Genomic DNA, 57,671 nt, shown 5'->3' with positions numbered 1-57,671 from the left:
CGCGCAGCAACTGGATTTCTTCTTCGCTCAGGGGCGGGCCATCGAGAGGCATCCGCTCTTTGGGATCGTCGAGCGTGAGTCGGCGAATCATTTCGCTGGCGTCGGCGTCGCCGGGAACAATAGCGGGTTTGCCCGATTTGGTGGGGGCAAGGGCTTCGTGCCGGAACAACAGGCTGAAGCCCGCCGTCTTTTTTACCCCGCCATGACAGGCAATGCACTGCTTGTTCAGAATGGGCTTGATCTGGGTATTATAGTCGACTTTTTGCTCGAAAACCCCCAACATGGAAAAGGAGGACAGCAGGACTACCGTACCCAAACCCCCGATCAGCAAATGTTTCGGCTTCATGGTGCTCTACTGTGGTTTCTGGTTTGTCGTTTCTGGTTTTGGGCTTCCCCAACAGGGTATCGAACCCAAACCGATTTACGAACCACCGAGGTTGTCTGGTGCTTTGCTATCAAAGGCGTAAGGAGGGCCGTTTTTACGCCTGCCTATCCGCAAAATTTACAAGTACATCCGGGAAAAAAGCAAAACAGCCCAGCTGGTGCCGGGCTGTTTTGAATGTGTACGTAGGCCTTTGACTACACGTCGCAGATTTGAACCCCTTTTTTGAGCGATTCGAGCATACCGGCCTTGTCTTTGGGGGTCGGCATGTATTCCTGCCCGATAAACCCTTTGTAGCCGGTGGCCACAATCGCTTTCACAATGGCTGGGTAATAAATCTCCTGCGTCTCGTCGATTTCCCGGCGACCGGGCATGCCGCCCGTGTGGTAGTGGCTGAAATACTGCCCATACCGACGGATGTTGCGGATGTGGTCGCCCTGCATACTCTGCATGTGGAAAATGTCGTACAACAGCTTGAACTTGGGTGAGCCTACCATTTCGCACAATACGGCTCCCCACTGCGGGTTGTCGCACTGGTAATCGGGGTGGCTATCGCGCGAGCTGAGCAGTTCCATAGTGATGGTCACGTCGTGCTTTTCAGCAATGGGCATGATCTTTTTCAGACCAGCCTGGCAGTTGAGCAGACCCTCGTAGTCGCCCAGGCCGTTGCGGTTGCCCGAAAAGGTGATGAGGTTTTTAACACCCATACTTGCCGCCTGCGGAATGAGCTCGGTGTACAGGGCCACCAGCGCATCGTGGTTTTTGGGGTTGTTGAAACAGCTGGGCAGCCCCAATCCTTTGGGCCAGGCATCGGGCTGTCCCATGGCCGAGGTAAGGCCGTATTTCTTCAACACTTCCCACTCTTTGGGGCCGGTCAGCTCGATAGATTCAATGCCAATGGCCTTGCAGCCCTCGGCGAGCTCTTCGAGCGGGATACTGCCGTAGCACCACCGGCTTACCGAGTGGCGAATGTTTCCCTTCAGGGCAGGCATAGCGGGAGTTGTTTCCATCGGGTTAGCGAGGGCGTCGGTCAGCGACAGCGTGAAGGCACTGCCGGTGAGGGTTTTGAGGGCATTTCGGCGTTTCATAATGAGTGAATGAGTGAATGAGTGAATGAGCGAATGCGTTGAAGGTAGCCACTGACGAAAACGCTTGCTTACCTATTCACTCAATCGCTCATTCACTCATTCGCAATTATAATTCGCGAATCCGGATGTTCCGATACCAAACTTTGTCGCCGTGGTCTTGCAGGGCCAGGTGGCCTTTGGCGAATTTACCGAAGCCTTCCCAGCTCTTAAACTTGCTGTTGGCCACCATTTTGTCCCACTCAGGGCCATTGGTTGCGTATTCCACAATTTTCTTGCCGTTCAGGTAGTGCTCGGCGCGGCCGTTTTTAATCACGAGCTTAGCCTTGTTCCACTCACCAGCGGGCTTCACAGCCGTCAGGTCGTTGGGGGGCAACATGTCGTACAGTGAGCCTGCTTTGTGGTTACCCGCCGATCCGGCAAATGAGTCGGGGTGCTTGGCGTCGTCGAGTACCTGCATTTCGGGACCAGTGCTGTAGGTAGCACCGTATTTGGGGTCTTCGCTGACGTGGTAAATAATCCCGCTATTACCCTTCTCCGAAATCTTCCATTCGATCTCCAGCTCAAAGTCGCCGTATTCTTTATCCGTCACCAAATCGCCCGCACCCCGGCCGCCGGTGAAATGAATAGCGCCATCTTCAACGGTCCATTTATCCGAAACAGGCTGACCGGCTTTTTTGTAGGTATGCCAGCCCGCCAGCGACTTGCCGTCGAACAACTTTTCCCATTTTCCTTTTTTCGGACGGGCGTCGGCATCGGCCGTGAAGAGCATTGCAAAAGCAGCCAATGCCAGGGTTGTGTGTTTAAGGTATTTCATGAAGGTAATTTAATATTCGTTTATCCCTGTTGTACATAAAGCCTACAAACAGGCTTCACGCGTTAAAAAGAGTTGTTAAAATCGGCTCTACCCGTGCGCAAGCGGGTCGCTTACTGGTCAGCCGTGATTTCTTTCAAAAACTTGCGGAAGGGCTCGGCAAACTCGGGGCGCTTCAGGGCAAACTCGACGGTTGTTTTCAGGAAGTCGAGCTTGTTGCCAATGTCGTGCCGCTTGCCTTCGATCCGGTGGGCGTACAGGTTCTCGCGCCGGAGGAGCAGCTGCATGGCGTCGGTGAGCTGGAGTTCGCCGTTTTTGCCCATTTCGGTCTGGTCGAGGGCCGCAAAAATACCGGGCGTAAGCACGTACCGGCCCGCAATGGCGAGGTTAGAGGGGGCTTCGTTTACGGCTGGTTTCTCCACCAGCTGATCGAGGGCCATAATCCGGTCGCTGAGGGCACTGCCGCCCACAATACCGTACCGGTTTACCTTCTCGTGGGGCACTTCTTCCACCGCAATCACCGACCCGCCGTACTGCTCGTAGGTGTCGAGGAGCTGCTGGGTTACCGGAATCACGGCATCCATGATGGTGTCGCCGAGCAGCACCGCAAAAGCCTCGTTGCCCACGTGGTGCCGGGCGTAGCGGATCGCGTCGCCGAGGCCGTTGAGCTGCCGTTGCCGTACATAATGAATGTTGGCCATGTCCGACAGCCGACGCATTTCGTTGAGCAGCATCTGATCTTCTTTCTCTTCGAGTCGCTCTTCCAGCTCGTAGTTGCGGTCGAAATGGTCTTCGATGGCCCGCTTGCCCTTACCGGTGATGATCAGAATGTCTTCAATACCCGAGTCAACGGCTTCCTGCACCACATACTGAATAGTGGGCCGGTCGATGATGGGCAGCATTTCTTTGGGCTGTGCCTTGGTGGCAGGCAGGAATCGGGTGCCCAGACCAGCGGCTGGGATAACGGCTTTACGAATCATAATTTGAGGATAAAGGAACAGGGAGAAGGGAAAAGGGGCGCCGGTGCTAAATACCGTTCACCCTTCTCCTTTCTCTTTTTTCCTAATTGATAAAAGGCTTGATAACGCGTGCATTTAACTTCCGCAGCTCCACAAAAAGCTGATTGAGCATGGTGTCGTCCTGATAGACACCGATAATAGACCCACCGGACCCCGTAAACGAAGCCGAGGCACCGCAGGCACGGGCCGCCCGAATCAGGGCCAGATTGCGCTCACTGATGTTGTAGATCTGGGTGCGCAGGTCGAAGTTGCGGTTGATGAGGTCGTGCAACAGGTGCGTTTGGTTGTTCACAATGGCGTCGCGGCCCTGCCGGGCTACGTCGGCAATGTCGGCCAGCGTCTGCACCACTTTTTCTTCGCCTTTGAGCCAGCGGGCGCGCACGTCGTTGTGTACCCGCCCCGACTGTTTGCCCAGGTCGGTGTCGTACGCAATGTACAGTTTAGGCAGCAGACGCGGGTCGAGGGGCTCGTATTCGCCATGACCCTGCCGGTCCATAATGCTCCGGTCGAAGTCCATGTACACACAGCCCTCGTAGCACTGAATTACCCGGTCTTGCAGGCCGGCCGTGATGCCCAGCTCGTCCATTTCGGAGCCCAGTACCAGATTGGGCAGAATGGGCAGCGGAATCTCGACGTTGTAAAACGTCATGAGTGCCCGGAAAGCCGCCACAATAATGGCACTCGACCCCGACAGACCCACTTGCCGCGGAATGGAGGTGTTGTAGCGGATCGAAAAGTTGCGGTTGGCCAGCCGGATACCTTCGCGGTCGCAGTGGTCCACAAAGGTTTTGATGGCCGCCTTGAGCAAGGGTACACCGCCATGATACCCGAGGGTGCTGACGGCGTCGCGCAGGTCGTACAGAGACCGGAACTGGTTGGTGTCCTGGGGTTGCGGTTCAATGTTCAGCTCGGGCGATTCGTAGAGCGTAATCGACGCGCCGAAGTTGCGGACACTGATCGAGATGGTTTTACCAAAAAAGCCGTCCGACGGATTCCCCATGAGGCCCGCCCGGGCGTAGGCGCGGGTTTCGATAATCAAAGCTAAAAAGACGTTGGATTAAGGGTTCGGGACGCTGGAGATGGCCCGGCGGCAGCGGTTTAGCAAACCAGTGCGCCGGGAACCAACGTCTTTCAACGCCCAAAAATACAAAAGCGACCGAAGACTATACTGTCCTCGGCCGCTTCGTTACTAACAGCGCTCTACTTCTGTTATTGACGGTCGGAGCCTTGCTCCTTTGGATTGTGGTCATATCCCTTATTATGAGGGTCGTAGCCCTGATTTGGGTCGTCGCCCGCTTCGAGGTACGTCGCATCATTCCGATCAAATAAAGCTTCGTCGGACGGGTTTTCGGAGATGGCGCTCAGTTTGGCCGCAGCTTCGTCGGACATCAGGCGCCCGGTTTGCTCGCCTTTGATCATGGCGCGGGGATCTACGTCCCAGCCCTGCGTACTGTCGAGGCTTTCGCCGGTTGGCAGCGCTACCTCGCCTTCGCGGGCGTGGCTCTGTTTCGTGGCCTGATTGTCCTGCATGTGGGCGGTATCCATGTCCATACCCGACGTAGCATCTCTGAATTCATTGGTACCAACCCCTTCTGATACCCGACCGTAGTCAGAATCACCGTGTTGGTTTGGATTTTGCGAGTAAAACTCGCCATCGACGTTTTCGGGGTCGAATTGTGATTTGGTAGCCATAACGTTGGAGTGATTTGTCGATATAACTCCGCATTATGGGTCAATGTTCTAAAAATGGTTTGCCCTTTTCCTGAACGGCATCGCGTAGTTCGGCCCGGAGGTCGTCGGTGGTTTGCTGGAGTAGATTTACCCGCTCGTTGAGCTGAAACAGGAGGTATTCCATGTTGCGGAGCCGCTCGTCGGTGGTGATGGCGGCCGAGGGCGAAGGCGGCATCGATCGAAACATGAGGCCTTCGCCCCGGAGTAACCAATCGCCGTTTACGTTCGGAAAAGCCACCAGAATTTTCTCCAGGGTATCGTAACGGGGTTTTAGCCGACCGTGTAGTACGTGGTATATTTTTTCGCCCCGATGTTCGCCTAAGTGGCGGGCAAATTCGAGAACACTCAGGTCAAGGGCGTCAATCAACTGTTGTAGGCGGTGGTGAATAGTCATAGGCCGTGGTGAATTGATAGCTACACAAAACTATGTAAAAAAGAAATTGATTGAACGGCCCTGGCAGATGCATTGTCTGTCGGAATGTTTACCGGTGAAACGGCGTTTTGTTTACGTGTGAGGCCGTCTTTGTGCGGGTTACGTGCCCTTGGGTAGCGGGGCTGTATTTCGGGAGGGGTGAGTCTTGGAAAATTACGCAAAACTGTGTATTTTTACTTGCTTGCTGGCACCCCTGTAAAAGGCAAAAGGGACCGCAATGTGGGCCCCCTGCTTGAACAGTAAACAACAAATACTAATGAACACGCAAAACAAAAACATCGCTGAGACAAATCAAAACGGTACCGGGTTAAAACCTGATCAAAAAATCGGATCGGGTGGGTACCCGCCGGGCGAAACGGACCGTTCGGAGGCTCCTGTACCAGCCTACAAGTACCTCGAAGGCCACCCCCGTCAGTATCGGTTCGACGCCAAAGAAGGCATATTCAACATCAATGGGGTAGAGAAACTCGGGCGTTCGCTTACCTTTCAGCCAATAGCCTGGCGCATTTTTACCGACAATATCCTGAATATGGGCACCAAAAACTGGGCAGAGATTTTCTTCATCGATGAGAAAAACTGTGTCTCGGCGGTGCTGTTTCATGGCTATTCGGTCGACAATATTTTCCGGCTCATCGAACCCCTGTACTACGACGACCTCACGCTGGCCGATGTGGTGATTACAGCCGTGGCCGAGAAAAAAGAAAACACTAAGATTCAGCCGAAAGGGGTGTATTTCATTGCGTCGTTTTCGTACCAGATGGGCGAGCCCACCCGCACGGCCCAACTGAAACAATACGCCCGGTCGGTGAAGCTGTTTCGGCAGGAAACTCTCACCGACATCGCCAACATCAAAACGGCGTACAACTACTACAATCCGTTTTACAACGAACAACTGCCGGCCACCAACGAACCGTTGGCCCTGAACGCCGACCCTGTTTAAGCCTATGCACGTTTATTCACAACCCCGGTTAGCCGATCGTTGGGCACCGGGCACCGACAACTGGCTGCCCATGCCCGATTACCGGGCCATTGCGCGGGTATCGAACTCCGACCTGACCCGGCTCAAGGAAGAACACCTCGGCCTGGGCAACAGCCTGCCGGGTGGGGGGCAGTTGGGGCGTCGGCCGTCGGAGCAGACCCAACGGGTTGGCAAAGCCTTTCATCAGCACTTGCTCGAACCGGAATCGGTCGGGACCATCCTGCAGCAACTCATGCCCGATTTGCTCGCACCGGGCCAACTGGATCGGGGGTCATCGGAGCAGGTGGCTGAGCTGATGGATGTGGTTCGGCAGGATGCGTTTTGCCGCCGGTACTTGCAAAAAGCTGAAAAAGAGCGGGTGGTGCTTTTTACCGAGCCGCAAACCGGCATTGCCTGCAAGGCCCGGCTCGACCTGGTGTACACAAGCCCCAAACGGCAAAAGGCGCTGGTGCTCGACTTCAAAACCACCTCGGCCCGCACACAGGCTCAGTTTTTACAGAGTTGCTACGACTACGATTACGACCGGCAGGCGGCTTTTTACCTCGACAGCCTCCGGTATGCGGGCGACGAGTGGGCCGCTACCCGTCAGTTCCGGTTTGTGTTTATCGGGGTGATGAAGCAGCAGCCCCATCGGCTGTTTGCCGTTGATGCTACCTCGCTACCGGGGTTTGTGGAGTACGGTCGTAAAAAATACCGGTTCTGGCTCCGCAAGTGGCAACAGGAAAATGGTGTATCGCTCTCGGATTAGCCCTGCCTAACGCAGGCTCTTGCCGAAAGCGGTAGCCGCAAACGAGACAATCATGGAAACGTTCACAATAGAACCCCCAATGACCAGCAGCCTGACGTTACTGACCGTAACGCCGTCGGCCCTGCAATACAACTGGGGTGTCGATGGGCTGGTGCTGTGGATCGAAGACCTCAGCAGCGATAATAGCCTGCTGGCGCGCATGCCCGATCTGATTGAACGCATCGGGTTTGCCATTGAGCTGCAGACCGGCTGGGACCACCGGTACGATTTGGGAACTCTGCACCCGCTGTACGGCTACCGGATTCTGCTGCGCGATGCGACCGGACTCTGGCACGCCATTCGCGTGGACGAAGCGGGGCGGTTTGTGCACACGGTGCCGCTCGAAGAGCTGGACTACGAAATCGCCTACGATATGGTGATGTGGGTCGACCTGTAGGGGCCGCACCCGTTGCGATAAAAACAGAACGCGGGCCTCCCGCGTTTTTTTATTCATTACCAACTACTCAACGTCTTGAAACGAACAACCAAAATACTACTGGCGCTGCTGGTGCTGCTCATTGTAGGGCGGTTGCTGCTGCCTTACTTCGTGCTTCGCTACGTGAACAAAGTGCTGGCCGATATGGGTAGCTACACGGGCCGTATCGAAGATGTAAACATTGCCCTGCTGCGGGGGGCTTACCAGATCGAAAACCTGCGGATTCGTAAAATCAACGGCAAGGTCAAAGAGCCGTTTCTGTACATACCCAAAGCCGACCTGTCGATCGAATGGAAATCGTTGTTCAAGGGCGAGCTGGTGGGTGAGGTCGAGGCTTACGAGCCGGAGCTGAACTTTGCCTTTAGCAACAACGAGTCGGAGCGGCAAACGGGCGAAGAAGTCGACTGGACGGTGCTGGTGAAAGACCTGTTGCCCATACAGATCAACCGCTTTGCCGTAATCAACGGCCGCATCGACCTCGCCAGCCTGATTACAAAACCCCGTGCCGACCTGTCTATGCAGCGCTTCAACGGTGAAATCCGTAATATCCGAAACGTAGAAGAGGTGTCGGGTAAGCTGCCCTCGCCCGTGTGGGCTACGGGCGACATTCCGGGCTATGGCGGTACCATGCGTTTCGATGCCAACATGTACCTGCTCAAACCCATGCCCGATTTCAACTACGACCTGCGGTTCACCAACATCGAGATGACCAAGCTCAACGAGATGGCACGCGCCTACGCCAATATCGATTTTGAGCGGGGGCGGTTAAATGTGTTCAGCGAGATGGCCATGAACGACGGTAAGCTGAACGGCTACGTGAAACCGCTGACGAAGGAGATGAAAATCTTCAAACTCAACGAAAACGAAAATCGGTCAGTGGGGCGGTTCTTTACCGAGTTGCTGGCGCAGGGCGGTACGGCCCTGCTCAAAAATCAGAAACTCGATCAGGTAGCCACCCGGATTCCGCTGTCGGGCACCGTAGAGGAGGTGAAAGTGGGTTTGTGGCCCACTATTTTTGGGGTTTTGCGCAATGCGTATATTCAGGCATTTAAGGGTGAGTTCGACAACGATATTACGTTTAAAGATGCCCTGAGCAATTTCAGGGAAGACCTGAAAGAGAAGCGGGCAGAGCGTAAAGCCGAACGCAGGGAGAAACGTGAAAAACGGAAAGAGGAGCGGCAGCAGCGCCGGGAACAACGCCGGGAGGGACGCCCTTAAAGCCCCGCGAAGCCGCGCAATTTGGGTATCTTTGCGGCATGAAATGGCTCCGTGACTTTTACCGCGAGTACAAACCGTACGTGTTTTCCGACGGGTGGTACTACATTTTCATCGTGGTCTTTATTATTCTGATGTTTGTTTTCTTCTCCTGAATGGCCAATACCTCCACGTTACTGGCCATTGTGAACCCCTTGTCGGGAACCGCCACAGCGGCCCAGAAAGCAACGCTTCAGCAGTATCTTACAGACCGGGCCAGCCGGGCCGGCTACACTCCCGAAGTGATTGTGACCACCCACGCGGGCCACGCCACCGAGCTGGCGGCAGCCGCCGTACAGCGGGGTGTTGGGCGCGTAGTGGCCATCGGGGGCGACGGCACCATCAACGAAACGGCGCGTGCACTCCGGCAGTCGGGTACGGCGCTGGGTATTGTACCGATGGGTTCGGGCAACGGGCTGGCGCGGCACCTCGGCGTACCGTTGGATGCCCGCCGGGCTATCGACAAAGCCGTCGACGGGCGGCCGGTGCTTATCGATAGCGGAGAAATAGGCGGACACCCCTTTTTCTGTACGGCCGGTTTGGGGTTCGAGGCCCACGTGGCGCATTTGTTTGCCCAACAGCCCGTGCGGGGTCTGGCTACGTACATCCGAACGGCCTACGGGGCCTTCTGGGGGTATAAGCCCGGCCGGTACACAATCAATGGTGTCGAAAAAACCTTGTTTTCGCTCGCGTTTGCCAACGCCGGGCAGTTTGGCAACAATGCCTGGATTGCCCCCCGGGCTAACATCGCCGATGGGCGGCTCGATCAGTGCGAGGTGCGACCCTTTCCGAAGTCGATGAGCGGAGGGCTGGTTTGGCGACTGTTCAATAAAACGCTCGAAGGTTCGCCGTACTGGCATGGGCAACCGGTTGTCGAAGCGACTGTTGAGACCGATGAGCCATTGCGGATTCATGCCGACGGCGAACCGTTGCTGTTGCCTGAATCACAATGTACGGTACGGGTGTTGCCGTCGAGCCTGCTGGTGTTGCTGTAATGAATGAGGGTAGGCAGAGCCCCGAGCTGCCGCCAATCAACGAACCTAATGTCTATAAACCAATGAGCAAAAAATCCCGCTCCGACCGCCATACGGGACCGTTTGTGTACTCCACCGACCCCGACTTTTCGTTTCCGTCTGATGAGACACCCGTTGAAACCCCACCTCCGGCCGCGCAACAACTTAAAATCTGGCTCGACCGCATGGGGGGCGGCAAAGTGGTGACGGCCGTGCGCGGGTTTGTGGGTACCGATGCCGACCTGAGCGATTTGGCCAAACAACTAAAAGCCGCCTGCGGAACAGGCGGCTCGGCAAAAGAAGGTGAAGTCCTGATTCAGGGCGATCACCGCGATAAAGTGCTGACCTGGCTCACCAACAAGGGCTACAAGGCCAAGAAAGCGGGAGGCTAAAGTGGCAGTAGGCAGTCGGCAGAAAAGCTTGCGCCAGCACTGCCAACTGCCACTGCCGACTGCCTACTCAATACCCCCCATCCATTTCTTCATGGGTTTCGACAGCAGCAACAGCAGCAGGCCAAACCCAAGGCTAAACATGGCTACACTCTGGAACATGGCTGGCATTTGCTGCACGTTTTCCTCATCGAAGCCACCCGCAAACAAACCGGCTATGAGGTTACCCAGCGAGGCCCCAACAAACCAGATCCCCATCAGCTGACTGGTGTAGCGTTTGGGTGCCAGTTTTGAGAAGGCGCTAAGGCCTACGGGGCTGAGGAACAACTCGCCCAGGGTGTGAAACAGATACGTAAACGTCAGAAACAGGGGCGAAACCAGTGTACCGGTTGCCTGCCCGGCCAGCGCCTGATTTGAGGCCACCACCATAAACAGATACCCTGAGCCCAGCAACAGCAGACCGGTAGCGAGCTTGGCCGGTGCCGGATAGCTAATCTTACGTTTGTCGATAAACACCCAAAGCGAAGCCAGAACCGGTGAAAAGATCAGAATAAACGCCGGGTTGAAATTCTGAAACCAGCTCGACGGCATCTGCCAGCCCAGAATATTCAGGTCGGTATAGCGGTCGGAGAAGAGTTGCAGTGAGGAACCCTGCTGTTCGAAGCCGGCCCAGAACATAGCAGCCGCCAGAAAGAACGCGAACAGAACCACCACGCGCTTTTTCTCAACCGTGGTGAGGCCGCCACCCAGCAGGATGTACGCAAAGTACCCGATAGCTACCAGCGAAATAATGGTGCCCATGGCCTGTGCCAGCCCCTGCGCCGTAGTCATGTCGATAACTCCTGTGAGCTGTAAACCAGCCAGCAGTAAGACGAGCGCGGCCAGGAAAATGAGCATGGAGCGATTACCGCCCGTTGTTGCAGCCGCGTCGGCGGGGGCTTGTGCAATTACATTGCCATGATCGCCCAGGTACCGTTTACTGAAGATTTTGAACGTAGTCAGGCCCAGAAACATGGCTACCGCTGCCGCGCCAAACCCGTAGTGCCAGCCCACTTTCTGCCCCAGATACCCCACAATAGAAATGCCCAGCAGCGAACCGATATTGATACCCATGTAGAAAATCGAAAAGGCCGAGTCTTTGCGGGCTCCTCCTTCGGGGTACAGCTCGCCGACAATGCTGCTAATGTTGGGTTTGAGCAGGCCCGTGCCGATGGCAACCGTACAGAGACCGCCGAAAAATAAGGCTTCGCTACCCGGAATAGCCAGAATAATGTGGCCGAGCATGATAATGATACCACCATACCAGATCGATTTTTGCTGGCCAAGCAGGTTATCGGCAATCCAGCCGCCCGGTAAGGAGAGCAGGTAAACCGAGGCTGTATAAATGCCGTAGATAGCGGCCCCTTCCGATTCGTTGAGTCCCATGCCGCCCCCTACCTTGTCGAGCAAAAAGAGGAGCAGAATAGCCCGCATACCGTAGTAGCTGAACCGTTCCCACATTTCGGTAAAGAAGAGAACAAAGAGACCGACCGGGTGGCCAAATAAGGTGGCCGAAGGTACTGTTTTCGTCGCCGTAGCTTCCATTCAGAAAATTTAAAAAGCAGATGAAGTTTCGTGTGTAAGGCAAACCGAAGTTGCTTATGCACAAAAACGGGAAAAAATGTTGGTAAATATACTCCCGAAGTAGGAAATACCCAATCTGCGGCCAGTGGCAGCCACAGCCGCAACCAGCTAAAAATCACCCTAAATGTGTGCAACCTCTGAAGCGGACGTTGTACATTTACCTGTACTTCATCAAACTAAACACCTTATGATTACCTCCGTACCTACCCCTGCCATACCTGAGGTTGTGCGCGCGGCCGAGCGCTTTCACAACCTGACTCCCGACGAACTGATTGCCCACGCGTTACTCAATGGCGAAGGCCAATTGGCCGATAATGGCGCTCTGATGGTCGACACGGGCGAGTTTACGGGCCGCTCGCCCGAAGACCGGTTTATTGTCAAAGACGCCAAAACCGCCGATACTGTCTGGTGGGGGTCGGTCAATATCCCGTTTGACCCGGACAAGTTCGACGCGCTACACCAGAAAATGCTCGACTACCTAACCACCCGAACCGTGTACACGCGCTATGCCTACGCCGGGGCTCACCCCGATTACCGGCTCACGATTCAGGTGGTGAATACGCTGGCTTGGCATAGCCTGTTCTGTTACAATATGTTTCTGCGGCCCTCGGCCGACGAAATGGCTCACTTCGCTCCCGACTTTACCATTATCTGCATCCCGGAATTTCGGGCTAACCCCGAAACCGACGGCACCCGCAGTGGCAACTTTGCCGTGCTCAACATGACCAAAAATGTGCTGCTCATCGGGGGTACGGGCTACGCGGGCGAGATGAAGAAAGGGATCTTCTCGGTACTCAATTTTAAACTGCCCGTTGAGCAGCATACCTTGTCGATGCACGCGTCGGCTAATCAGGGGACTGCCGGAGTGGATGGGCGAGAGGGCGATACGGCTCTGTTTTTCGGGTTGTCGGGTACGGGAAAAACCACGCTCTCCGCCGACCCCGCCCGGCTTCTTATCGGCGACGATGAACACGGTTGGGCCGATGCGGGCGTGTTTAATTTCGAAGGGGGCTGTTACGCCAAAGTTGTGAACCTGACCGCCGAAATAGAACCGCAGATTTTTGGGGCCATCCGCCGGGGCGCTATCCTCGAAAACACCCGCCTGAAACCCGGCACCCAAACCGTCGACTATACCGATATTTCAGTAACCCAGAATACCCGGGTTTCGTACCCGATTTATTTTATCAATACGGCCAAAGAACCGTCGGTAGGGGGCCATCCTAAACATATCTTTTTCCTGACGGCCGACTCGTTCGGAATTCTGCCGCCTATTTCGCGCTTGACGCCGGGGCAGGCCATGTACCATTTTATTTCGGGCTACACCGCCAAGGTGGCTGGTACCGAAATGGGGGTGAAAGAGCCTAAAGCAACGTTTTCGGCCTGCTTTGGCGCGGCCTTCATGCCCTTGCATCCCACGCGCTACGCCGAGATGCTGGGCGCCCGGATGCAGCAGTTTGGGGCCAATGTCTGGATGATCAATACCGGCTGGACTGGCGGAGCCTACGGGACCGGTCACCGCATGAACCTCGACTATACCCGGGCTATGATCACGGCCGCTCTGAATGGCGAACTCGACCCGGTACCTTACGAAAATCACCCAGTGTTTGGTGTTGCTGTACCGCAACATTGCCCCAACGTACCGGCTGAGGTTCTGAACCCGCGCGCTACCTGGGCCGATACGGCGGCTTACGACGAACAGGCTACCCGCCTGGCCGAGATGTTCCGGAAAAATTTTGAGCAATATGCCGAGTTTGCCAATGATGAAATCCGGGCAGGTGGCCCCGTACTGAGTATTTAGAGGGATGCATTCACCCGGTTCGCCGACCCCCGCCAACGAAAACCGTGCATCAAAACAACTTACCCTAAACCATACAACCCTGTCCTTCTTTTCCGAATTTTGGGTATGAAATCTGGCATGGCCACTATTCTTCCGTTTGATCTATCCCGAGCTTTACCGCTCGACTTTTCGGGAACCAACCCCGACCTGCTGCCGGGTTCGGGCCTCGACCTGACCAATACCGCCGTGTTCAGCGAGTACGTGTTTGGCAAATTACGGGCAGCCGGGGCGCAGGTAGGCATTGGCGGGTACAACGAGCACCGGGTCATTTACCGCCGGAGTGCTCACTTCGGCGACGTACAGGCCGAACCCCGCGAAATTCATCTCGGCATCGACCTGTGGGCCGAAGCGGGTACGCCCGTATATGCCCCCAAAGCGGGTGTTGTGCATAGCTTTGCCGACAACGCCAATTTCGGCGACTACGGACCCACCATCATTTTGCAACATGATGTGGCCGGTGCACCCGTATTCAGTCTGTACGGTCACCTCTCAAGGGCGTCGCTGGAGGGGTTGTACGAAGGCAAGGTCTTCCGGGCAGGCGATAAACTGGCCGAGATTGGCCCCTTTCCCGAAAACGGCGATTGGCCCCCTCACCTGCATTTTCAGCTCATGACCGATATGCTCGGTAATCGGGGTGATTTTCCCGGTGTGTGTTCGCTCTCCGACCGGGCGCGGTTTCTGGAACTATGCCCCGATCCGGCGGGCTGGCTCTGAACATAAAACGGGTTGGTGTAAGCCGGACAAACCGTGCTACACCAACCCGTTTTGGAGTACGTACCAACCTGATGCTTAGTCGCGCAGGCTGCTCAGGTATGTTTTGTTGCCGTTTTTATTGATGTAGTACTTACCACCCCGGGGGCCGGTGTACACGGGTTCGCCATTGGGGCCTTTCTGGCTACGGTCAACCGGGGCTTTGTAATCGGCGGGGCTGGCTTTTTCTTCTTTAGCTTTGGCTACCTTCTTGTCAGCCTTGGCCATAGCCTTATCGTCGGCTTTCGCGGCTTTCTTATCGGCTTTGTCGTCGGCCTTGGCCGCTTTTTTGTCTTCTTTGGCTTCCTTCTTGTCGGCTTTAGCGTCGGCCTTGTCAGCCTTGGCGGCTTTCTTGTCTTCTTTAGCCTCTTTCTTCGCTACTTTATCGCCTTCGTCTTTAGCTTTTTTCTTATCGGCCTTAGCTTCTTTTTTGTCTTCCTTGGCTTCCTTTTTCTCTTTCTTCTCAGCTTTAGCCTCTTTTTTAGCCTTCTCTTTCTTCGGCTTTTCGTCCTGAGCCGGGCTGTTAAACGCTACCAGTACGCTCAACACAAATGCGAGTAATGCCACACTGTTTTTCATGGTAATGCAATGGTTTTGAGTTAGAATAAAGGTTTAGCACTTGAGACGGTAATATGGGTAGAAAATCACTAATGCAACAGAAAAAGAGGCAGAATTTACGTAAATTTGAATTTATACCCGTTACGTGCCCATGCTTGCCGACGCCCCGTTTGAGCCGCTCAATACAGCCAATAATACCCCCACAGACCGCAGCCCGACTGATGGCAGCCCCGTTGCTTTTCTGAAGAGGTATTATGGTTACGACCATTTCCGGCCCATGCAGGAGGCTATCATTCAGTCGGTGCTGGCCGGTAAGGATACCGTGGTGCTCATGCCTACCGGGGGCGGGAAGTCGGTGTGTTTTCAGATTCCGGCGATTATGCTGCCGGGAATCACGGTGGTGGTCTCGCCCCTGATTGCGCTCATGAAAGATCAGGTGGAGGCCCTTCAGCTCAACGGGGTGGCCGCTGTTTACCTCAACAGCACCCAATCGGCCCGCGAACAACGCCAAATTGAAGACGATTGCCTCGCCGGAAAAATCAAACTGTTGTACACCTCGCCCGAAAAACTGCTGAGCGAGTCGTTTTTTATCTTTTTACAACAGCTCAACCTGTCGCTGTTTGCTATCGACGAAGCGCACTGTATTTCGTCGTGGGGGCACGATTTCCGCCCGGAATACACGCAACTACATGCCCTGCGGGCGCAGTTTCCGGCTATTCCGATGATTGCCCTGACGGCCACCGCCGATAAACTCACCCGGCAGGACATTGCCACCCGGCTCGGCATGGTAGACCCGCAGGTGTTTGTGGCTTCGTTTAACCGCCCCAACCTAAGCCTTCAGGTATTGCCGGGTACCAACCGGTTGCAACAGATTGTCCGGCTGTTGCAAATGAAACCCGACACCTCCGGCATTATCTACTGCCTCAGCCGAAAGGCCACCGAAAACCTGGCGGCCAAATTGCAGGAGAAAGGCCTGATGGCGGGTTTTTACCACGCCGGCATGAGCAATTCGGAGCGGAGCATGGTGCAGGAGATGTTTCTGAAAGACGACATCCGCATCATGTGCGCCACCATTGCCTTCGGAATGGGGATCGACAAGTCGAATGTGCGGTGGGTGATCCACTACAACATGCCCAAAAACATGGAGGGATTCTACCAGGAAATCGGGCGGGCCGGCCGCGACGGTAGCCCCGCCGACACGGTGCTCTTCTATAGTTTTGCCGACGTAGCTACGTACAAAGACATGCTGAGCGAAGCCAAGCCCGCCAATTTGGGGGTTCAGCTCGCCAAGCTCGAACGGATGCAGCAATATGCCGATGCACATACCTGCCGTCGGCGGATTTTGCTCAGCTACTTTTCCGAAGAACTCACCGAACCCTGCGGTAACTGCGATGTATGCCGTAACCCACGGGTCACCTTCGACGGGACAATTCTGGCCCAAAAAGCGCTGTCGGCCATCGTGCGGGTGCAGGAACGAGTACCTATGAACTTGCTGATTGACATTTTGCGCGGCTCCCGGAGCCAAACGGTGTTGCAATACGGGTACGATAAGGTAAAAACCTACGGCGCGGGTAAAGACCTCAAGTTCGATGAGTGGCGGAGTTACCTGCACCAACTGATCAATATTGGGGTCATCGAGATTGCGTACGATCAGCATTACGCGCTCAAGAAGGGAATTCTGGGCGATGCCGTTCTGTTCGAAGGACGTAAAATTGAGCTCGTCCGGCCCGAAGATGTGCTCAAACCGGTGGTTGAGAAACCCAAGGCTAAAAATCAACAGGCTAAAGATGACCTGTTTGAGCAGCTACGTACCCTCCGCAAGCAGGTGGCCGACGAGCAGAACGTACCACCGTACGTTATCTTCACCGATACCACGCTCGAAGATATGGCCCGTCAACGCCCAACCACGCCCGACGGCCTGCGCAATGTAAGCGGGGTGGGCGAGCGCAAACTGCAACTGTTTGGCCGTCGGTTCCTCGACGTGATCACGGGCTACGTGCGGGGGGCAGGCCCGCGAGGGTAACAACCTGCGCGGATCGACCCATCTGGTGACGCTCGAACTCTACGAAAAAGGCTACTCGATGGAGGAGATTGCGGCCGAGCGGCAGGTGACTACGCAAACCGTTTTGAGCCATTTGTTGTACCTGCGCCGGTCTGGTTACAGCATTGATCTGGAAGGTATGATTACCTCCGCCGAGCGGGCTGAAATCGAAGAAGCCATCAACCTGATTGGCTTCGATAATAACAGCGCAAAACCCGTCTACGAGCACTTGGGCGGGCGTTTTAGTTACGATAAAATAAGGCTCACAGCGGCTTTGATGGAGATATGAAAAATCCTGTTTTTGCCAAGGCCGTTGGATAATTCCGGGGTTACGGATTAGGGTTCCTGCAGATTATCAGCTATATTCGTACTATAGTTATTGACTAACCCGTTACTTAGTGACGGGTTTTGTCGTCTGAATGAACCTCAACAAATACGACTGCTTTGATCAAGGAAATTAGTATCTCACTGCTTTTGGCAACCGGGAAATCAGTTGCTGGAGCGGTACCTGCCAAGCTTGCTGCCACCTTATTCGACACATCGCGTACTACGTTTTCGGGCCGGAATCTGGACAATCCAACCCTGCTCAGCGTGGACTCGGCAAACCGGGTTTTTCCGGTTTATTTCTGTGGCGAAGAAGTGCCCGTAGGTCAGCCGGGTGTCTGGCGTCGGTGGATTCAAACCCTGCGCGGGTTTAGTAGCAAAGACGACTGTCTGTACGATGTACGGCAGCGCGCTACCTCCTTTTTCCCCATTATCGACCCCATCCTCCGCAAGTACCGAATCCCCCGCGATTTTCGGTACCTCCCCCTGGCCGAAAGCGAACTGGTCAACGACTGTGTGTCGCCCCGTGGGGCATCGGGTTACTGGCAGCTTATGCCCGAAACCGCCCGCGAACTGGGTTTGCGCGTTGATGGCAACGTGGATGAACGCTACGACCTCCGCAAGGCAACCGTAGCGGTTTGCCATTACCTGCACCAATTGTACCGGCAGCTGGGGTCGTGGTCGCTGGTAGCGGCTGCCTACAACGGCGGACTGGGGCATGTGCAGTCGCGGATGCAGCAACAGCGGCAGAAAAACTATTTCAAGCTGAGCCTGCACCGCGAAACCAGTCATTACCTGTTTCGGATTCTGGCGTACAAAGAGCTGATCTCGAATCCCAAACAGTACGAACTGCTCCTGTCGAAGTCGGCCGTGGCCCGGCTCACCAAGCCATTGCCCCGGTTTATCAAACCGGTTCCGCTCAACATGGTGCGGAATGGTAATGAGCTGATCCCTACGGAGCCCGAGCCGCTCGAATCAGACATGGACAGTGGTGCGCCGGTGAACCCGACCTGGGGTCCGCGCCCCGACAAGTCGCTTGAGTCGCCTTCGGAGTTTGAACGGATTCTGGCGCAGGCCCTGTACCCCGAAGCCAATACGGATTTGCAGGGGCATCAGGCTCACTTCCCTGTTACCCGGCTTCTGGCCATTATGGCTATTCGGTTCCGGCGGCCCCGTTACCTGCAATATCAGGAAGGCGAGGGGTTGCGACCGGTTCACGAAATGGAGTGGATTTAAGCCATCCGGCTCGTTATTAAAGCACGCAGTTAACGCATCTGGCACTCTTAACGGAATTTAAATCCGTCTAAAATAGGCCATTCCCGCGTTTGCTGCGTGCTTTTTGCGTTTGTGGCAGAGGTGCCCGCGCCAGATGCGGTTACGGGTAGTCTATTTCGTCGTCTAAATTAGTAGAGTAACCTTAATCCATAAAAAGAAAAAGGATCTGCCGTAACGATGAGACGATTGGTAGTGGTGTTGATGCTGGTCTGTTTGACCGGTATGCGGCTCGTGTATGCAATTACCGATGTAGCAGGGCGCTCCACGGCGTTGCTGGATGATAAATCGGCCTGGGCGAACCTGCCGCCCGTCTACTTTTGTGGCGAAGCCGTACCGGTACATGAAGAGGCTGTAGCCCGCCGGTTGGTGTCGGCCCTGGTGCAGAACACCCATTACAACCGGACGCTCTACACCATCCGGCAACGGGCTTCTACGTTCTTCCCGCTGATTGAGCCCATTCTTGAGCGCTATAAAATCCCGGCCGATTTTAAATACCTGCCTTTGGTCGAGAGTGCCCTGCGGAGCCGGGCACTCTCGCCGGCGGGGGCTATGGGCTATTGGCAGCTTATGCCCGCTACGGCCCGCGAGCTGGGCCTTACCGTGCGCGGCACCAACGACGAACGGCAGCACCTTCTGAAATCGACCGACGCAGCCTGCCGATATCTACGGTACCTCTACAATCGGCTGGGGTCGTGGACGCTGGCGGCCGCTGCCTACAACAACGGTATCGGGAATCTGCTGGCGAGTATCCGGCGACAGGGCGAACGGGATTATTATTACCTCCGGCTCAATGCCGAAACGGGTAAGTACCTCTACCGAATTCTGGCGTTTAAAGAGCTTTTTGGTAATTATCAGTGCTACCGGCTGGTGTTGCCTCCGCAGGTATGGCGTACCCTGAGCGAACCCTTGCCCAATGTAAGCCCTGAAATCGTGCCTGAGCAGGAGCTGATTACAGAATCGTTCATAACCGACGTGACGCGGGCAGCCGTGGCCGAGTCGATGGGGGCGAAACAGGCCGCCCCCGCCAACCGGCAGCAGGATCTGCCTTTGCCTAATGCGGCCGATGTGTTTCGGGGTGGGATAAAAGCCCGGCTGGCTGAGGCTGGTACGTTGCAGCGTGGCCAAATATGGGTGTTTCACCTCACCCGCGACGGTATGGCCGACGGCCGACCCGTGGAGCAGGGCGATATTTTGTACGCTGTCGTGGAAGATATTGACCCGAAAACAAATAAAGTTTTTCTGCGGGCCGACAAACTGTTTTCGCTCGAAAACCGGCAGACGTACACGCTGGGTTTATCGGCAGTAGATGCATCGACGGGTCGAATCGGAATCAGCCTGCCCGATATGGAACAGGTGAAAGCGGGCTGGATTTCGACCTGGAAAATCCTGTAGATTGGGCCGTACCGGCGCTTCATTTAGGCTACGGTCCCAACGGACCGAACTATACCGGAAAGCGGGTTGTTTTCGTTGGGTCTATAGTCAACCAAACGGATCGCTTGTGATAAAACACAGTAAAGGAATTTATAACTGGCTGTCAACGAGTATTCTTTTAGAGCTTGTTTTTGTATTTTCGACAGTTCACGCCCAACGAGTACGCTCCACGCCGACCCTGGCCGGGCGTATGCATTTCAGCGGTGAGATGGTGCCAACCGAGCAGGCCGATGTTTCGATGAAGCTGGCCGTAACGCTGGCGAGTAGCGGGGGGTATTTGCGGCACGTAAATGGCCTGAAACAACGATCCGCGCCTTATTTTGCTATTATTGAGCCGATTCTGGCCCGGCATAAAGTCCCCAACGATTTTAAATACCTGCCCCTGATTGAGAGCAACTGGAAAGCCGATGCTGTGTCGACGGCGGGCGCGGTGGGCTACTGGCAGTTTATGGATGAAACGGCCAAAGACATGGGTCTGAAAATCAACGGCCCGGTAGACGAGCGCAAAGATCTGCGGAAATCAACCGAGGCTGCGGCTCGCTATATCAAGTTTCTGTACAACAAGCTTGGTTCGTGGACACTCGTAGCCGCAGCCTACAATGGCGGTATCGGCATGCTTCAGAACAAAATGCGCCGAGCCGGTCACCGCGACTATTATGCCCTGACGCTGAACGAGGAAACCGGGTATTATCTGTACCGGATTCTGGCCATGAAAGAACTGTTTAATCGGGCCAATTACTATGCAGGCATGGCCGATAGCGGCCTGATGGCGTCGATTGGTAACCCTTACGAGCGCGAACGGGCGCAAGCCCGCGAAATGGGCTGGCTCCGCGATACCGAACCCGAACTGAGCGGCACGCCTGTTGGCAATGATCCATTTGCAGTGGTTGGCAACCGGCCCGAGTCGGTGGTGATGGACAGTGTGCTGGTGCGCCTGCTGGCCACAAACACACCCGCCGAGGGGGCGGGCTTCACCGGCGATGTATCGGCCCGGCTGCTCAAAGCTGGTAAGGCCAAACTGGGCGAACGCTGGTCCTTTAAACTCACGCAGGATATTACCATCGGCGAAGACGAATTCCGGGCGGGCGATGTGCTCTATGCGCTGGTCGACGATGTGGATGCGCGCGGTATGGTTTACCTGCGTGCTACCAAGCTCGTATCATCGGTATCGAACGCGGTGGTTCCCGTGACACTCTTAGCCATGAACCCCCGAACGGGCCTGGCTGGCATTTCAATCCCGAAAGCTCCCAAACCTGACTGGGAAGTGAGCTGGAAGGTGCAATAAAAAGGGAGGGAAGGAGAAGGGAAAAAGGAGTAAAGGGAAAAAAGGTCGTAAGGCCGGCAACCCTTCTCTTTTTCCCTTCTCCCTTCCTCCTTTTTTCGTTACTCTTTTCCCTCCCCCTTTAATCCCCGTTTGTAGGTGTCAATGGCTCGTTGCCGGGCCATGGCATGATCGACCATGGGCCGGGTGTAACGCAGGCTGTTAAACTCGGGGACCCACTTGCGGATGTACTCGCCTTTGGGATCGAATTTTTCGGCTTGCGCCGTAGGGTTAAAAACCCGGAAGTAGGGGGCTGCGTCGGTTCCTGAGCCGGCGGCCCATTGCCAGCCCCCGTTGTTGGCCGAGAGGTCGTAGTCGCGGAGTTTGCGGGCAAAATAAGCCTCGCCCCACCGCCAGTCGATGAGCAGATGTTTGCACAAAAAGCTGGCCGTAACCATCCGTACCCGGTTGTGCATCCAGCCGATGGTGTTGAGTTGGCGCATACCCGCATCCACGAGCGGGTAGCCGGTTTCGCCCCGGCACCATTTTTCAAACTCTTCTTCGTTGTTTCGCCAGGGAATATTGTCGTATTCGCGCCGGAACGACTGCTTCTCCACGTGCGGGAAATGGTGCAGTACCTGAAAATAAAAGTCGCGCCAGCACAGCTCGTTCAGGAAAGTGGCGGAGCCGCTCTCACGGGCCTGCCGGGCCAGGTCGCGGATACTGATGGTGCCAAAGCGCAGGTGAATACTCAGTTCGCTGGTGCCGGGTTTGGCGGGCAGGTCGCGGGTGTCTTTGTAGTGCTGGAGTAGCGAGTCCGACACGGTCATGGCCGGAAACGACTCACCGAGCGGGGCGAAGTTCATGTCGGCCAGGGAGGGCACTGGCATCCGATTGGGCACTTTGACGAAATGATTGAAATACGTTTCTGTAGGGTACGATTTCAGGTAAAAATCGTTCAGCTTATCGTGCCACCGGCGGCTGTAGGGCGTAAACACAGTATAGGGCGTTTGGCCCCCGGTCAGTACCTCGTTGTGGTCGAAAATGGCGGTGTCTTTAGCCGTAGTGAACGGAATGCCAGCTTCGGCGAGCAGGCCCGCTATCTGAGCATCGCGCTCTTTGGCGTAGACTTCGTAATCGTGATTGGTGAATACTTCCTCAATGGGGTATTCCTGCAATAGCTCCTGCCAAACGCTCAGTGGTGTGCCGTACCGAACCACCATGCCTGATCCCATGCGGGCCAGTTCGTTCTGAAGCTCCTCGATTTGCTGATGAATAAACTCCACCCGTCGGTCTTGCCGGTCGTCGAGGGCATCCAGAATGGTACGATCAAAAATAAATACGGGAAGCACGGGCCGCCCCGATGTGAGGGCGTGGTATAAAGCCGCGTTGTCGTGTAGCCGTAGGTCGCGCCGAAGCCAGACGACCGAAAGGGGTTGTGTCATGAATGAGAGGTGAGTTACCTCACAAACCTCAATCGGACGGTGTATGTTTCGAACGGATTAGGGTCGGCCAACCGGATTTTTTTGCCCACCAGTTGCCGCGTAATATCGTCGTTGAGCTGCTGATTGGCCGAATGCACCTGCAATTTGGCTACCCGCTGCTCTTCGCTGACGCTAAACGTAACCACTACGATTCCCTCGCGGTTGCGCTCGCCCAGTACAGCCGGGTACGTCACGTATGAGGCCACCTGTTGCGTCAACTCGGCTGGTTGGGCGGCCGGGCGTTTGATGTCGCGGGGCTTTGCCATGATTGAGCCTGTCGTGAGAATCAGCGAGAAGAGCAGCAGTTGGTTCATGGTACGTTCGGTTTGGGGCCGGGGCCAGATTACGCAAATGTTATGTCAATGTTACCAAATTGTTAACAAAAGCGCAAGACCTGCCCGAATGTTTTCGCAACCGATCGGGCAGAAGCCCGGTGTATGGTCCCAAACGGCTAATTTTGGGCCTATATCTGTTGTTTTGCGTATGTCTGCTTTGTCTCCGCTTGCCTCTGATGTGGCTCTGGCCCGCCAACTATTCGATGCGTACCCGGCTTTTCAGGAGCCGTTGCTCACGCACCGGCGTTTCAAACACGCCGATATTCAGCCCCTGCTGGATCGGTTGCCGGTAACCGGGTTACTGTCGGTCGAGACAGTAGGGGAGTCGACGGAGAAACGCTGTATTCGGAAAGTGCAGGCCGGAACCGGGGCTATTCCGGTACTGCTTTGGTCGCAAATGCATGGCGACGAGGCTACGGCTACCATGGCCCTGTTTGATATATTCAATTTCCTGACCGCTTCGGGCGATGCGTTCGACGCCCTGCGGGAGCATCTTCTGACCCGGCTGACTATCCATGCCGTGCCCATGCTCAACCCCGACGGGGCCGAACGCTGGCAACGCCGAACGGCGCTCGATATCGACATGAACCGCGATGCCCTGCGGCTGCAATCGCCTGAGTCGGTGCTGCTTAAGTCGCTGCAACAGACGCTCCGGCCGTTGGTGGGGTTCAACCTGCACGATCAGAATCCGCGCTACAGTGTGGGCCATTCGGGCCGGCAGGCCGTGATGTCGTTTCTGGCAACGGCCTACGACGAAGACCGCACCATAAACGAGGTGCGGCTGCGCTCCATGCAACTGATAGCGGGTCTTAACCGGGTGCTGCAACCGCTGATTCCGGGGCAGGTTGCCCGGTTCGATGACGAGTTTGAGCCCCGCGCTTTTGGCGATAATATTCAAAAGTGGGGTACTACGCTTGTGTTGATCGAGTCGGGTGGATACAAGGGCGATACCGAGAAAATGGCGATCCGGCGGCTGAATTTTGTGGCGATTCTGTCGGCGCTCAACGCCATTGCGACCGGTAGCTATGCGACCGAACAGCCCGCCGACTACGCGGCTATTCCCGAAAATGGCCGTTTGCTGTTCGACGTTCTGATTCGCAACGTGGGCGTTGTGCGCGATGGCGTCCGGACCGTAATGGACGTGGCCCTGAATCAGTACGAAGAAAACACCGACGGAGCCCGTGATTTTCGGTACGAGAGTACGATTGAAGACCTCGGCGACTTGTCGACGTTTTACGGCTTAACCGAAATCGACGCGACTGGTCTGGATCTGGTGCCCGCCGGGGTGTACCCCGACACACTCGGGTCGGTGGCCGATCTGGCCAACCTCAACCTGACCGACCTGCGGCAAGCCGGTACGGTGGTGTTTCGGGTAGGCGGTATCGACCTTACCGACCCGTACCGGGGGTTGCCCCAGGAGCCAGTGCATATTCTGGCTGAGGGCGAGTTGCCTGCGGCTCCGCTGGCGTTGGGGCAGGTGCCCACGTTTCTGCTCAAGCAAGGCGATCAGATCCGCTATGTGTTTGTAAACGGATACGGCTTTGCGGTAGGGACTGGTACGGAAGCCCGTCGTTTTAGCCGGATTGATTAACCCAAAAGGGGGATAAAACACCTCCTGGCCCAGCCTGGATAGGCCCTTCGGCACCAACCAGAGAGGGTCGTCAGATTACCCGAATATTACGGAGGTCATACCTAAAAAGGCCTTTCTGGAGGCCCATACGGCCTTTTTAGGCGTTGAGTACTGCCCTTGCGCTGGCGTGTGGGCGGTTTGTTAACATTGGCCTAATGCCTTTGGGGTAAACATAACCCATCGGTAACGCTGGCTTCATATTGGCGTAATATTGACAGGATAGTTTTGCGCCGTCAATTACGACATACCAATATGAAACGCGCAACGCTACTTGTTTTCTTCTTCTCACTAATCGGCCTTCCGGCCGCGCTGGCGCAAACGGGCGTCATTCGCGGATCGGTGAAGGATGCCAAAACGAAAGAGGCCCTCATTGGCTGTACCGTTCGGATCGACGGAACCACGATGGGGGCTGCCACCGATATTGAAGGCAATTTTACGATTGCCAACGTGCCGGCTGCTACGCACAAGCTGATTGTATCGTATGTATCCTACGTAACCTCCGAAATTCCGAACGTGCGGGTTGAGTCGGGTAACACGACGCAGATCGATACCGAATTGCAGGAAGAAGGTAAAAACCTGCAGGAGGTTGTGGTAAAAGCGGGCCGGACTACCAATACCGAGGTTGCCGTAATTACCGAAATCAAACAGTTGAAACCCATCGCGGTGGGTATTTCGGCCCAGCAGATTCAGAAATCACAGGATCGGGATGCCGCGGCTGCTATTCGGCGGGTGCCGGGGGTGAGTATCCTTGACAACCGCTTTGTGCTGATCCGGGGGCTGGGCTCGCGCTACAATGCCGTGCTCATCAACGACGTGATAGCCCCCTCAACCGAGGTCGAAACCCGGTCGTTTTCATTCGATATTATTCCGAGCAACATCCTCGACCGAATGATTGTCTACAAGTCGGGGGCGGCTTCGCTACCCGGCGATTTTGCCGGTGGTGTGGTCAATATTTACACCAAGCGTCGGCCTACGAACAACTTCATCGACGCAGGTTTCACCCTGGGTTACCGCGCCGGTACAACCGGACAGGCTGTACAGACCCACTCGCGGGGAGCCCTGAGTGCCCTTGGTCTGTGGTCGCCCAACCAAACAATTCCAACCAGTTTCCCGACACGTTCGGCCGATTTCAACGCGCTTGGTTCGGCACAGCGGGCGGCCTACGCCCGGTTGTTGCCCAACTCGTGGGGCCTTCAGAACGTAACGGCGATGCCCGACGTCCGGTTTGCGCTGAATACCGGCCGCCGGTTCGATGTGGGCAATGTGCAACTGAGCAACCTCACCAGCCTGAACTACAGCCTGACCAATCAGCTCACCGATATTGATTTCCGGGTCTATGAAAATGGGGCTGTGGCCAACGCCGTCAACCAGCAGTACAACGATGTAAGTTATGCCCGGCAAGCCCGGCTTGGTTTGCTGCACAACTGGTCGGCGCGTTTCTCGCCCATGTTTACGCTGGAATGGAAAACGCTGTTCAACCAGCTGGGTAACCAGGAAACCGTGGTACGTCAGGGGCAAAACTTCGACTCAAACACCGACATCCGCAGCTACTCGCAGCGGTTCGAAAACCGCACCATTGCCACCACCCAACTGGCCGGTGATCACCAGCTGAACGACCTGACCAAGCTCAACTGGATTGCCGGATACGGCTACTCGGGCCGTTGGGAGCCCGATTGGAAGCGCGCCAGGTTTCAGGCTCCGCTCGGCAGTGGCGAAAACGGCACCTACACCCTCGTGACGCCCCTGGCCCCGAACCCAATCGATGTGGGGCGGTTTTACTCAAAGCTCAACGAGCAGACCCTCACGCTGGTGGGTAATTTCGACCGGACACTCGGCAACCCCACCAACCGGGAGCCGGGCCACTTGCGGGCGGGTATCTACGCCGAACAGCGCTCGCGAAACTACTCAGCCCGGTTCTACGGCTACAACAGTATTCCCGGTATGTCGTCAACAGACGGTACTATGGTGCAGCAGCAACCCATCGAAACCATTTTCGCACCTGCCAACGTAAACGGGCAGCCGGGTGGCTTCTCGTTGCAGGATGGCACCTCGGATCTGGACTCGTACCGGGGGCAAAATACCTACGGAGCGGCTTACGTGAGTGGCGACCTCAACATGGGCGCGCGGACCAACGTGACGCTCGGTATGCGCGCCGAGTACAACGTGCAGGGCCTGCAAATCGACCGGCGGGGTGTTGAACAGAAACTGGTAAATCGGGGCATTTTCAGCCCGCTGCCATCGGTTAACCTGACGCACAAGCTAACCGACAAGCACAGTCTCCGGCTGGCGTACTCAGCTACGGTAAACCGCCCCGAACTCCGCGAACTGGCTCCTTTCCAGTACTTCGACTTCAACTTGCTGGCCGTTGTGACGGGCAATACTGAACTGACTACGGCCACCATTCAGAATATCGACGCCAAGTGGGAGTTCTACCCCTCGGCCAACGAACTGGTATCGGTAACAGGTTTCTACAAACACTTTACCAACCCGATCGAAAGCTTCCTGCTGCCTACTGGCAACGGTTTCAACTACACGTTTATCAACGCGCCATCGGCCCGCAACTACGGGGTTGAGGTAGAGGTTCGGAAAGGCTTTACGAATTCATCCAGCGCGTTTTTGCAAAATATTCAGCTGGTGGCCAATGGCTCGCTCATCAACAGCCGCGTAAGTCTGGGCGACTTTGTGCGGGCCCCGGACGCTACGGCTACCGTGGTCGATGTGCCGCTCAAAGACCTGGCCGACCGGCAGCGCCCGCTGGCCAATCAGTCGCCGTACCTGTTCAACGCGGGGGTGTATTATCAGGCCCCGGCGGGCGGGTTGCAGTGGAACGTGCTTTATAACGTGTACGGCCCCCGGATTTTCGCCGTGGGAACCCGCAACAACCCAACCATTTACGAACTCCCCCGGCACGCCATCGATCTGAACATCAGCAAGACGTTCGACCAAAAGCTGGAGGTGCGGCTCGGTATTCAGGATCTTCTGAATCAGGCCACCCGCTTTGCCCAGGATTTCAACGGCGATGGCCGGATCGGTCGCGATCTGACCTCACAGACCGTCGGCGCCGATCAGGTGTTCCGGCAGTTCCGTCGGGGACAGTATTTCACGCTGACGGGGGTGTACACCTTCGGTCGGCGCACGGTGGTGCCATAAGAGCTTACTAACTGACGCGTGCATAAATAACCAAATTGCCTGATTATGAACCATTCTTTTCGGTGGGGTAGCCTTTGTCTGCTCGTACTTGCTCTGTTCGGTCTGATGACTGCCTGCGACAATAACGATACCCCGGAGCCAATACTCAGCGTTACCGGAATCAGCCCAACGTCGGCTCCGGCTGGTACAACCGTCACCATTTCGGGTACCAACTTTGGCACCACGCCCGCCAGTAATACGGTGACGTTTGGTACGGTACCGGCCACGGTGCTTACGGCCACATCGACCCAACTTGTGGTCACAGTCCCCGCCAATGCAGGGTCGCCCGTGACGGTGGCCGCCAACGGCGCTACGGCTCAGGGCCCGGCGTTCACCATCAGTGCTAAACCCGTGGTTTCGGTAGCAGGCTCTATTTCGGCCAATACCACCTGGACCAGCAACAACGTGTACCTGCTACGTGGCTTTGTGTACGTGAGCCCCGGCGCTACGCTGACTATTCAGCCGGGAACGGTGGTCAAAGGTGGTGGCGTTGATGACGACCCAACCGGTGCGAAGCGGGGCGGTACCCTCATTGTTGAGCAGGGAGCCAAGCTTGAAGCGGCTGGTACGGCTCAGCAACCTATTGTGTTTACGTCGAACAAGCCCGCTGGTTCACGGAAATACGGCGACTGGGGCGGTATTGTTCTGATCGGTAAAGCGCCACACAACCGCCCGGCGAGCCAACAGGCCGAAGGGGGCATTGGCCGGGCCTTGAACGCCCTCAACGAGCCTGCCGACAACTCGGGCACGCTCCGGTATGTACGGATTGAGTTTGGCGGTATTGCTCTGACCAACGAATCGAACAGTGAAATCAATGGCCTGACGTTGTACGGTGTAGGCTCAGGCACGACCATCGACCACGTGCAGGTGTCGTACAGTGGCGACGACTCGTTCGAGTGGTTTGGCGGAACGGTTAACGCCAAATATCTGGTGGCCTACCGGGGTTTCGACGATGACTTTGATACCGATTGGGGGTATACCGGGAAGGTTCAGTTCGGTGTATCGCTGCGCGACCCGCAGGTAGCCGATCAGTCGGGTTCGAACTGCTTTGAATCGGACAACTTCAATTCGGGTGAAAACGCGGGTGGGGTTGCCCTGACGCCTAACAACGGTTTGCCGCTCACACAGCCTGTTTTTGTCAACATCAGCGCTTTTGTGACCAACGGCACGCCAAGCAACGCATCGACTTCTGGAACGGGTGGCAGCGGAGCGTACCAGTCGGCCATGCACCTACGCCGGAACACGGCCATCAGTGTGTTCAACTCGGTGTTTGTTGGGTACCCCGAAGGGCTGCGGCTCGACGGAACGACGACCGGTACACTGGCCAACGCCAATAGCGGTGCTCTGGATGTGCAGGCAGTCACGGTAGCCAACTCGCTCACAGCCGTGCGGGGTGCCGGTGCCATCACCAACGATGTGGCTACCACGTTTTTCAACACAGCCGCTAAGAAAAACACGATTGTGGCTTCGTCGGACATTGCGGCTCTGCTCAATGCACAGTCGTTTAACCTGACGGCGCCCAACTTCCTGCCGCCTGCCAGCTCGGCGCTGCTGGTAACAGGTAACGCGGCTACGGGAGGCAAACTGGCCGATTCATTCTTTACAGCGGCTGCCTACCGGGGTGCTTTCAACGGTACCGAAAACTGGCTGACTGGCTGGACCAACTTTGATCCGCAGAATACCAACTACGATCGCTAAACCCTTCTTTTAATTTCATATTGGTGTCGCACGAAAGGGCCGGGGCTTTGCTCCGGCTTTTTTCTTTTAACGACGGATGAATGGGCACGCGGATGATTTCAATTGGCACGCAAATGATGCGGATTTGGCGGATGTACGCAGATTAGTGGGCACGCGGATTACGGGTATTGGGTGGATGTACGAGGATGAATTGGAACGCTGATTTCCACAGATTGGGCAGATGTTCGCGAATACTCACAAATCTGCGGAAATCCATTCAATCTGTGTCATCCGTGTGCCAATCGAAATCATCCGCGTACCTCTGGCTCAGATTTGCCATTCTTTGCCGCCCGGTAGCAAACAATTGGCCTTTGTAGCCACTTAATTGTTAGTAGAGTATCCCTAGTGTTCAAGCCTTATTTACGACTCAACGGAATGCAATCAAGCGATTATACAAACAAACCGTGGGACCCCACCGGTGCACCGGCCGCGCCCAAAAATGTAGCGTTTATCGGCGATTACCTGCCCCGACAGTGCGGAATCGCCACGTTTACGGCCGATCTGTATCAATCGTATGCCTCATTCATACCCGAATCCAGACCTATTGTGGTGTCGGTCAATGACACACTTGAAGGGTACGACTACCCCTCGGAGGTGCGTTACGAGTTTTATCAGCACGATCAGGACTCGTACCGGAAAGCGGCTGAGTTTCTCAATTCCAAAACCACGGAGGTTGTCTGTCTCCAACACGAGTACGGCATTTTTGGCGGACCCGCCGGGAGTTATATCCTGACCCTGTTGCGCAACCTGAACATGCCGGTTGTGACCACTTTCCACACCATTCTGCAAAGCCCGAGCGAAGAACAGATGCTGGTACTCAAAAGCATTGCCGACCTGTCGGCGCGGGTCGTGTGTATGTCGGAACGGGGGCGCGACTTTTTGATCAACATCTACGACGTACCCGCCGAAAAAATAGACCTGATTCCACACGGCATTCCCGATCATCCGTTTGTTGATCCGCATTTTTACAAAGATCGGTTCGGTATGGAGTCGAAGTGCACCCTGCTGACCTTCGGGCTGTTGTCGCCCAATAAGGGAATCGAAAACATGATTCAGGCGATGCCCCGGATTGTGGAGCGTTTTCCGGATGCGGTGTACATGGTGCTCGGCGCTACGCACCCGCACCTGATTCGGCACGAGGGCGAGGCCTACCGCGACAAGCTGAAACAAATGGCCGAAGACCTGGGCGTGGGCGATCATGTACGGTTTTACAATCAGTTTGTGGAGCAGCACGACCTGCTCGAATACCTCGGGGCCGCCGATATTTACGTGACACCTTACCTCAACGAAGCCCAGATTACCTCGGGTACGCTTTCGTACGCGTTTGGCGGTGGGCGGGCCGTGGTTTCGACGCCCTACTGGCATGCAAGCGAACTACTGGCCGACGGGCGGGGGGTGCTGGTGCCGTTCAACAACTCCGGCGCACTGGCCGATGCGATCATCAACCTGCTCACCGATTCGCCCATGCGGCACTCGATGCGCAAGCGCGCGTACCTGCTGGGGCGCGAGATGACCTGGGAGCGGGTTATTGGTCTCTACGGCGATAGCTTTGCGCGGGCCCGCTACGAACGGATGCGCGCCTTCACCAACCAGTTGCCGTACGAAACAAGCGTGAGTGGCTCGTTTCAGTTGCCGGCGCTCAAGCTCGATCACCTGTTTCGCCTGAGCGATTCGACGGGTATCATTCAGCATGCCCGGTACCACCTGCCTTTTTACGAGGAAGGTTATTGCACCGACGATGTGGCCCGGGCGCTTATTCTGACCCTGATGCTGACCCAAACGGATACGTACGCCAACGATACCCGCCTGCATCAGCTAACCGATACGTACTCGGCGTTTCTGAACCATGCGTACAATGCCGATAAGCAGCAGTTTCGCAATTTCATGAGTTACGACCGGACCTGGCTCGAAGAAGTCGGCTCCGACGATAGCAGCGGCCGGGCTATCTGGGCGGTGGGCACCTGTTTGGGGCGCTCCACCAATCCTAACCTGACTATCTGGGCCATGCGGATTATGGAATCGGCCCTGCCAACGATTCCGGCCATGACCTCACCCAGGGCCTGGGCATTTGCCTTGCTGGGTATCCACGAGTATCAGAAACGATTCCGCAACGACCGGCTGGCCAAAACTATTCAACAGCAGTTGCTCGATAAGCTGAACCGGTGTTTTGCCGCTACCGCTACCGACGAGTGGCCCTGGTTTGAAAATACCCTCAGCTACGACAATGCCAAGCTGGCCCACGCCCTGGTGCTGGCCGACGAACCGGCGCTGTCCGACATTGGGCTCAAAGCCCTTCGCTGGCTCGTGAAAGTGCAAACAGCGCCCAAAACGGGCCATTTTCAGCCTATTGGTTCCAACGGGTTTTACGTGAAAGGCGAAACCCGCGCCTATTTCGACCAACAGCCGCTGGAATCGCAGAGTATGGTGTCGGCGTGTCTGGCGGCTTATCGTAAAACCGGCGACGAAATGTGGTACAACCGGGCTTTGCGGATTTTTCGCTGGTTTACGGGGCATAACGATCTGGGCTTGCCACTCTACGACACCCGCACGGGTGGGTGTTGTGATGGCCTGCATACCGACCGCGTCAACCTGAACCAGGGCGCCGAGTCGACCTTGTCGTACCTGCTGGCACTGGCCGAACTTCAGGCGGCTGGTCGCCAAAGGGCGGGTGCCCGGCAACTTGATAATTCGCTGACTGCATTGCTCAATCCCTAACGATTGAGCTACTCCATAGATAAAAAAACAAGACGTCAATATCGTCTTGTTTTTTGCGTTTAGGGCAAAGTAGTTTCTATACATTATGAGCGTTAAAGCCACTCGTACCGGAATTGTGCTCCGGCCTGATCCCACCCGCGTTTTGTTTCGGTCGTTCGACCTCGGAAGCAGCAATCGGACGCTGAAGATTGTTGCCCGTGTCAGTTCACTGACCGAAGACGAGGTGACCCTCAAACTGGAAGAGGTCATTCGTGAATTTGGTAATCGGCACCATCGGCTGGAGCGGTTTCTGCTCAAACGATTTGAGCAGATAAAAGGTAATCTGCTGACCGATGAGCCCCTCACCACCGAGCGCAAGCTCTTGCTGGGGGCCTACTTTACGATGGAGTATTCGCTCGAATCGGCCGCATTGTTCAACCCGTCCATGATCTGGCACCCCGATCAGACCAATGTGCCGCCCGGCTATAAGCGGTTCATTATCAGCCTGCGGGCTACGGGTGAGGGGCACGTGTCGTCGATTTCGTTTCGGATGGGGTACATCGACGAAAAAAGTAAAATTGTGTTGCGGAAGCCCTCGCGCTACGTGACCTCGCCCGAAATTGAGCCGAACCAGCATTTCAACAAAGCCCAGTTTGAGCGGAAACTGTACGAGTTGCGGCTGGTCAACAGTATTTCGGAGCGGATTATGGGTGCCATGGGCGACGACTTTACGCTCGATGACCTGGAAGATTTTACCAAGCGTCTGACCACTCAGTACCGCTACAATGCCGAGTACGAAACCATTTCGAGTGCGATTCTGGCGTTGGCCCGTTCCAACTACAAGCTTCACTTTGACGACGATCAGCAACTCGATGAGCGCTGTATTTTCCCGTCGTCGCCTAACGAGACCAACGGTATTGAGGATGCTCGTTTTGTCAGTTTTGTTGATGACAACGGTGAGGTGACGTATTACGCTACCTACACGGCCTACAACGGCCGGGTTACGTTCCCGCAATTGTTGGAAACAAAGGACTTCCTGTCGTTTACGGTCAGTACGCTCAACGGGGCCGAGGTGTCGAATAAGGGGATGGCCCTGTTTCCGCGCAAGATCAACGGCAAATATGTGATGATTTCGCGGCAGGACGGGGAGAACATCTACATCATGTTTTCCGACGATCTGTATTTCTGGCAAACCAAAGAGCTGCTGCTGAAACCAACGTATCCGTGGGAGTATGTGCAATTGGGCAATTGCGGGTCGCCGATTGAGACCGAAGCGGGGTGGCTGGTGCTGAGTCATGGCGTTGGACCCATGCGTAAGTACGCGATTGGCGCGTTTCTGCTCGACCTGAACGACCCCTGCCGGGTGCTTGGCCGCACTACGGAGCCTATTCTGAGCCCCGACGAAAATGAGCGTGAAGGCTACGTGCCCAACGTGGTGTATAGTTGCGGAGGGCTCATCAACGGCGATGATCTGATTATCCCGTACGCCATGTCGGACTATGCCAGCAGTTTTGCCACGGTCAATGTGCACGAATTACTCGCCGAACTGACCGGAAAGGCGCCCGACAATCGGGCGCCAGCCGAGGAGGAGTAGGGGAGCATAAGCGTCTGGACGAATTGAAAAAAAAAGTTTTCGCCGGGAGGGAGTACGTAAAAAGGTTACGGTCTGGGGGAGCTTTCTTTGTTCATAAATCGAACAGAAACAGTGAATATTACCCAGCAAAAACTCACACGGCAGGCCGTGCGTATGACGGCCACAACGCTTATCCTGGCTCAGGGATGTACAACGGCGGTACTGGTAAAAAATGCTCTTCGTCGGCGCGGCTACAATGTCTACCTATCCGAAGTCTCGAAGCGACTGTTTGAGGTAGCCCGGCGTGAAGGCTGGTCGATTGAGGATATCGGTAGCGGCCGGGTTTTTTACTTCGCTCAGGTCATGCAATCGGTGCAATAAAAGAGGAAGGGGAAAAAGGAGGAAAGGAGAAGGGAAAAAGGGGCAACGACACGCTTGCGTTCCCTTCTCCCTTCCTCCTTCCCTTATTTATTCGCTCGCAAAAAAGCGATACTCTGCGGTACCTGCTCCATCGACCGCGACGATTCGTCTTCGATAAAATGATGGCGGACACCAGCTTTGCGGGCGGCTTTCATAAATTCGGCAATGCCAATATCGCCCTGCCCCAGCGTTACGTTGGTTTCCACATCGGCCCGGCCGTTCTGAGCGCCGGGGGTACCGGGTTTCCGGTCTTTCAGGTGCGACAGCAAAAACCGTTTGGGGTATTTCTGTAGCAGGGCTACCGGGTCTTCGCCGGGCATTTTGGCCCAAAACACATCGAGTTCGAAATTGACGTATTTGGGGTCGAGGTTTTTGGCGAGATAATCGAAATAGGTGCTGCCGTCGGGCCGTTTCTGGAACTCGTACCCGTGAATATGGTAGCAAAACGAAAGGCCATTTTGGGCCAGCAGTTTACCCGCCGTGTTAAATACTTCCACAGCCCGGTCGGCGTCGAATTGGGTAAACGAGTCGCCGGGATGCGGAATCCAGGCGCACGAGACGTACCGGGCACCAAATTCTTTTGCCTCCCGGATAATGCCGGGGACGTCGGTTTCGAGCCGTTCGAAGGCGGCTCCGGTACTGATCGCTTTCAGTCCGTTCTGATCCAGCAGTTTTTTGAATTCGGTGTTCGATAGCCCGTACGTACCGGCCAGTTCCACCTCCCGAAAGCCCATCTCCCGGACTTTGGCCATCGTACCGGGGACGTCTTTGGCAAATTGATTCCGGAAACTGTATAGCTGCACCCCAACCGGGGCAGGCGGCACTTTCTGAGCGAGCCCTGTAAGGTGCAAAGCCCCGAGCAGCCCAATCGACAAGAGTAGTGTTTTCATAGCCAGCAGACGTGTTTCGTAATGGGTACAAATAACTGCTGTAATAATACAAAAAATGGCTGCTTTGTTGGGGACGGAATTTGGTTAGAGGGTTTGCTCCTTTCACGACGAACCCCGACCGTTACCCCCTCGGTACTACCATCACCACTTCTTCCTTATCGACCACAACCTGCCCTTCGGCCAGACCTTTGGGCTTGCGAACGAATTTCTTGGGCGTGTAGATAACTGGGCACAGACTGTCGGTACGGCGTTTGGAGTACCAGGCCGCGAGCTCGGCGGCCCGCTCAATCACGGTTTTCGGAAATCGTTTGCCAGCCTGATATTTCACTACCACGTGCGAACCCGACACGTCGCGGGCGTGGAGCCACAGGTCTTCTTTGAACGCGTAACGCTGGGTGAGCAGATCGTTGTTTTTGGCGTTGCGGCCAATCAGAATCGTGTACCCTTCGTGTTGGATCTGCTTGAACAACTCAGCGGGTCCGGCTGCCGGGCCGCCGTCGGTCAGGAGGCCGTGCTGCTTCACGTACTTGCGGAGGGCTTTCAGGCTATCCACCTCCGCCAAGGCCGATTGATGTTGTCGGATTGTCCTGATCTCGGCTTCGCGCAGGTCGATCTGTTGCTGAATATGGTCAAGCTCAATCTTTTCGTTTTTCGCCTTTCGATAGTAGCCTTCCGCATTCTTCTGGGGGCTCAGGTCGGTTTTGAGTTTGATCAGAATGGGTCGGTCACGGTAAAAGTCGTATAGCTCTACCCGCTCGGGCGAGCGTTGTCCCGGCGGTTCTGGAATGGCGTGGAGGTTGGCCATCAGAATATGGGCAATTTCTTCGTGGGTTGCCCCCTCTTCGCGGCCAATCTGGCGTTCGAGGTTCGCGTCGATCTGGGCTTCGGCCCGTTTCAGACGCTTGTCGAGCAGGCGCAGCACTTCCCCTTTTTCGCGCTCAAAATAGTTGAGTCCGGCAAAATTGGTGTAGAACCGATTGCTGGCTTCGATAGGGTTATCGAACGTTTGCCGAATCTCGCCCAGCGGCACCAGCGCCAGTGTCGGCCGGTGCTCAAATGTGGTCAGGTAGTAGGTAGGATTGTCGAGCAAAGCCAGCACCGACTGAATCTCGGCCCATTTTGCCTCACCAGACCGCCGGACCGCCCTTGCTCCATCGTCGTCGGAAGGGGAGGAGGTAAGTTCCTGATTTTGGTTGAGATAAGCATTTACTTCCTTCCCGAATGTGGGGAACAGCTTCCGATGGTCGAAGCCGGCCCGCTCAAAGGCTTCGTATGACTGATCGAGGGGCCGGTCGAGGGTGTCGAGCCGAAGGGTTTGGTCAGAGGCCAGTTTCTGATTGAACAACTCAACGACCTCGTTGCCCTGAAACGCGAGCAGATTGGGCCGGTTACCAAAAAACTTGAAAAGCAGGGTGTACCCGTCGTCGAGCGTGATACCCAGGCACCGTTCGTTCAGGAACGTGCGCACGCCCATCACCAACCGCCCAGGGGGCGCGCCCTGTTCGAGGGCTTCCTCGTCGTCGGGTGAGATGCCGATTACCTGCCCAAACAGGTCGATGCTGTTGGTACGGGCCCGTTGTACCACATCGGGGAAAAGCAATCCCGAAAAATCGGGTCGGAGGCTGGTCTTGATGTAAAACGGACGGTAGTAGTTTGCCTTGCCTTTGGCCTGCGCAAACACCAGCACCAGCTCGTCGCGGTCCTGACTGAAACACTCCATCAGGCGCAGCCCCTGAATGTGCCCCTCCAGTACGGGAGCCAGCTGGCGAAGGAAGTAATAATTTGTATGCACGTTGGGTAGAGACGCAATCGGGTGAGTCTCGTTGCCGGATGGTTCTTAGTAATGTCGATGAAACAGGTCCGCTGTTGTGGAAATCCCTGGCATCTGGCAGATAACTGCGGAGACGCCAGGGATTGCTGAACTGAGACGCAAGGGGTTGCGTCTCTACTTTCGGCGTTTCAGGGCCAGGTCGTGGGCCGTGTCGTAGTACGAGCGGAGGTTGGTCCAGTCGAACACTTCGGCGATGCTTTCGACCCGGTTGCGCTGCTGAATCCGGTCGCGCTGACTCATCCGGACAAAGCGCCAAAGGATGTTGGCGAGTTGGTCGGCAGCCTGATTGAAATTCTGACTCCGCCGGTCGACCACGTAGATGCCCCGGTTTTCGTAGTCGCGCATGATCTGCATGATAAAGTCGCCGAAGCCCGACTGATCGCTCGTTACGGTCGGAATTCCACGCACTACGCATTCCAGTGGTGTGTAGCCCCAAGGCTCGTAGTAGCTCGGGAAAACACCGAGGTGGCACCCCCGCACAAACTGGCTGTAATCGAGTTTGAAGAGCGGGTTGGTTGAGGCAATAAAGTCGGGGTGGTACACGATTTTCACCCGGTCGTACTCATTGTTCACCAGGTTCGACTGCCGGATAAACCGCGTCATATCGTCTTCCTGCACCAGATCGTGCGTCACAAACGGAGGCAGTTGCTTCGTTTTCCAGCTTTGTACGGTGCGCCGGAGCCGGAGCCGCCAGTAATCGTCTACAAAACTGTTGAGGTCGGGCAGGGTATTCTGCGACGACGATGCGGCTGCGTGGAAGAGCCGCTCGCCCACCTGCGTTTCGATGTTTTCGCAGGTGTCGCGGATCTCGTCGAGCAGGGCGCGCGAGTGCAGCACTTCGGGGTTGATGGACCGGTAGGGCTGTTTCGTCACCATAAACATCACCACGGTGGTGTCCATGTTGGCTTCGCGCATCCGCCAGTTGAGCCGGGCGAGGGCTTCGAGCGTCAGGTCATAGCCTTTGTTCGAAAACTCAAACCGACCCGAGGTGAAGAAGTACAGCGTTTTTTCAAGATCAAACGAATAGTTATGGAAGAAATGGCCCATCACAAATTCGTGGATGTTCTCCTTGTACTTCACGTGCAGGTTCTGAAACTCGTGCGTGGCCGCAAACCGGGTGATGTTGAGGCCGTTGGGAAGGACCAGATCGGGGTTACGACCCAGAAAAACCTCGCACTCACGGGCGGTTACGTCGCTGACGGTGGTAAACGTGTGGCTGTTGATAGCCGCCAGTCGTTCGATGGTTGCCTGAGCCTCGATACCGTAGTGCCGGGCCTCTTTGAGCCAGTCGAAGAAAGGCAGCTTCCCGTAGAATCCCTCTACGTTTTGGGCCAGATACCGCCCCAGCATAGTGGCATGGGTGGTAAACACGGTGGCCACCTTCACATTGTCGTGCCGGAGGTCGGGCAGGCCGGTGCTTGCCATCCATTCGTGAAAATGGGCGCAGAAATCAACCCGTTTGGCGTGCCCCTCGGCCAGCAGTGTCAGAAACACGCGCACCATTTCGCCAAAGGCAATGGTCTGATTGACCAGATCCTCCACACCGAGGGTAGGGAGTTTATGGCGCTCCCAAAGGCCCGCCTTGATGGCGTCGAGCTGATCCGTGACGCTTTGCAGGTTAAAGAGCACCACGCGGGGGCGGCCCGTAATGAGCCAGTAGCCATATTCGACTTCGTAGCCCAACTGGCGCATTTTGCGTACAGTCTGCCCTATTTCGGTTTCGTCGGGTTCGGTGATGGGTTCAAATTCGGCGGCTGCCTTGGCCGGGAAATAAGGGCCCAGCAACAGGTAATTGTCGTCCCACTTCTCGACCATTGCCGGGACTTTCGATCGGATGACCGTGTAAATGCCGCCAACCTGGTTGCATACCTCCCAGGCAATTTCGATAAGCAGCTTACGCTTTGTCGTTGAAAATACGGATTCCAATGCTTCGAATGGATTAAGAGGGGGTGGCTGAAAACTTTGGCCAAACTACAGACTACAACTGACAAATGATAGCCGGTAGGCCAAAAACGAGGAAGTGCTGGATTTTGCTTATTTTGCGCCCCCAGCGTTATACAACCTCGCATGACCAACTCCCGACATATTCTTCTCATGGACGGCCCCGACCAGAGAGGGCTAATTTACCACGTTACGAACATCTTATTCAGACAAGGTCTCAATATTATTCGGAACGATGAATATGTTAGCCCCGACGGGCAGTTTTTTATGCGAACCGAGTTTGAAAGCAGCAACGTGCAAGACCAGCTCGACGGCCCGGCTCTGTTGGCCCAGTTGAGCGAAGGCCTCGACCCCGCCATTACGCTTCGGCTCAACCCCCGCAAAAAGAAAAATGTGGTGTTGTTGGTTACTAAAGAACACCATTGCCTCGGCGAACTACTTATCCGGTACGCCTTTGATGAGCTTGATGCCGATATTTTGGCCGTTGTAAGCAACTACAACCACCTGCAACCGCTGGTGAGTAAGTTCGGCATTCCGTTTCACTATATCTCGCACGACCACAAAACCCGCGAAGAACACGAAGAGGCTATTCTACGTACGCTGGCTATTTACGAGCCCGAGTATCTGGTACTGGCCAAGTACATGCGTGTGCTCACGCCCGAGTTTGTGCGGCATTATCCCAACCGGATTATCAACATTCACCACTCGTTTTTGCCTGCTTTTGTGGGCGCAAGCCCGTACCGGCAGGCCTATGAGCGGGGCGTAAAAATTATTGGGGCCACGGCTCACTTTGTCAACAATGACCTCGACGAAGGACCCATTATCACGCAGGATGTGAAAGAGGTAGATCATCGGCATACGGCTACCGATATGGCCACTATGGGCCGCGATGTGGAGAAACTCGTTTTATCCAAAGCCCTCAAACTGGTTTTCAACGACCGGGTGTTTATTCACAACAACCGCACAGTGGTGTTTTAAGAGCTCGCAAACAGGCACCTACCACCTGTTTGATTCTGGGGAATCTACACAAGTTGTGCAGTATCTTTGATTGCACACCTTACTCCTTGTGTAGCCTATGAAGTTAATCTTTACCTTTTTTGTGTTTATAAGTAGTCTCGCGGTGACGCTGACGTTCGCGCAGACGCCCGTCGTCAGGCTCAAAACGGTAACTGGCGGGCTCTTCCATCCGATTGATCTGGCTTCAATGGATGCCAACCGACACCTGATCGGGCAGGCCAACGGTAAAGTGCGGCTGGTGGAGAACGGGATTCTCAACCCAACACCTTATCTGGACATCAGTCCGCTTGTGCAGGATACGTCGTATAACGGTATTTTCGGCCTTTGTGTGCACCCTCAGTTTGCCGTTAATGGTTACCTGTACGTGCAGTATTTCCGCAAAACGGATAAAGCCGCTGTAGTGGCTCGCTACACCCGTGATTCGCTCAACCCCAACCGGGCCAACCCGGCATCGGCACAGGTTGTATTTGTGGTGCCTTACCCTACGTTTGGCCATCGGTCGGGCCGCATGGCGTTTGGGCCCGATGGGTATTTGTACATCACAACCGGCGACTCGGCTCCCGGCGACCGGGGTTCGATTGGCGACCCCAACGGATACGCGCAGAACCCGCGCAGTCCGTTTGGTAAGCTATTTCGGATTGATGTCGATAAGGGAAACCCCTACGCTATTCCGCCCGGTAACCCGTTTACTACCCCGAACGATAGTATTCCTGATGAGTTGTACGCTGTGGGTTTGCGAAACCCCTGGCGCTGGAGCTTCGACCGGCTCACCGGTGATCTTTGGATTGCCGATGTGGGGCAGGATGGCTGGGAGGAGGTAAACTTTACACCCGCCGGGGCCACGGCTCCGCAGAATTACGGCTGGCGATGCTACGAAGGCAATGTGCCGTACGTAACTACCGGTTGTAGTGCCACCACTACGTATGCGATGCCCCTGCATACCTATGCTGGGTACAATAACAACAGCAATCAGCTGGCATCGGTAACGGGCGGCTTTGTGTACCGGGGCGAACGCTACCCGGAGCTACAGGGCTGGTATATTTACGGCGACTGGAATGCAGGAACGATCTGGACGCTCCGGCGGAATACCGCTACCGGAACCTATCAAAATGTGCAACAGGCGGCTTCGGTAGCTAATCTGGTATCATTTGGCGAAGGTGCCGACGGCGAGCTGTATGTTCTGTCGTTCAATAGTGGTACGCTGTATCAGATCACGACAGATGCCATTGTGAGCCGCCAAACCGGCGACTGGCACACCGCATCGACCTGGGATTGTGCCTGCATCCCCTCGGCGAGTAGCCGGGTGGTGGTGGCGCCGGGGCACAAGGTTACGGTTGGGCAACCGGCCCCGGTACGTTCGGTGCGGGTGTTGGGTGGCCTACGCTTCGAGGGTGGGGGCGTACTTCGGTATTAGAATTTAATGTATAATGTGTAGTGTAGAATGTAGAATGAGTTGTCTGATAATCAACAGAATAGGCCATTGTCCATTGTCCATTACCCATCATTCATTCCTCATTATAGCTTACCGGTACTTGGTCAGCGTAGCCTGCAACGACTCGCGCATGGCTTCGACCAGGCTGGGGGGGGCCAACACGGTGAGGTCTTCGCCATAGCTGCGCAGGTGCATCATGAGGTCACGGTTGGGCGCGAGCCGGAGCCGGATTCGGCACTCGGTATCGGTGTCGAGCACCACCTCTTGGCTCTGGTGAATGGGTTTGGCTTTCACGTACCGGCCACGCAACGGCGTAAACGACAATACGATCTCCTCAACCGGGCCACTGCTGTCGGTAATGCCGTAGATATGCTCGAACAACTCGCTCACACTCGCCATCACGGCTGGTGGTACGTCGCAGGGGTTATCCGTAATTTCCAGGTCGCTCATTCGGTCGAGGGCAAACGTGCGCTCTTTACCGGTTTTCTCGTCGTACCCGATCACATACCAACTGTCGTACACTTCGCGGAGTAAAATGGGGTGCAGCGTTCGGAGGGGGAGAGCCTCCTTGCGGGCGGGGGCCGGCTCGTCGCTTTCGTGTTTGCTGTATCGGAAGGTAATCTGCCGGTTCTGATTCACCGCCCTGACCAGTATGGGTACGTAATGCCGGTTACCATCCAGAATCCGTTCTTCTACGTACACCACTCGCCGGGTAGGCATATCGGTTTTCACCTCCCGGATAATATCGAGGCTCTGCCGTACCTTCTGAAGGGCGTTGCTCAGCTCGTCGGCAACCGAGGCACCCTGCGTAGCGGCCAATACCTCGCGGGCGTAGTCGAGAGCTTCCATATCGTCGGGGTTGAGCATCAGTTGCAACAACCGAAATGAGGGGTCGGTGTAGTAGTAGCCATTGGCACGTTTGTCGTAAGCAATGGGGGCATCGTGGTCTTCACGCATTCGCTGAATGTCTTTTTCAAGCGACGAGATAGACCGGATACCGCATTTCTCCTGACAAAGCTCAAACAACCTTTGCTTGGAATACCGGCGGGGGTAGCGACTGATGACTTCGTCAATGAGTCGGTAACGCTGAAAGGCAGATCGGGTGATAGGCATAGGGTATCGGGTAGAGACGCAACACATTGCGTCTCAGTTTAGCAAAAAAATTCTGTCGTACACCAAAAATACGGGAAGAACGGAAAAAGGTTACGGTCTGGGGGGCGCAGCTTTGTAGCGAACAATAAACGACCACCGGTTTACGGTGAGTTATACTAATGAACGCACACATTGCCTCCGTTTCATTCACCAGGGGTGCTCATGCAACGGCTCGGGCTGTCAGTCTGACGGCCCGGCAGTTGTCTGAGGTGGAATTGGGCCTGTTTTTGCTTTCGCAACTATCGCCCTCAGCACCGCCAACAGCCTTGCCGGCCTTACTCAACGGTTCCGATCTGTTGGGAGCCGAACGTCCTGTCTGGACAGCTAAACAACACAAATACTGGCAACGCGGGCAACTCTTGCTTGCCCGCTTTCGCGAGCCCTCTGTCTGGAACCGGCTTATCGAACGGTACGCCCTCCTGACCGGAACGTTGGCCGCTTACGACGTTAGCGGGGATCGGAGCTGCTTCCGGGAAAAGTCGGTTGGTTTTTTCCGGAACCGAACCGCCACCTTCCGGCAGATGCTGGCTTAGTCGAGATGTCATCTCGTTTAGAGAGATGACATCTCTAAACTTACGCGCGGCTTAAGAAGCTGTTTGAGTTAGGAATTTGAGCCCGAAAGCTGCGCTTATTGGCCAAAGCAATTAACTCAAACAGCTTCTGAGGGCTGACTTTTATCCGCAGCAACAGAGATGACATCTCTCCAAACGAGATGTCATCTCTGTTGTATCTTTGCGGCATGAATTTGCAAAACGATCTGTTGCTCCGGGCGGCCCGGGGCGAAGCTGTAGAGCGGGTGCCTGTTTGGATGATGCGTCAGGCGGGCCGGATGCTGGCCGAGTATCGGGCGGTTCGGCAACGGGCCGGTGACTTTATCACGCTCGCCAAAACCCCCGAACTGGCCGCTGAGGTAACCATTCAGCCGGTCGACCTGCTGGGTGTCGATGCGGCCATTATCTTCTCCGACATTCTGGTGGTGCCCGAAGCCATGGGGCTGCCTTACGAAATGGTTGAAGCCCGCGGGCCGGTGTTCCCGACTACCGTTCGGACCCTCGCCGACCTCGACCGCCTGCGGGTAGCCGATGCCGAGACCGATCTGGGTTACGTGCTCGACGCCATTCGGCTGACCAAAAAAGAGCTGAACAATCGGGTGCCGCTTATCGGTTTTGCCGGGGCGCCGTTCACTATTTTCTGCTACATGACTGAGGGTAAAGGCTCTAAAACGTTCTCAGTCGCCAAAAAGCTGCTGTACACCGACCCGGCTTTTGCCCACGCCTTGCTGCAACGCATTACCGATAGCACCATTGCGTACCTGCGGGCTCAGGTACGGGCGGGCGCCAACCTGATTCAGATTTTCGATTCGTGGGCGGGCATTCTGTCGCCCGAGCAGTACAATACCTTCTCGTTGCCTTACATTCAGCAAATCTGTGATGCCCTGAACGATGCCACCGAGGGCGAAGTGGTGCCGGTAACCGTGTTTGCCAAAGGGGCATTCTTTGCCCGGCAGGCCATTGGGCAGCTATCCTGCTTGGTGGTGGGCCTCGACTGGAACATGGACCCCGCCGAGTCGCGGGTGCTGGTACCGAACAAAACCTTGCAGGGCAACATGGACCCCTGCGTGCTCTACGCCGATTTCGATGGGGTTAGGGCCGAGGTGAAGCGGATGCTCCAGGCTTTTGGTACGCAACGATACATTGCCAACCTCGGTCACGGGGTCTACCCGGATACTGACCCCGACAAAGCCCGTTGCTTTATTGAGTCGGTAAAAGAGTATAGCGCGTAACGACCTATTTGGAAGTAATAAGCGATGACATCTTGCGGTCTGAAAGCAAACGATGTCATCGCTGAATGAGTGGCATAACGAACACAACGCCCTTCAGGAGTCGACAAGCTGGCTCCTGAAGGGCGTTGCTTTTTGACTATTACCGCCGTAAGCCAACCGTGAGACCGTAGGTGTAAGGCCGAATCCGGAAAAGGCTTTCGCGGTCGCTGAGGGTGTTGAGGCCGTATTGTACCGTGGGGGCAACCCGCAGCCAGACCGACCCGCCAATAGGCCGTTCGATACCGTAGGCGGCCTGCACAAAGCCCGATACCGGATGCCCCGTGCGAGTTTGGGCGGGGCCAATCATGAGCCCTACGGTAGTACCTATGGTAGTGTAATGCCGCCAGGCACTCAGACTCCCTACGCGCCAGACCAACTCGGTGCCCACGCCCACAAAATGCCAGTTGGCATGCGTCTCCACCCGTTTGTCGCTGTAGTAGGGCGTTACGCGGACGGTTTTTTCGTCGATGCGCTCCACCCGTACGGAGTCGGGTGTAGGGTTGCGGGTTGTGTACGTTACCTGCTGGCTTAGGTGATTGTACGCCAAACTGGTACGCAACGACGCTTTTTTGCCCAGAGGCCACTCCACCCCCGCCTGAATTCGGACACCCACGCGCTCAGTCGACAGGGCGTGTTGGGTACTCAGATCGCGTATCAGTACACCGTCGGTCTGAATCGGATTGATACGTTGGTACAGGTACAAAGGCATGAAGCTCACGAACGAAATAGGGCGCTGTCGACTAACCACCGGCTGCTGGGGCGCGGCTTCGTCGGTAACAGGGGCCTGTATAGTGGGCAGATGCCACTTGCCGTAGCCCCTAAATGGCCTATTTCGCAGATCCTCTACCAGCTCGCTGGGGTTTTCCCAACGGGTTTGCTCTTCCAAAGCGATGGTTGACTGGGGCGCGGGTGTCGGGTTTGTTAGTGCCAAACCGGCCTCAGTGTCACGCTCTGGAAGAACCGCATGAATCGGTGCTTCAGTCAGCTCGGATCGGTTGCTCAAACGGGCTAACGTTAGCCGTGCGTTGGGTGCTATTCGGCCGTTGGGGTCTAACAGGAGAATGGGCTGAATGGATTCGTCGTCTGGTTCAACCCGTTGCCCGGCTTGCGCTTCTCTCTGGTTTGATGGTCCCTTCGTCTGCTGGTTTGCCCGTGCATAGCTTGGTGCCAACACTGGGGAGGATACCCGGTTTGCCGAAGTGGCTACGGGCATTGGCTCCGACTCGGTAAGCTGGCTCAGAAACCACGAGCCTGTCAGTAAGGTCAGGAGAGCTGCACAGACAAGCAGACGGTCATATCGGAAACCGGCACCCGGTTTCCGGGTCTGTAAGTCGGCCAGAATCCGGTTGAGTGCGTGGTCGGGTGGGTCGGCTCTGAAGTGGGCAAAGCGCTGCCGAAACTCATCCTCCCAGTCGTCGGGCTGTATGTTTTCGGGGTCAATGTTCTTCATAGCTGTAAATGCCCAATGTTTTCAATTTTTGTTTGAGCAGGTTTTTGGCCCGCGCCAGTTGCGATTTAGAGGTGCCTTCGGCAATCTGGAGCATCTCGGCAATCTGAACATGATTATACCCGTCGATGACGTACAGGTTAAACACCAGCCGATACCCGTCGGGGAGTTGCTCAATTAGTTCGAGTAGTTCGTAATTACCCAGTCGCGAAAGGGTGTCCAGATGGTCGTCCGACGCGTGCATCCAGGCGTCGTCGAGGTCGGTTTCGGCTTGCTGTTTATGATTTTTGTGATACACATTGATGGCGGTGTTCACCATCACGCGTTTCATCCAGGGTAATAATTTTTCGGACTGTTCGAGGGTGTGTAACTGCTGAAAAATCCGGATGAACCCCTCATGAAACATGTCTTCGGCTTCGGGCTGGCTGCGGGCGTATCGTCGGCAAAGGCCCATCAAACGCGTCTTGTACAGATTGTACAAGGCGGTTTGGGCCCGCACATCGTGCTGCTGACACGCGCGTAACAGGTCGATTTCGGTCATCCGGAGTAAATGTTAGGCAGACGACCGCCGGGCGGGGACAAACATGGGCTTCGGTACTCACGGTTTGAGGTTGATTTTTACCGTGGCGGTACTCGACTGCCCCTGCAGGTCGGTCAGTTCGTACGTAAAACTAATGATCCCCGGCATTGGATTGGCACTGAGGGTGTAAGTAATTTGACCATTAGGTAAAACCTGCACCGGAGCGTTGCCCGGATTAGCCTTGATGATCATGGACCGGAGCGGGGCGCACAGCATATCGTTGCCCAGCACATTGAGGCTCACCACCCCTTTACGCATGGCGGCTGTGGGGTTGCTCAGCGAAAACTCAAAGGTGTTGTTGTTAGCTTTCAGTGCGCAATTGGCGGCCGGCTGCCGAACGCTGATGTCGACGGTGGCTTCCAGACACGTGCCGTTTTCGCAACGCCGGTACCGGAGTTGATCGGTAGCGGTGTTGGGCAGGGGCTTGTACACAATGGTGTTGCTACGGGTGAGATAAGCGCTACCACCCGACGGGGCTTTCGACAAGGTCAGCGGCAGTGTGCGACTGGCTTTGCAGAGCTGATCGTTGATCAGCACCGGAATAATGAGGGAGTCGGTAGCAAACCGCTGGCGAAACGCTACTTCGTCGTTTCGGAGCAGCAACTTGCAGTCGGTGGCGGGGTTGCCCACAATAACGGTGGCGGTAGCCACTACGCAATCCTGAGCGGAGCCACCAACGGGGCACACCCGATAAACTAGGGTCTCGCGGCCGCTAAAGTCTTTGTCGGGCGTATAGATAACCTGCCCGGCTTCGATTCGTGCCTTGCCGTAGCGGGGGGCTACCTCGATACGGAGGGTGCCCACATCGGCCTGGCTATCACAAAACACATCGTTTTTCAGAACGGGGATCGTGATAGGGGTGTTGGTGGGCGTCTCGGCCCGGTCGGCCACCACACCTACGGTACAGGGCAGTTTGGTGGCGTCGGGGGCCATTGTTACATGAAACACCACGGGGGTGTTTGGTTTGTCGGGGCCTGGGCTGGCCGAGGAAAGCGTAAAGCTGTCGTCGCCCGCGACAAAAGCCATTTTGGGCGAATAAAGCAGCATACCGTTGGCCGCAAACGTAACGTCTCCAGAGGCCGGTTGGCGGTCAATGCGGAAGGTAGTAGCTGTTTTTAGTTCGGAGAGCTGTTTCAGATCGATGGCCAGCGGGTTGTCGGGCAGGGTCAGGAACTCGTTTTCGGTGCTGACGCTCTCAGTAGGGGGCGCTACATCCTGCCCAACCTGATCGCAGGCAAGGCAAGTCAGCAGCAAAACATAACAGAACGTAGAGAAACGAGTCATCAGTTGTCTAACGGGGATGAAGAGAGCCTGAACACACCAGGCAAATTTACGGGGTAATTCTACCAGAGGTTCACTGTACACAGACAGGGCCCCTGGGCAAAGGGTTGCATAGTTCGGTGATGCCGTTTGGGTTGATCGCCACTTTTGGGTTAAGTGTTGCGCAACCTCCTTCCAGTACCCTGAATCTATGTACCTTTGCGGCACATGAAGACGTACTTTCGCATTTTGTCGTACGCCCGTCCGCTGGGCCGCTTCCTGGCGCCGTTTTTGGCGACCTCGCTGTTGGCCAGCGTGTTTGGGGTACTCAATTTTACCTTGCTGATTCCGCTGCTCAACGTTTTGTTTAATCAGGTAAGCCCCGAAGAGGTAACCAAAATCCTGAACAAGCCTGCCCCGTCGCTATCGCTGGATACCTCCTTCACCGACGTTTTTCAGTACTACTTCGCGCAGTTTTTCCAGGCCTACGGGCAGGTGGGGGCGTTGCAGTTTGTGTGCGCCTTCATTGTTTCGTCGGTCCTGCTCAACAATGTGTTTAAGTATCTGTCGGTAAGGCAGTTGGAGGGCTTCAAGGCGCGTATGGTGTCGCGGCTGCGCGAGGCCGTTTTCGACCGGGCGGTACGTCTGCATCTGGGGTATTTTTCCAACGAGCGCAAAGGCAACCTGATTGCCCGCATCATGACCGACGTGCAGGAGGTGGAAGGCTCCATTGCCAACACCCTGTCGGCGGCTTCCAAAGAGTTTTTTCTGCTCATTGCCTACATTGGCGGCCTGTTTTACATCTCTACCAAGCTGACCTTTTTTGCGCTGCTCGTGATTCCGGTGTCGGGTGTGTTTATTTCGACGCTTGTGCGCCGGATGAAGCGCGACGCGCAGGATGGTCAGCAGCGGCTGGCGAGTATCCTGAGTATTCTCGACGAAACCTTTGGTGGTATGCGCGTGGTGAAAGGATTCAATGCCGAGGGGTTTGTGCTCGACAAGTTTCGGACCGAAAACAACGGGTACCGCGATTCGGTGCGGTCGTTGGCGTTCCGGCGCGAGTTGGCGTCGCCCTTCTCCGAAACCATGGGCGTGCTCGTGGTGGCCGGTATTCTTTTGTACGGTGGGTCGTTGGTCTTGTCGGGGCAATCGGAGTTGTCGGCGGCCGAGTTTATTTCGTACATCGCTATGTTTTCGCAGGTGACCCGCCCGGCCAAAGAGATTTCCAACGCGTTCAGCAGCTCGCAGCGGGGCATTGCCGCCGGCGACCGGGTGCTTCAGCTCATTGACACCCCGCAGGGCGTAGCCGACCGCCCCGGTGCGCAGGCGATTCAGACGTTCGACCGGGCCATTGAGGTTCGCAACGTATCGTTTGCCTACGAAAAAGGCGTTCCGGTGCTGAGTGAGGTCAATTTTACCCTTCAGAAAGGAAAAACCATTGCGTTGGTAGGCTCGTCGGGTGGGGGTAAATCGACCATTGCCGACCTGATTCCTCGCTTTTACGACCCCACTGAGGGGCAGATTCTGATCGACGGGCACGACCTACGCGACATCACGGTGGCCTCTCTGCGCGATCAGATGGGCATTGTGACGCAGGAGAGCATCCTGTTCAACGACACAATTTTCAATAACATTGCTTTCGGAAGTCAGGCTACGCCCGAGCAGGTAGAGCAGGCCGCTCGCATTGCCAACGCGCACGACTTTATCAGTCAGCAACCCAACGGCTACCAAACCCTCATCGGCGACCGGGGTAGCCGTTTGTCGGGCGGGCAACGGCAACGAATCAGTATCGCCCGCGCCGTACTGAAAAATCCGCCTATTCTGATTCTCGACGAAGCGACCTCGGCTCTCGATACCGAGTCGGAAAAACTGGTGCAGGAGGCCCTCACCCGCCTGATGGCCAACCGCACGACGCTCGTGATTGCGCACCGGTTGAGCACCATTCAACATGCCGACGAGATTTTGGTGGTGCATCAGGGCCGTATTGTGGAACGGGGGAGCCATCAGGATTTGCTCTCGCTCGATGCCGGTTTTTACCGCCGTCTGAGCACGTTGCAGCAGGTGTAGCTGAATGGGTGAATAGCTTGGATTCTGGTTCGGCCCCCCGACGCCAGAGCTATTCCCGCTCATTCATTTATGTTGGCGTTACCTCGCCAATCGGCGTTCTGGTTTTCAATGTGTTGGTTTGTCCGTACAGCGTGTATGCTATGCCGAGGTTCCAGATTTTCAGGATAATCCGTGACAGGATAAAGACCTGCTGAATCAGGAGCATAAGCCCGATGGTCAACCAGTTGGTCATCCCAATCAGCTCATCCAGGACAAAGTAGAGGCCAAATAACCCCGTGCCCAGGCCAATCAGGAGCCAATACCGGCCGTAGGTAGCCCGTAGGTTGCGCCAAACGAACCGGGTTGCTGTGCCAAACGCCCGGAAAGCCCCCGTTTCGTCTTCGCGGAACATAATCACTTTGGCATAGTCGCCCACGCACAGAATAAACGTGACGGCTATCGAAAACAGCCCGAACGCACCAGCCCCGATACCAAACAACCCGCGCTCGGTGAAGGTATCGGTGAGAGCAATAATGGCCAGCGCACCAATAACAAGCCAGATCAGACCGGCCGAAAAAACGAAAAGAACCGTTACCCCCAACAACCGCAGGTACCGCCCAAAATACGTGCTCGACGCCCGCCAGAAATCGACCATCCGGAAGCTTGGGCCGGGTTGCGCGAAGCGGTACAGGATGCCCCCCGCGAAGAAAACGCTCAGCAGCAGATAAGCAACTCCCACCCAGCGGCCCACCCGCAACAGGGGCGAAACAGCCTTGTCGTTTTGGGCCATAAAGTCGGAGTAGACCGTGTAATCGAAGCCGGGCAGCATCTGTAACGGGGCCAGCGAGTCGGCATCTTCGGCGGTGAGCGTCGAAAATAGAGGCAAGGCCACCAACAGCCCCAGCGCCAGCGACGCGCCGTACAAAATAGACAGCATCGGGCGGGATTTCAGGGTAATGAGTAACAGGGAATGCATAATGGATAATGAGGAATGGGTAATGTAGAATGGTGCGTAAGGTTCTGTTTTTCAGTATCAAGACTCTACTCAGTACTGAACAAAATGTACAATCCAGGGATTGATTTAACCAATCTATGCCAATTGGACGCGGATGACGCAGATCGGGTAGATGTACACTGATTACCAATCCGTGAAAATCGGCCTAACCCGTTTCATTCGCGTGCCAATTCTAACCACTCATTAAAAAAGCCACGCCAGCCACTGCATCCAGTTTTGCACCCAGAACAGCATCTTGGCCGCGTACTTGGCAGCGGGGGCACTCGAGGGGGCCAGCGTCAGGCTATTGTTGTTCAGATTGGTGTCGATGTAGAGTTTCTGCTTCGGGTCGGCAATGGCCCATCGTACGGCCGAGGGTTGGTTAAGCGTGAACGTTTGTGTACGGGCTTTGCCGTCCCAGAACAACATCAACTCGTTGCCATCTTCAAAATGTACCAGCACGTCAACCGGCATTTGCGCGTCGCCCCGGCGCGTTACCTGCACAGTCGACCGGTAGCCGGTGCCCTGCTTGCGGTTTCGGATTTTGGTCAGTTCGTAGTCGCAAACCTTGTCGCCGTACAAAACCTGGTCAAAAAACCAGTTCATGTCGGGGCCGTACCGGAACCGGGTGCGGGCGGGGGCAATCTCGTTCACTATCGCAATGAAGTTCTGGGCGTTGGGGTGCCGAAACTGCCAGCGCTCGAAGTACGTCCGCATGATCTCGTCCATAGCCTTGCGGCCCACTAGCCCCTCCAGCGTGCGGAGCCAGGTGGCCGTTTTGGAGTAGGTCAGTACGCCGTAGTAACCATCGGGCAATTGCCAGGTGTTGCCAAATGAAGGCCCGATGGCCGGGTTGTCGAGCCGGACGTAGCTATCCCGCGAACTTTCCATGTCGCCCATCCGAAACCCAAACAGGTCGACCTGTGACGTTTGCGGGCCGTAGGTTTCGTCCATAATCCGGCCTTCAAAATACTGATTGAACCCCTCGTCGAGCCAGGCCTCTTCAAACTCGTTACTCGCCAGCAATTGCATGAAGTACTGATGACCAAACTCGTGCACCGTCACCATTTCCGGTGCTCGAACGCCCGCCGGTAAGCCCCAGCTTGTGCCGGCCGTGATAAACGTGGGGTACTCCATACCCGCCGAGCCCGACGCGTGAATGGGTGGGTCCACAACCGTGAGCGTGGGATACGGATACCGGCCCAGCACCCGGTCGAAATAACTCAGCGACGCTTTTACGGCGTGCAGATGCCGGTCGGCCTGAGCCCGGTGTTCGGGTTGCATGAGTAGCTGAATCCGTACCGAACCGCCCGAGGGCCGCGTCCACGTGTCCTCTACGACCTCATACCGGGGCGAAGCCGTCCAGGCAAAATCGACCACATCGTCGGCGTGCCAGTGCTGTGCTTTGAGTCCATTTCGGGTGCGGGTTTCGTTTTTGAGCTGCCCCGTGGCGCCAACAATGTACTCGGCCGGGGTAGTGATTCGGACATCGTAGACCCCAAAATCGGCATAAAATTCGGAGTGGGCATGAAACTGATGGCAGTTCCAGCGGCCGCGTGGTCCGGTTTGGTACCGGGTACCGGGGGCTTCGTACACGCCGATTTTCGGGAACCACTGCCCCACCAGAAAATAGTCGCGGCTGAAGCCGGTACGGGCAAAAATTTTGGGCAGTTTAGCCCGAAACGCCATGTCAATAGCCACTGTTTCGCCGGGCCGAACGGGGGTGTTGAGCGGAATCCGGACAACGGTCCGGTCGTCGGGGTTGGCGTCGTCGGGTTGGATAAACTGCGCTTTGCCAGTCAGGTTTTCGGTCGTGCCGGCGCCCCCATCGTGCGTAAGCCGGGTCGACAGCAGGTCGATCCAGCCCCAGGCTTCCTTGTCGTCTTTATCGATGTAGTCTCCGCGTAACTGCCCGCCCGATTCGCGCATAAACGTCGATTTTTCGTTACGGAACGCATTGAGATACAGGTGAAACTGTAACTCAGTAATCGGGTCGTTCGATGTATTGCGCCAACGGAGCGTCTGCCGACCGGTCAGTCGTTTGGTGGCCGGGTCGAGCGAAACATCAATCTGGTAATTGGCAATGCGCGGGCTCAGAGGCTGCGTGGGCTTGAACGCCAGCACCTCCCCGCCCAACAGACAGGCCAGTAAAAAAAGTAGGAAACGGTTCATTCTGAATGAGTTAAAAGAAACTATAAACCCAGAATCCAAAACTATAAACCTAAAACTACAAGATTCGCCTTCACAGCTTTGGCTCCACCCAAAGCGCCGTGAGGCAAACCAGCAGGGCTGTTAACCAAACCCAATCGGGCACGTCTTGTTTCTGCGTTCGCGATGGCCTTGTGCGGAGGGTGGTCTGAAGCCGGTTCTGCGCCTGTATCCACGTACTCAGCCGCTCGTGCGGGGCTGCCAGACTATCCTCAACGTACACCTCGACCGAATCGGCAAGGGGTTGCCAGCCGCTTCGACTAAACCGGTACTGAGCCCGCAATGTCCGGTTGTTGAGGGCCGAGGGCGCCAGCAGTGCGGTATCATTCGCCACCCGAAGGCGGGTTGTCCCCCCGGCCGAGTTGTTGACCAGCAGTGGCTGGCGAATCCCGGTCAGTACCGGGCCATCGGCTCCGAGGTTGTTCGATTGAGTCGGTTGTAAGGTGGCCAGCACGGCGTTCCAGATGCGGGCATAGCCCAGGCTGTCGCCACTGAGCCGCAGCGGAAAGGTTTCGGTAAAGAGACTCATGGCGACCCGCCCACCCGTGCGTTGGGTGGCTATTGGGTAACGGGCCACGGCCACCTGCCGTGGATTCGGCGCAAACTGATACGGGAGGGCCGTAAGGCCATTGCCCACCGGGATGGTAGCTTCGTTGCTTACCTTGCGGAGCCGCCATTGGGTGCCTAACGCCCGGTTTACGGCGGTCACTTCAGCGTCGGGGTTGGTGAGGTTGAGCACCAGCACCGCTTTGCCTTCAGCTATCGCTTTCCGAACGGCCGGTTGGCCCACCAGGGCCGGTTCGGTCACAATCAGGTCGGGTGAGGAGTTGGGTCGGTTACCCGTAGGCGTGTTAATTTGCACCGTCGCGTCCATGCCTTCCGACAGGGCATTGCTCAGTTCGACGCGGTTGCCCTGCCGCCCAAACCAGTCGGCGAGGGTTTTGGTCTCAAAGTCGGGCGTGCCCAGTACAAACTGTACGAAGAGCGGCCGGGTGCTCTGTGCAAAAAAACGCACCGTGTCGGTGGTTTGATTGCCTACTTGCAGCACCGTCTCGATACGCCCTTTGGCTACCGCCGGAAACCGGAGCGCAAACGCCTGTCGGCCCGGCTTGAGCCACAGGCTATCGAGGGTTTGGGCGCCAAACCGAACGGCGATTTTCTGGCGTTCGGATACGGTGATCTCTCCCCGAATCGTCTGCTCTTCGCCCAAACGTACGACACTTTGCCAGTGCAGGTGCGTGGGTAGGCCGGGTACGTTGTACGGCACCCAGCGCACCGCCCGGTTGCCGAGCCGGGCGAGGAGTGGGGCCGGTAAGGTTTGCCCCAGAATCGTTACCGAGTCGGTGTTTTCGAGCCGGATGTCGGCAGCGGTTACCCGTGCGCGTAGGCCCAGGCTGTCCTGCACCTGCCGGGCTACGGCCGTGGGCACGTCGCTGCCTACCAGCAATACGTGGGTGGTATCGAGCGGGCGTGTCCAGATGGGTTGCCACACAAAGGCGAGCAATACCAGCCAAAGCAGCAGGTTAAGACCCGCCCGCACGGCTTTGCGGCCTCCCGAAAGCGTCTGGTTACGCAGCAGAAGCCAACTTTGAAGAGCCCCCAGTAGCAGGAGCGGTATAAACAGAAAGGGTGGGGTCGAGGTCATGTCAGAGCATAAGGTGGGGTAGCCGAACGGGGTTATAAGCCCCGCCAGAAGGCCCGTTCTAAAGCGGCATTGGTACCATACGACGGCCCTTGCTGTCCTTCGGGTTTACCAAGCAATCGGTACAAGTTCGTTTTTAGTTGTTGGCGTTGCGCTACGGCCAGCACCCGGCCCGCGGCCATCTCCTGCAACGCCCCCAGCACCGACCAGTTGGGCAGCCCGACTGAGGTGGGTCGGTTGAGCAGATACCCACTTAGTTGCTGTACCGATAGGCGCTGTGCCGACGTGAGCTGAGGTCGGTCGAGCAGGCCGAGCACGTCGGCAATCAGGGCATTGGCCTGGGCCTCGGTGTAGGTTCGCGATTGGGCGTAGCGGTCGGTTACGTTTTTGCGCTCGCCTTTGAGCCGGGTTTCGGCTTCTTTGATGGGGGGTGGGTCGAGGCCGGTTTTCTTGGCGTAGGCACGGGCTTTTTGTTGGGCCGTTTTGAGGTATTCAAGAGCCTTTTTCTCGTACGGCAGGGCTTTTTCGGGTTCGTACAGGCGCAGGTGCAGCTCCGATTGCCACATTTGCTCCAACGCCATTTTGAGCAACGACCGCGTCGATTGTTCGTAGAACGTGTTGGTCTCGGCATCGTCGTGTTCGTGCACGTACTGCTCCATCAGAGCCGCCAGTGGGTCCTGTGCTTTTTCGGGGGTGGCCGGGTCGTTGTGGCTATGCCCGCCCGCGCCATGCCCACCGGCCCCCTGCCCCGGCGTAGCGCCCGGCTCCTTGTTGGCCTGTTGGGCTTTTTCGGCCATTTTGAAGGCAAAGGTGCGGGGTGTTTCGTTGGCGGCTTTGTCTTGCTCGGTATCATGTTTGTGCATGAATCCGTCGAGCAGGTGCGCGTCGTTTTCGGCCATTGGGTCGTGGCCGCCAATCTGGTTTTCAAACTCTTCGCCCAGGTACTGCCCGTACCGAAGCCGCAGCACTTTCTGGTCGAATCCAATTTCGTTGGAGAAACTGTTGAACGTTTCGCGCAGGATTTTGCCCCGTTTGGCTATCAGCTTCTCGGTATCGATGATAATCTGCCGCTGACTCCTGAAATACTCCGGCATGAGGTTTACGGCCATCGTAGCCAGTTGAGCCTCGTCGGTTTTGGTGGTGTCTTTGTACACCACAAAGTACGTGTCCGACTTGGTGAAGTTCGGTTCAGGTTGCCGGTTGTCGATAGCCGCCCAGTAGTAGTACAGTTCATCGCCGGGGGCAAACCCAAGGGCTTTCAGGTCGAGGGTCTTGCTCAGGCGGGCATCGGTGAAGTTGTCCGGTGTGAGCGGCATCCGAACCTCCCGAAACTTGACGTTCTCGCCCGAACCCCGCGCCAGCGTGGCGATGATATAAGCTTGCTGCACCCGAAAATCGTCGAAAATCCGGGCCGAAACAGTCAGTTGTTTGGGGTCATTGAGCCGGTGGTAGCGGTAGAGTTCTTTGGAGGTGGGCTCAATTTTGGGGGCGAGGTCGGGCTGTGCTTCAAGCCGGTAAAACGGCGACTGGTAGAACAGCGAGTCGCGGTTGGTGTCGGGGTTACGCCAGTACGCCCGGAGGGTGTACAGCCCCGAACTGACGAGCCGGTCGGTATGCGCAAAGCCGTTCGGTGTGGCTTTGAGGCCTATTTCTTCGCCCCGGCTGTTGGCCAGTCGAACCCGCAGGCCGGTGTTCCGCGAAAAAGCGATTATCCAGTCCAGCCGTGACCCCACGAGCGAGGTCACGTTGAGGTCGCGCGACTGACGCACGGGCAGCCCCGTGTAGGCGGGTGGTTGCACGCGTACCGTGGCCGACTCAAAGCGCGGAGGCCGGGCTGGTTCGTCGGCGGGACTGCCGATAGTCCCGCCCAGAACGGTTTGGCGTAGGCCCGCCCGCGCCCCTGTCGGTTTCAGGAACGGCAAGGTATAGGCCAACCCGGCTGAAAGTACCACCGCCAGAAGGTACGGACCTATGTTGGCCTGCCATACCGTCGGTATGGGTGTTTGGGCCAGCCGTTCAGAGAGCCGCTCCAGCTGAAGTTGCTCGGCTATGTTCAGACTCGGCTTGTCGAGCAGAGGCAGGCTGTATTCGGCGTCGCCTACGGTTCGGTGAATGAGGGCAACGGCTTCGGGTTGGCGGGGCTGGTGAATACGCCCCAGCCATAGCCCGGCTAAGAGGCCCACCCCGGCCGCCAACAGGCTGTAAGCTCCCGTCAGCCCGAAGGCCGTAGCTATAAAGTAAGCGGCAAGGCCCAGCAACAGCCCCTTGAGCAGGGCATTGAGGTAAAGTTGGTGCCGAACCGAGTCGATAATTTTCTGGGCAGTCATGGTCAGTTTGTTCGGAGAGGCCGTACCTACGGATAACGGCTTCGGAGGAAACTCACGTATTTTTTCGTAACGCAATCCAGCGCTCCAGATTCAGTACCAGCAGCAACGCCAACAACACCCCCACTTGCTCGGCTGAGTGCCCAGATTGCGTGCTGGCATCGGTTTTGGGCGGGGCCTGAGGCTCAAACAGGCGGGCCATTTCGGCCTGCGTCAGGGGTGGGTCGGGTAGCCGTGGACCGTAAAAACGGAGCAGTTGCTCACCCAGCCATTCGGGCAATTGGCCGTTGGCGACCCACGTTGCCGTTTGCGGGGTAAGCGTATCCGGCACTATCTGGACGTTGGGCTTGTTTGGCCCCGACATTTGTCCCGATACCGTGTACAGAGTTTTGTCGGTCAGGTTTTTGGGTAGCCGGTCGGTCAGGACCCAGTCGGGCGCGGGGCTGCCTTCGGGCGTACTGCTCATGTTCAGGCGCAGGCCAAAAACCGTTTCGAGGGCGCGAAGGGCGGCCGTTACGGTTTGCCGCTCGGTCGGGTTGCGGTAGTCGAGTTGTACGTTAAGCGGTCCGTCGATGCTTGCAAACGGCCGGGTTTGCGTTGC

45 protein-coding genes and 1 pseudogene (2 of these 46 running past the window's edge) are annotated in these 57,671 nt (G+C 56.1%); 23 read left to right on the top strand and 23 right to left on the bottom strand.

Features of this window, described 5'->3' with window-relative positions:
* From RUDLU_RS0112270 to RUDLU_RS0112240, 7 genes are all read right to left on the bottom strand, one after another.
* Positions 1-346: the 5' portion of a DUF1553 domain-containing protein gene (locus RUDLU_RS0112270; RefSeq protein ID WP_019988686.1), read on the bottom strand. The gene continues 2,468 nt to the left of window position 1, outside the view; only the first 346 of its 2,814 coding nucleotides appear in the window; the start codon lies at positions 344-346; its stop codon lies beyond the left edge, outside the window.
* Between the two features lie 233 nt (positions 347-579).
* Positions 580-1,470: a hydroxypyruvate isomerase family protein gene (locus RUDLU_RS0112265; RefSeq protein WP_019988685.1), complete on the bottom strand. Its 891-nt coding sequence runs from the start codon at positions 1,468-1,470 to the stop codon at positions 580-582.
* A gap of 106 nt (positions 1,471-1,576) precedes the next feature.
* The gene (locus RUDLU_RS0112260) at positions 1,577-2,284 is read right to left on the bottom strand and encodes a 3-keto-disaccharide hydrolase (RefSeq protein ID WP_019988684.1); all 708 of its coding nucleotides are present in this window, start codon (positions 2,282-2,284) and stop codon (positions 1,577-1,579) included.
* A gap of 110 nt (positions 2,285-2,394) precedes the next feature.
* A complete protein-coding gene (gene galU / locus RUDLU_RS0112255) occupies positions 2,395-3,261 on the bottom strand; it encodes a UTP--glucose-1-phosphate uridylyltransferase GalU (RefSeq protein WP_019988683.1) in 867 nt (288 codons plus the stop codon).
* An 82-nt stretch (positions 3,262-3,343) separates the two neighbouring features.
* Positions 3,344-4,339, bottom strand: a complete 996-nt coding sequence (locus tag RUDLU_RS0112250) for a mevalonate kinase family protein (protein ID WP_019988682.1) — start codon at positions 4,337-4,339, stop codon at positions 3,344-3,346.
* A gap of 170 nt (positions 4,340-4,509) precedes the next feature.
* On the bottom strand, positions 4,510-4,992 hold the full coding sequence (locus RUDLU_RS0112245; protein ID WP_019988681.1) for a hypothetical protein: 483 nt from the start codon (positions 4,990-4,992) through the stop codon (positions 4,510-4,512).
* Positions 4,993-5,032: 40 nt separating this feature from the next.
* A complete protein-coding gene (locus tag RUDLU_RS0112240) occupies positions 5,033-5,425 on the bottom strand; it encodes a helix-turn-helix domain-containing protein (RefSeq protein WP_019988680.1) in 393 nt (130 codons plus the stop codon).
* Positions 5,426-5,720: 295 nt separating this feature from the next.
* On the opposite strand from RUDLU_RS0112240, the gene RUDLU_RS0112235 reads away from it, so the two are divergent.
* The 6 genes from RUDLU_RS0112235 to RUDLU_RS0112205 all read left to right on the top strand — a co-directional run bounded on the left by RUDLU_RS0112235 (position 5,721) and on the right by RUDLU_RS0112205 (position 10,325).
* Entirely contained in the window at positions 5,721-6,404 is a 684-nt protein-coding gene (locus tag RUDLU_RS0112235; protein ID WP_019988679.1) for a hypothetical protein, read from the top strand.
* Positions 6,405-6,408: 4 nt separating this feature from the next.
* Positions 6,409-7,191: a PD-(D/E)XK nuclease-like domain-containing protein gene (locus tag RUDLU_RS0112230; RefSeq protein WP_019988678.1), complete on the top strand. Its 783-nt coding sequence runs from the start codon at positions 6,409-6,411 to the stop codon at positions 7,189-7,191.
* 52 nt (positions 7,192-7,243) lie between these two features.
* Positions 7,244-7,627, top strand: a complete 384-nt coding sequence (locus tag RUDLU_RS0112225) for a hypothetical protein (RefSeq protein WP_245581667.1) — start codon at positions 7,244-7,246, stop codon at positions 7,625-7,627.
* A gap of 75 nt (positions 7,628-7,702) precedes the next feature.
* Positions 7,703-8,884, top strand: coding sequence for a DUF748 domain-containing protein (locus tag RUDLU_RS0112220; RefSeq protein ID WP_019988676.1), 1,182 nt, complete (start codon positions 7,703-7,705; stop codon positions 8,882-8,884).
* A 152-nt stretch (positions 8,885-9,036) separates the two neighbouring features.
* A complete protein-coding gene (locus RUDLU_RS0112210) occupies positions 9,037-9,915 on the top strand; it encodes a diacylglycerol/lipid kinase family protein (RefSeq protein WP_019988674.1) in 879 nt (292 codons plus the stop codon).
* Positions 9,916-9,977: 62 nt separating this feature from the next.
* Complete coding sequence (locus RUDLU_RS0112205; RefSeq protein ID WP_019988673.1) at positions 9,978-10,325, top strand: translation initiation factor; 348 nt, start codon at positions 9,978-9,980, stop codon at positions 10,323-10,325.
* 63 nt (positions 10,326-10,388) lie between these two features.
* On the opposite strand, the gene RUDLU_RS0112200 is transcribed toward RUDLU_RS0112205, so the two are convergent.
* Positions 10,389-11,906 (bottom strand): peptide MFS transporter, encoded by a 1,518-nt coding sequence (locus RUDLU_RS0112200; RefSeq protein WP_019988672.1) that lies wholly within the window; start codon positions 11,904-11,906, stop codon positions 10,389-10,391.
* Positions 11,907-12,132: 226 nt separating this feature from the next.
* On the opposite strand from RUDLU_RS0112200, the gene pckA reads away from it, so the two are divergent.
* Together pckA and RUDLU_RS0112190 are read left to right on the top strand one after the other, a co-directional pair.
* On the top strand, positions 12,133-13,743 hold the full coding sequence (gene pckA, locus RUDLU_RS0112195; RefSeq protein WP_019988671.1) for a phosphoenolpyruvate carboxykinase (ATP): 1,611 nt from the start codon (positions 12,133-12,135) through the stop codon (positions 13,741-13,743).
* A 105-nt stretch (positions 13,744-13,848) separates the two neighbouring features.
* Complete coding sequence (locus RUDLU_RS0112190) at positions 13,849-14,496, top strand: peptidoglycan DD-metalloendopeptidase family protein (protein ID WP_019988670.1); 648 nt, start codon at positions 13,849-13,851, stop codon at positions 14,494-14,496.
* Positions 14,497-14,571: 75 nt separating this feature from the next.
* Here the strand turns inward: RUDLU_RS0112190 and RUDLU_RS0112185 are convergent, their stop codons facing one another.
* Positions 14,572-15,111: a hypothetical protein gene (locus RUDLU_RS0112185; protein ID WP_019988669.1), complete on the bottom strand. Its 540-nt coding sequence runs from the start codon at positions 15,109-15,111 to the stop codon at positions 14,572-14,574.
* Between the two features lie 130 nt (positions 15,112-15,241).
* On the opposite strand from RUDLU_RS0112185, the pseudogene recQ reads away from it, so the two are divergent.
* The 4 genes and pseudogenes from recQ (at position 15,242) to RUDLU_RS0112165 (ending at position 21,446) form a co-directional block, all read left to right on the top strand.
* Positions 15,242-17,420: pseudogene (gene recQ, locus RUDLU_RS27390) on the top strand (DNA helicase RecQ).
* A 155-nt stretch (positions 17,421-17,575) separates the two neighbouring features.
* Positions 17,576-18,691, top strand: a complete 1,116-nt coding sequence (locus tag RUDLU_RS0112175) for a lytic transglycosylase domain-containing protein (RefSeq protein WP_019988668.1) — start codon at positions 17,576-17,578, stop codon at positions 18,689-18,691.
* A 225-nt stretch (positions 18,692-18,916) separates the two neighbouring features.
* Positions 18,917-20,122, top strand: coding sequence for a lytic transglycosylase domain-containing protein (locus RUDLU_RS0112170; protein ID WP_019988667.1), 1,206 nt, complete (start codon positions 18,917-18,919; stop codon positions 20,120-20,122).
* A 229-nt stretch (positions 20,123-20,351) separates the two neighbouring features.
* Complete coding sequence (locus RUDLU_RS0112165) at positions 20,352-21,446, top strand: lytic transglycosylase domain-containing protein (RefSeq protein ID WP_019988666.1); 1,095 nt, start codon at positions 20,352-20,354, stop codon at positions 21,444-21,446.
* Positions 21,447-21,544: 98 nt separating this feature from the next.
* Here the strand turns inward: RUDLU_RS0112165 and RUDLU_RS0112160 are convergent, their stop codons facing one another.
* Positions 21,545-22,867, bottom strand: a complete 1,323-nt coding sequence (locus tag RUDLU_RS0112160; RefSeq protein WP_019988665.1) for a cryptochrome/photolyase family protein — start codon at positions 22,865-22,867, stop codon at positions 21,545-21,547.
* A gap of 14 nt (positions 22,868-22,881) precedes the next feature.
* Complete coding sequence (locus RUDLU_RS27385) at positions 22,882-23,220, bottom strand: hypothetical protein (protein ID WP_019988664.1); 339 nt, start codon at positions 23,218-23,220, stop codon at positions 22,882-22,884.
* A gap of 169 nt (positions 23,221-23,389) precedes the next feature.
* Between RUDLU_RS27385 and RUDLU_RS0112150 the strand changes: the two genes are divergently transcribed.
* The 6 genes from RUDLU_RS0112150 to RUDLU_RS0112125 all read left to right on the top strand — a co-directional run bounded on the left by RUDLU_RS0112150 (position 23,390) and on the right by RUDLU_RS0112125 (position 34,445).
* Entirely contained in the window at positions 23,390-24,832 is a 1,443-nt protein-coding gene (locus RUDLU_RS0112150) for a M14 family zinc carboxypeptidase (protein ID WP_019988663.1), read from the top strand.
* A 291-nt stretch (positions 24,833-25,123) separates the two neighbouring features.
* On the top strand, positions 25,124-28,021 hold the full coding sequence (locus tag RUDLU_RS0112145; RefSeq protein WP_019988662.1) for a TonB-dependent receptor: 2,898 nt from the start codon (positions 25,124-25,126) through the stop codon (positions 28,019-28,021).
* Between the two features lie 45 nt (positions 28,022-28,066).
* Positions 28,067-29,758 carry an IPT/TIG domain-containing protein gene (locus tag RUDLU_RS0112140; RefSeq protein WP_019988661.1) on the top strand — a complete coding sequence of 564 codons (1,692 nt, stop codon included), beginning with the start codon at positions 28,067-28,069 and terminating at the stop codon, positions 29,756-29,758.
* Between the two features lie 414 nt (positions 29,759-30,172).
* Positions 30,173-32,512 carry a glycosyltransferase family 4 protein gene (locus tag RUDLU_RS0112135; protein WP_019988660.1) on the top strand — a complete coding sequence of 780 codons (2,340 nt, stop codon included), beginning with the start codon at positions 30,173-30,175 and terminating at the stop codon, positions 32,510-32,512.
* 85 nt (positions 32,513-32,597) lie between these two features.
* The gene (locus tag RUDLU_RS0112130; RefSeq protein ID WP_019988659.1) at positions 32,598-34,085 is read left to right on the top strand and encodes a glycoside hydrolase family 130 protein; all 1,488 of its coding nucleotides are present in this window, start codon (positions 32,598-32,600) and stop codon (positions 34,083-34,085) included.
* A 111-nt stretch (positions 34,086-34,196) separates the two neighbouring features.
* Complete coding sequence (locus RUDLU_RS0112125; RefSeq protein ID WP_019988658.1) at positions 34,197-34,445, top strand: hypothetical protein; 249 nt, start codon at positions 34,197-34,199, stop codon at positions 34,443-34,445.
* Between the two features lie 83 nt (positions 34,446-34,528).
* On the opposite strand, the gene RUDLU_RS0112120 is transcribed toward RUDLU_RS0112125, so the two are convergent.
* The 3 genes from RUDLU_RS0112120 to RUDLU_RS0112110 form a co-directional block, all read right to left on the bottom strand.
* Positions 34,529-35,374: a sugar phosphate isomerase/epimerase family protein gene (locus RUDLU_RS0112120; RefSeq protein ID WP_019988657.1), complete on the bottom strand. Its 846-nt coding sequence runs from the start codon at positions 35,372-35,374 to the stop codon at positions 34,529-34,531.
* A gap of 121 nt (positions 35,375-35,495) precedes the next feature.
* On the bottom strand, positions 35,496-37,166 hold the full coding sequence (locus RUDLU_RS0112115; RefSeq protein WP_019988656.1) for an NFACT RNA binding domain-containing protein: 1,671 nt from the start codon (positions 37,164-37,166) through the stop codon (positions 35,496-35,498).
* A gap of 153 nt (positions 37,167-37,319) precedes the next feature.
* A complete protein-coding gene (locus RUDLU_RS0112110; RefSeq protein ID WP_019988655.1) occupies positions 37,320-39,131 on the bottom strand; it encodes a glycosyltransferase in 1,812 nt (603 codons plus the stop codon).
* Positions 39,132-39,299: 168 nt separating this feature from the next.
* On the opposite strand from RUDLU_RS0112110, the gene purU reads away from it, so the two are divergent.
* Together purU and RUDLU_RS0112100 are read left to right on the top strand one after the other, a co-directional pair.
* Positions 39,300-40,124 carry a formyltetrahydrofolate deformylase gene (purU, locus tag RUDLU_RS0112105; RefSeq protein WP_019988654.1) on the top strand — a complete coding sequence of 275 codons (825 nt, stop codon included), beginning with the start codon at positions 39,300-39,302 and terminating at the stop codon, positions 40,122-40,124.
* Positions 40,125-40,221: 97 nt separating this feature from the next.
* Entirely contained in the window at positions 40,222-41,577 is a 1,356-nt protein-coding gene (locus RUDLU_RS0112100; protein WP_019988653.1) for a PQQ-dependent sugar dehydrogenase, read from the top strand.
* 108 nt (positions 41,578-41,685) lie between these two features.
* On the opposite strand, the gene RUDLU_RS0112095 is transcribed toward RUDLU_RS0112100, so the two are convergent.
* Entirely contained in the window at positions 41,686-42,708 is a 1,023-nt protein-coding gene (locus RUDLU_RS0112095) for a helix-turn-helix transcriptional regulator (protein ID WP_019988652.1), read from the bottom strand.
* A gap of 158 nt (positions 42,709-42,866) precedes the next feature.
* Here RUDLU_RS0112095 and RUDLU_RS0112090 point away from each other — a divergent pair, with 158 nt between their 5' ends.
* Positions 42,867-43,280: a pPIWI_RE_Z domain-containing protein gene (locus RUDLU_RS0112090; RefSeq protein ID WP_019988651.1), complete on the top strand. Its 414-nt coding sequence runs from the start codon at positions 42,867-42,869 to the stop codon at positions 43,278-43,280.
* A 206-nt stretch (positions 43,281-43,486) separates the two neighbouring features.
* Positions 43,487-44,530, top strand: coding sequence for a uroporphyrinogen decarboxylase (gene hemE, locus RUDLU_RS0112080; RefSeq protein WP_019988649.1), 1,044 nt, complete (start codon positions 43,487-43,489; stop codon positions 44,528-44,530).
* A gap of 139 nt (positions 44,531-44,669) precedes the next feature.
* Here hemE and RUDLU_RS0112075 read toward each other — a convergent pair whose 3' ends face one another.
* The 3 genes from RUDLU_RS0112075 to RUDLU_RS0112065 are packed head-to-tail and all read right to left on the bottom strand — an operon-like array spanning position 44,670 to position 47,880.
* Positions 44,670-46,019, bottom strand: coding sequence for a hypothetical protein (locus RUDLU_RS0112075; protein ID WP_019988648.1), 1,350 nt, complete (start codon positions 46,017-46,019; stop codon positions 44,670-44,672).
* Positions 46,006-46,557 (bottom strand): RNA polymerase sigma factor, encoded by a 552-nt coding sequence (locus tag RUDLU_RS0112070; protein ID WP_019988647.1) that lies wholly within the window; start codon positions 46,555-46,557, stop codon positions 46,006-46,008. Before RUDLU_RS0112070 ends, RUDLU_RS0112075 begins: the two co-directional genes overlap by 14 nt.
* 57 nt (positions 46,558-46,614) lie before the next feature.
* On the bottom strand, positions 46,615-47,880 hold the full coding sequence (locus RUDLU_RS0112065; RefSeq protein ID WP_157580174.1) for an Ig-like domain-containing protein: 1,266 nt from the start codon (positions 47,878-47,880) through the stop codon (positions 46,615-46,617).
* Between the two features lie 204 nt (positions 47,881-48,084).
* On the opposite strand from RUDLU_RS0112065, the gene RUDLU_RS0112060 reads away from it, so the two are divergent.
* A complete protein-coding gene (locus tag RUDLU_RS0112060; RefSeq protein WP_019988645.1) occupies positions 48,085-49,923 on the top strand; it encodes an ABC transporter ATP-binding protein in 1,839 nt (612 codons plus the stop codon).
* Between the two features lie 67 nt (positions 49,924-49,990).
* On the opposite strand, the gene RUDLU_RS0112055 is transcribed toward RUDLU_RS0112060, so the two are convergent.
* The 5 genes from RUDLU_RS0112055 to RUDLU_RS0112035 form a co-directional block, all read right to left on the bottom strand.
* The gene (locus tag RUDLU_RS0112055) at positions 49,991-50,878 is read right to left on the bottom strand and encodes a hypothetical protein (protein ID WP_019988644.1); all 888 of its coding nucleotides are present in this window, start codon (positions 50,876-50,878) and stop codon (positions 49,991-49,993) included.
* Positions 50,879-51,100: 222 nt separating this feature from the next.
* Entirely contained in the window at positions 51,101-53,068 is a 1,968-nt protein-coding gene (locus RUDLU_RS0112050) for a M1 family metallopeptidase (RefSeq protein ID WP_019988643.1), read from the bottom strand.
* Positions 53,069-53,138: 70 nt separating this feature from the next.
* Positions 53,139-54,749 carry a hypothetical protein gene (locus RUDLU_RS0112045; RefSeq protein ID WP_019988642.1) on the bottom strand — a complete coding sequence of 537 codons (1,611 nt, stop codon included), beginning with the start codon at positions 54,747-54,749 and terminating at the stop codon, positions 53,139-53,141.
* 32 nt (positions 54,750-54,781) lie between these two features.
* On the bottom strand, positions 54,782-57,073 hold the full coding sequence (locus RUDLU_RS0112040) for a hypothetical protein (protein WP_019988641.1): 2,292 nt from the start codon (positions 57,071-57,073) through the stop codon (positions 54,782-54,784).
* Between the two features lie 52 nt (positions 57,074-57,125).
* A protein-coding gene (locus tag RUDLU_RS0112035; protein ID WP_019988640.1) for a BatA domain-containing protein crosses the window boundary here: on the bottom strand, positions 57,126-57,671 show its 3' portion. 531 nt of this gene lie beyond the right edge of the window; only the last 546 of its 1,077 coding nucleotides appear in the window; the start codon falls outside the window, past its right edge — the gene reads right to left on this strand; it ends in the stop codon at positions 57,126-57,128.

Source organism: Rudanella lutea DSM 19387 (assembly GCF_000383955.1).
Lineage (GTDB): Bacteria > Bacteroidota > Bacteroidia > Cytophagales > Spirosomataceae > Rudanella > Rudanella lutea.
The sequence above is the reverse complement of the archived record's forward strand: the minus strand, read 5'-3'. Positions and strand labels throughout refer to the sequence as shown.

Coding starts and splice junctions, on each gene's coding strand:
- RUDLU_RS0112150 (WP_019988663.1), top strand. CDS start 23,390: ATGTCTGCTTTGTCTCCGCTTGCCTCTGATGTGGCTCTGGCCCGCCAA.
- RUDLU_RS0112230 (WP_019988678.1), top strand. CDS start 6,409: ATGCACGTTTATTCACAACCCCGGTTAGCCGATCGTTGGGCACCGGGC.
- RUDLU_RS0112260 (WP_019988684.1), bottom strand. CDS start 2,284: ATGAAATACCTTAAACACACAACCCTGGCATTGGCTGCTTTTGCAATG.
- RUDLU_RS0112100 (WP_019988653.1), top strand. CDS start 40,222: ATGAAGTTAATCTTTACCTTTTTTGTGTTTATAAGTAGTCTCGCGGTG.
- RUDLU_RS0112095 (WP_019988652.1), bottom strand. CDS start 42,708: ATGCCTATCACCCGATCTGCCTTTCAGCGTTACCGACTCATTGACGAA.
- RUDLU_RS0112160 (WP_019988665.1), bottom strand. CDS start 22,867: ATGACACAACCCCTTTCGGTCGTCTGGCTTCGGCGCGACCTACGGCTA.
- RUDLU_RS0112045 (WP_019988642.1), bottom strand. CDS start 54,749: ATGACCTCGACCCCACCCTTTCTGTTTATACCGCTCCTGCTACTGGGG.
- purU (WP_019988654.1), top strand. CDS start 39,300: ATGGACGGCCCCGACCAGAGAGGGCTAATTTACCACGTTACGAACATC.
- RUDLU_RS0112040 (WP_019988641.1), bottom strand. CDS start 57,073: ATGACTGCCCAGAAAATTATCGACTCGGTTCGGCACCAACTTTACCTC.
- RUDLU_RS0112075 (WP_019988648.1), bottom strand. CDS start 46,019: ATGAAGAACATTGACCCCGAAAACATACAGCCCGACGACTGGGAGGAT.
- RUDLU_RS0112065 (WP_157580174.1), bottom strand. CDS start 47,880: ATGACTCGTTTCTCTACGTTCTGTTATGTTTTGCTGCTGACTTGCCTT.
- RUDLU_RS0112245 (WP_019988681.1), bottom strand. CDS start 4,992: ATGGCTACCAAATCACAATTCGACCCCGAAAACGTCGATGGCGAGTTT.
- RUDLU_RS0112090 (WP_019988651.1), top strand. CDS start 42,867: ATGAACGCACACATTGCCTCCGTTTCATTCACCAGGGGTGCTCATGCA.
- RUDLU_RS0112200 (WP_019988672.1), bottom strand. CDS start 11,906: ATGGAAGCTACGGCGACGAAAACAGTACCTTCGGCCACCTTATTTGGC.
- pckA (WP_019988671.1), top strand. CDS start 12,133: ATGATTACCTCCGTACCTACCCCTGCCATACCTGAGGTTGTGCGCGCG.
- hemE (WP_019988649.1), top strand. CDS start 43,487: ATGAATTTGCAAAACGATCTGTTGCTCCGGGCGGCCCGGGGCGAAGCT.
- RUDLU_RS0112070 (WP_019988647.1), bottom strand. CDS start 46,557: ATGACCGAAATCGACCTGTTACGCGCGTGTCAGCAGCACGATGTGCGG.
- RUDLU_RS0112140 (WP_019988661.1), top strand. CDS start 28,067: ATGAACCATTCTTTTCGGTGGGGTAGCCTTTGTCTGCTCGTACTTGCT.
- RUDLU_RS0112135 (WP_019988660.1), top strand. CDS start 30,173: ATGCAATCAAGCGATTATACAAACAAACCGTGGGACCCCACCGGTGCA.
- RUDLU_RS0112265 (WP_019988685.1), bottom strand. CDS start 1,470: ATGAAACGCCGAAATGCCCTCAAAACCCTCACCGGCAGTGCCTTCACG.
- RUDLU_RS0112060 (WP_019988645.1), top strand. CDS start 48,085: ATGAAGACGTACTTTCGCATTTTGTCGTACGCCCGTCCGCTGGGCCGC.
- RUDLU_RS27385 (WP_019988664.1), bottom strand. CDS start 23,220: ATGAACCAACTGCTGCTCTTCTCGCTGATTCTCACGACAGGCTCAATC.
- RUDLU_RS0112055 (WP_019988644.1), bottom strand. CDS start 50,878: ATGCATTCCCTGTTACTCATTACCCTGAAATCCCGCCCGATGCTGTCT.
- RUDLU_RS0112205 (WP_019988673.1), top strand. CDS start 9,978: ATGAGCAAAAAATCCCGCTCCGACCGCCATACGGGACCGTTTGTGTAC.
- RUDLU_RS0112210 (WP_019988674.1), top strand. CDS start 9,037: ATGGCCAATACCTCCACGTTACTGGCCATTGTGAACCCCTTGTCGGGA.
- RUDLU_RS0112130 (WP_019988659.1), top strand. CDS start 32,598: ATGAGCGTTAAAGCCACTCGTACCGGAATTGTGCTCCGGCCTGATCCC.
- RUDLU_RS0112120 (WP_019988657.1), bottom strand. CDS start 35,374: ATGAAAACACTACTCTTGTCGATTGGGCTGCTCGGGGCTTTGCACCTT.
- RUDLU_RS0112165 (WP_019988666.1), top strand. CDS start 20,352: ATGCATTTCAGCGGTGAGATGGTGCCAACCGAGCAGGCCGATGTTTCG.
- RUDLU_RS0112235 (WP_019988679.1), top strand. CDS start 5,721: ATGAACACGCAAAACAAAAACATCGCTGAGACAAATCAAAACGGTACC.
- RUDLU_RS0112225 (WP_245581667.1), top strand. CDS start 7,244: ATGGAAACGTTCACAATAGAACCCCCAATGACCAGCAGCCTGACGTTA.
- galU (WP_019988683.1), bottom strand. CDS start 3,261: ATGATTCGTAAAGCCGTTATCCCAGCCGCTGGTCTGGGCACCCGATTC.
- RUDLU_RS0112240 (WP_019988680.1), bottom strand. CDS start 5,425: ATGACTATTCACCACCGCCTACAACAGTTGATTGACGCCCTTGACCTG.
- RUDLU_RS0112190 (WP_019988670.1), top strand. CDS start 13,849: ATGAAATCTGGCATGGCCACTATTCTTCCGTTTGATCTATCCCGAGCT.
- RUDLU_RS0112050 (WP_019988643.1), bottom strand. CDS start 53,068: ATGAACCGTTTCCTACTTTTTTTACTGGCCTGTCTGTTGGGCGGGGAG.
- RUDLU_RS0112145 (WP_019988662.1), top strand. CDS start 25,124: ATGAAACGCGCAACGCTACTTGTTTTCTTCTTCTCACTAATCGGCCTT.
- RUDLU_RS0112185 (WP_019988669.1), bottom strand. CDS start 15,111: ATGAAAAACAGTGTGGCATTACTCGCATTTGTGTTGAGCGTACTGGTA.